Annotated in this window: 37 protein-coding genes and 2 pseudogenes; 23 read left to right on the top strand and 16 right to left on the bottom strand. The window is 45.5% G+C overall.

The window, feature by feature from the left end; genetic code table 11:
* Window positions 1–254 precede the first annotated feature (254 nt).
* The 8 genes and pseudogenes from HQ49_RS08500 to HQ49_RS08530 form a co-directional block, all read right to left on the bottom strand.
* A complete protein-coding gene (locus HQ49_RS08500) occupies window positions 255–1,907 on the bottom strand; it encodes an HsdM family class I SAM-dependent methyltransferase (protein ID WP_039419513.1) in 1,653 nt (550 codons plus the stop codon).
* Window positions 1,908–1,912: 5 nt separating this feature from the next.
* On the bottom strand, window positions 1,913–5,143 hold the full coding sequence (locus HQ49_RS08505) for a type I restriction endonuclease subunit R (protein ID WP_039419515.1): 3,231 nt from the start codon (window positions 5,141–5,143) through the stop codon (window positions 1,913–1,915).
* A 67-nt stretch (window positions 5,144–5,210) separates the two neighbouring features.
* Complete coding sequence (locus HQ49_RS08510) at window positions 5,211–6,149, bottom strand: HipA domain-containing protein (RefSeq protein WP_039419516.1); 939 nt, start codon at window positions 6,147–6,149, stop codon at window positions 5,211–5,213.
* Window positions 6,139–6,474: a HipA N-terminal domain-containing protein gene (locus HQ49_RS08515; protein ID WP_039419517.1), complete on the bottom strand. Its 336-nt coding sequence runs from the start codon at window positions 6,472–6,474 to the stop codon at window positions 6,139–6,141. Before HQ49_RS08515 ends, HQ49_RS08510 begins: the two co-directional genes overlap by 11 nt.
* A complete protein-coding gene (locus tag HQ49_RS08520; RefSeq protein WP_036862658.1) occupies window positions 6,471–6,695 on the bottom strand; it encodes a helix-turn-helix transcriptional regulator in 225 nt (74 codons plus the stop codon). Before HQ49_RS08520 ends, HQ49_RS08515 begins: the two co-directional genes overlap by 4 nt.
* A 106-nt stretch (window positions 6,696–6,801) precedes the next feature.
* Complete coding sequence (locus HQ49_RS08525; protein WP_039419519.1) at window positions 6,802–7,944, bottom strand: hypothetical protein; 1,143 nt, start codon at window positions 7,942–7,944, stop codon at window positions 6,802–6,804.
* Between the two features lie 68 nt (window positions 7,945–8,012).
* A pseudogene (locus HQ49_RS12280) lies at window positions 8,013–8,238 on the bottom strand (helix-turn-helix transcriptional regulator).
* Between the two features lie 745 nt (window positions 8,239–8,983).
* Window positions 8,984–10,651 (bottom strand): formate--tetrahydrofolate ligase, encoded by a 1,668-nt coding sequence (locus tag HQ49_RS08530; protein WP_018965525.1) that lies wholly within the window; start codon window positions 10,649–10,651, stop codon window positions 8,984–8,986.
* Between the two features lie 155 nt (window positions 10,652–10,806).
* Here HQ49_RS08530 and HQ49_RS08535 point away from each other — a divergent pair, with 155 nt between their 5' ends.
* From HQ49_RS08535 to HQ49_RS08575, 9 genes and pseudogenes are all read left to right on the top strand, one after another.
* Window positions 10,807–12,141 (top strand): PhoH family protein, encoded by a 1,335-nt coding sequence (locus HQ49_RS08535; RefSeq protein WP_039419521.1) that lies wholly within the window; start codon window positions 10,807–10,809, stop codon window positions 12,139–12,141.
* A gap of 213 nt (window positions 12,142–12,354) precedes the next feature.
* A pseudogene (locus HQ49_RS08540) lies at window positions 12,355–13,183 on the top strand (GIY-YIG nuclease family protein).
* A gap of 244 nt (window positions 13,184–13,427) precedes the next feature.
* A complete protein-coding gene (locus tag HQ49_RS08545; protein ID WP_039419522.1) occupies window positions 13,428–13,913 on the top strand; it encodes a GNAT family N-acetyltransferase in 486 nt (161 codons plus the stop codon).
* 1,030 nt (window positions 13,914–14,943) lie between these two features.
* Entirely contained in the window at window positions 14,944–15,234 is a 291-nt protein-coding gene (locus tag HQ49_RS08550) for a hypothetical protein (RefSeq protein ID WP_046200697.1), read from the top strand.
* 83 nt (window positions 15,235–15,317) lie between these two features.
* Window positions 15,318–15,836 carry a lysophospholipid acyltransferase family protein gene (locus HQ49_RS08555; protein WP_018965519.1) on the top strand — a complete coding sequence of 173 codons (519 nt, stop codon included), beginning with the start codon at window positions 15,318–15,320 and terminating at the stop codon, window positions 15,834–15,836.
* Window positions 15,833–16,654: a nitrilase family protein gene (locus HQ49_RS08560; RefSeq protein WP_018965518.1), complete on the top strand. Its 822-nt coding sequence runs from the start codon at window positions 15,833–15,835 to the stop codon at window positions 16,652–16,654. Before HQ49_RS08555 ends, HQ49_RS08560 begins: the two co-directional genes overlap by 4 nt.
* A gap of 97 nt (window positions 16,655–16,751) precedes the next feature.
* Window positions 16,752–17,384: an orotate phosphoribosyltransferase gene (gene pyrE / locus HQ49_RS08565; RefSeq protein ID WP_018965517.1), complete on the top strand. Its 633-nt coding sequence runs from the start codon at window positions 16,752–16,754 to the stop codon at window positions 17,382–17,384.
* A 51-nt stretch (window positions 17,385–17,435) separates the two neighbouring features.
* A complete protein-coding gene (locus HQ49_RS08570) occupies window positions 17,436–17,849 on the top strand; it encodes an SRPBCC family protein (protein WP_018965516.1) in 414 nt (137 codons plus the stop codon).
* A 10-nt stretch (window positions 17,850–17,859) separates the two neighbouring features.
* Window positions 17,860–18,348 (top strand): hypothetical protein, encoded by a 489-nt coding sequence (locus tag HQ49_RS08575; protein WP_235290102.1) that lies wholly within the window; start codon window positions 17,860–17,862, stop codon window positions 18,346–18,348.
* 140 nt (window positions 18,349–18,488) lie between these two features.
* Here the strand turns inward: HQ49_RS08575 and HQ49_RS08580 are convergent, their stop codons facing one another.
* From HQ49_RS08580 to miaB, 5 genes are all read right to left on the bottom strand, one after another.
* Complete coding sequence (locus HQ49_RS08580) at window positions 18,489–19,370, bottom strand: diacylglycerol/lipid kinase family protein (RefSeq protein WP_026292280.1); 882 nt, start codon at window positions 19,368–19,370, stop codon at window positions 18,489–18,491.
* 16 nt (window positions 19,371–19,386) lie between these two features.
* Window positions 19,387–19,851 (bottom strand): preQ(1) synthase, encoded by a 465-nt coding sequence (gene queF, locus HQ49_RS08585; RefSeq protein ID WP_018965513.1) that lies wholly within the window; start codon window positions 19,849–19,851, stop codon window positions 19,387–19,389.
* A gap of 136 nt (window positions 19,852–19,987) precedes the next feature.
* Complete coding sequence (locus HQ49_RS08590; protein ID WP_039419525.1) at window positions 19,988–21,259, bottom strand: glycosyltransferase family 4 protein; 1,272 nt, start codon at window positions 21,257–21,259, stop codon at window positions 19,988–19,990.
* A complete protein-coding gene (locus HQ49_RS08595) occupies window positions 21,256–22,377 on the bottom strand; it encodes a glycosyltransferase family 4 protein (protein ID WP_039419526.1) in 1,122 nt (373 codons plus the stop codon). The genes HQ49_RS08590 and HQ49_RS08595 overlap by 4 nt, the downstream gene beginning before the upstream one ends.
* Window positions 22,378–22,622: 245 nt before the next feature.
* Window positions 22,623–24,020 carry a tRNA (N6-isopentenyl adenosine(37)-C2)-methylthiotransferase MiaB gene (gene miaB / locus HQ49_RS08600; protein WP_039419527.1) on the bottom strand — a complete coding sequence of 466 codons (1,398 nt, stop codon included), beginning with the start codon at window positions 24,018–24,020 and terminating at the stop codon, window positions 22,623–22,625.
* A 303-nt stretch (window positions 24,021–24,323) separates the two neighbouring features.
* On the opposite strand from miaB, the gene HQ49_RS08605 reads away from it, so the two are divergent.
* The 5 genes from HQ49_RS08605 to HQ49_RS08625 all read left to right on the top strand — a co-directional run bounded on the left by HQ49_RS08605 (window position 24,324) and on the right by HQ49_RS08625 (window position 32,891).
* Window positions 24,324–25,820: an acetyl-CoA hydrolase/transferase family protein gene (locus tag HQ49_RS08605; protein WP_018965508.1), complete on the top strand. Its 1,497-nt coding sequence runs from the start codon at window positions 24,324–24,326 to the stop codon at window positions 25,818–25,820.
* 556 nt (window positions 25,821–26,376) lie between these two features.
* Entirely contained in the window at window positions 26,377–28,797 is a 2,421-nt protein-coding gene (locus HQ49_RS08610; protein WP_039419529.1) for a tetratricopeptide repeat protein, read from the top strand.
* A 365-nt stretch (window positions 28,798–29,162) separates the two neighbouring features.
* A complete protein-coding gene (gene ppdK / locus HQ49_RS08615; protein WP_039419530.1) occupies window positions 29,163–31,889 on the top strand; it encodes a pyruvate, phosphate dikinase in 2,727 nt (908 codons plus the stop codon).
* 260 nt (window positions 31,890–32,149) lie between these two features.
* A complete protein-coding gene (locus tag HQ49_RS08620; protein WP_039419531.1) occupies window positions 32,150–32,521 on the top strand; it encodes a hypothetical protein in 372 nt (123 codons plus the stop codon).
* On the top strand, window positions 32,481–32,891 hold the full coding sequence (locus HQ49_RS08625; RefSeq protein WP_235290104.1) for a hypothetical protein: 411 nt from the start codon (window positions 32,481–32,483) through the stop codon (window positions 32,889–32,891). Before HQ49_RS08620 ends, HQ49_RS08625 begins: the two co-directional genes overlap by 41 nt.
* A gap of 42 nt (window positions 32,892–32,933) precedes the next feature.
* On the opposite strand, the gene HQ49_RS08630 is transcribed toward HQ49_RS08625, so the two are convergent.
* The 3 genes from HQ49_RS08630 to HQ49_RS12285 all read right to left on the bottom strand — a co-directional run bounded on the left by HQ49_RS08630 (window position 32,934) and on the right by HQ49_RS12285 (window position 34,802).
* Entirely contained in the window at window positions 32,934–33,533 is a 600-nt protein-coding gene (locus HQ49_RS08630; protein WP_039419534.1) for an aminotransferase class IV, read from the bottom strand.
* Between the two features lie 6 nt (window positions 33,534–33,539).
* Window positions 33,540–34,517: an aminodeoxychorismate synthase component I gene (locus HQ49_RS08635; RefSeq protein WP_080745584.1), complete on the bottom strand. Its 978-nt coding sequence runs from the start codon at window positions 34,515–34,517 to the stop codon at window positions 33,540–33,542.
* A 168-nt stretch (window positions 34,518–34,685) separates the two neighbouring features.
* A complete protein-coding gene (locus tag HQ49_RS12285) occupies window positions 34,686–34,802 on the bottom strand; it encodes a DUF1661 domain-containing protein (RefSeq protein ID WP_235290106.1) in 117 nt (38 codons plus the stop codon).
* Between the two features lies 1 nt (window position 34,803).
* Here HQ49_RS12285 and HQ49_RS12290 point away from each other — a divergent pair, with 1 nt between their 5' ends.
* The 9 genes from HQ49_RS12290 to HQ49_RS08680 all read left to right on the top strand — a co-directional run bounded on the left by HQ49_RS12290 (window position 34,804) and on the right by HQ49_RS08680 (window position 43,735).
* Window positions 34,804–34,863, top strand: coding sequence for a hypothetical protein (locus HQ49_RS12290; protein WP_235290107.1), 60 nt, complete (start codon window positions 34,804–34,806; stop codon window positions 34,861–34,863).
* Between the two features lie 261 nt (window positions 34,864–35,124).
* Entirely contained in the window at window positions 35,125–35,862 is a 738-nt protein-coding gene (locus tag HQ49_RS08645) for an ABC transporter ATP-binding protein (protein WP_039419538.1), read from the top strand.
* Window positions 35,859–36,566 (top strand): ABC transporter ATP-binding protein, encoded by a 708-nt coding sequence (locus HQ49_RS08650; RefSeq protein WP_052073474.1) that lies wholly within the window; start codon window positions 35,859–35,861, stop codon window positions 36,564–36,566. The genes HQ49_RS08645 and HQ49_RS08650 overlap by 4 nt, the downstream gene beginning before the upstream one ends.
* A complete protein-coding gene (locus HQ49_RS08655) occupies window positions 36,563–37,681 on the top strand; it encodes an ABC transporter substrate-binding protein (protein ID WP_039419539.1) in 1,119 nt (372 codons plus the stop codon). The genes HQ49_RS08650 and HQ49_RS08655 overlap by 4 nt, the downstream gene beginning before the upstream one ends.
* Window positions 37,682–37,693: 12 nt before the next feature.
* Window positions 37,694–38,521 carry a hypothetical protein gene (locus tag HQ49_RS08660; RefSeq protein WP_039419541.1) on the top strand — a complete coding sequence of 276 codons (828 nt, stop codon included), beginning with the start codon at window positions 37,694–37,696 and terminating at the stop codon, window positions 38,519–38,521.
* A 251-nt stretch (window positions 38,522–38,772) separates the two neighbouring features.
* Window positions 38,773–40,080, top strand: a complete 1,308-nt coding sequence (locus HQ49_RS08665) for a class I SAM-dependent methyltransferase (RefSeq protein WP_152569164.1) — start codon at window positions 38,773–38,775, stop codon at window positions 40,078–40,080.
* A gap of 2 nt (window positions 40,081–40,082) precedes the next feature.
* Window positions 40,083–40,958 (top strand): branched-chain amino acid ABC transporter permease, encoded by an 876-nt coding sequence (locus HQ49_RS08670; RefSeq protein WP_080745583.1) that lies wholly within the window; start codon window positions 40,083–40,085, stop codon window positions 40,956–40,958.
* Window positions 40,958–41,860 (top strand): branched-chain amino acid ABC transporter permease, encoded by a 903-nt coding sequence (locus HQ49_RS08675; protein ID WP_039419545.1) that lies wholly within the window; start codon window positions 40,958–40,960, stop codon window positions 41,858–41,860. The genes HQ49_RS08670 and HQ49_RS08675 overlap by 1 nt, the downstream gene beginning before the upstream one ends.
* A 177-nt stretch (window positions 41,861–42,037) precedes the next feature.
* Window positions 42,038–43,735: a hypothetical protein gene (locus HQ49_RS08680; protein WP_039419547.1), complete on the top strand. Its 1,698-nt coding sequence runs from the start codon at window positions 42,038–42,040 to the stop codon at window positions 43,733–43,735.
* Window positions 43,736–43,867 lie beyond the last annotated feature (132 nt).

Raw genomic sequence — 43,867 nt, forward strand, 5'->3', positions numbered from 1 at the left:
GGGTAAGGGCTGTCAACCTAAAGTAGAATTATAGAAAGAACCGGTAAACCAATTGTAGAACTATCCCGCCCAACTGTCAACTTTTTTCAGTACACGTCAGTTCTCCTTAAAGCAGTTGTTACGATAGTCAAAATTACCGCAGGTCAAGCGGATATAATTACCTGACGTGGCATAGTAATTACCACTAAGACTTGCTCCCCTCGACACCTCAACCAATTCTCCTAGCTTATACTTCTTCATCATAATATCTTAGCTCACTTTATATTTTGGTTGAATATTAAACTTTGGAGCTGCTTCATAATCTCCTCTTCCAGTCTATGGCTCTTGGCAAACTGCTCTGCAAGAGTTTGCTGATAACTCGTCATACGAGCATTGAATTCCGACTCTGTGATGTCTACATAATCTATCTTGATGTCAAAGTATTGACCAGCGGAGAGAGAATATCCTTTTTCTTTGATTTCATCGTAAGTAATAGCTACAGAAAAATCATCCATTACTTCCTTGCGTTGGAATGTATCAACAATCTTTTCTATTTCATCATTATTGAGACGTACCTTTTTCAAACCGTTGGCATCCTTATATTCCTCGCCTAATTTGCTAGCGTCAATCAAGATTACTTTGTCGGTAGTAGCAGATTTGTCAAAAAACAGCACACTGACATTTGTTCCTGTATTGGCAAAAACATTGCTTGGCATAGAGACACACCCAGATACAATTTTTTCGTCTACTATCCTCTTAAGGATTTTATTCTCAACTCCACTTTTAGCCGTAATAAACCCCGTAGGAATAACAATTGCTCCCTTTCCAGTCTTTTTCAATGAATTGATTACGTGCTGAATAAAACAAGTATATATTGCCATTGATTCTTTCTTTTTTGCAGGAATATTTGGCACTCCTGCCCAAAAACGAGTCGGCATGGCTGCAATTTTCTCTCTGGTATCAGAGAAATCCATCTTAAAAGGGGGATTACTTACCACAAAGTCAAACTGGCGCAACTCCTTTCCGTCGTCACTCTTGTGGTATGGGCTTACAAGGGTATCTCCTTGAATGGCATTGTCAAGCGACGATACAAGCCCATTGAGCAGTAGGTTAAGTTTCAGCATCTTGTTGCTTCGCTGAGAAATATCCTGTGAGAAGATGGTACAACGATCTTCGCCAATCTGATGGCTGAGAGCCATAAGCAACGTACCTGTCCCTGCTGAAGGGTCATAACACTCTATACTATGTAAATCAGTATGGTCACCAACTAGTAAGCGTGCCATAATAGTAGCTATGGCATGCGGAGTATAATATTCCGCATATTTCCCACCTCCTGCAGTGTTGTAGTCCTTAATCAAGTATTCAAAGATGCTGGAGAAGAAATCATAGTTTTGTGCAAATGCCTCTTCAAAAGAGAAGTTCACGAGTTTATCCACCAAGGCCCGAGCAAATGGTGCACGTTGTGCCGTATCGGTCACAAAAGGAGTCAAAGCCTCAAACAAGGGGATTTTTGTGTTAACTGTGGTCTGCGTAGAGAATATATCTGCATTCTTTTCCGCAATATCCGTCATGGTAGAATCGAAAATGACATCAAAATCTCCCTTGCTCTGCTGATTCCAAAGATTAGCAATTAAGTGATAAGGCTCGAGCATCGGGACATCAGGAGAAATGGCGCTCTGAATAAGCATGCGTTCATTGTTTGAAAGATTCTCGTACGCTGTTTCCCATTTTACATTCCCTGTCATCTTCTTGGCAATGTCACTTTTTGCATTCTTTAGCTCATAGCCAAACTTATCATTCAAGAATTTATAAAGAAAAACCTGAGTAATAATTTTATATTCGTTTCCATCGTTACCCATACCATATGATTGGCAGGTAGCTTTTAGACTATCGATGAGCTTTAATGTTTTTTCTTTTATGTCAGTCATAATCTTTACGCAATGCCGTAAGTGGCATTATATTGGTTGATGTACTGTTGTGAAATACGTGTTTGGATAAACTTATAGTCTTCCATTTCTGGTTCTATCTGTGGAAAATGATATAAGCACCCATTGATGAGAGCCATAACCGTGCGATTAAAATAAGCATCCTTTTTTAGAATGTCATTGCGGTCATAGACTTTGGCATCCACACCCTCCTTTATGATATTGAGAATGGATGCTATCTCTTCATCAAGGAATGAGAACATCGGCTCTTGTCCTTTTTCTACCCTTTGTTTATTTACCTCACGTATGCGTTTGTGTACTCGAGCAAACTTTTCGTCTCCCTTGTACTTTTTTAGCAAAACATTATTTCGTTTTTGTAGGTCTTGCAGACGGACTATGATTTCATTCAATGCTTGTGTTTCTTCATTGAACTTGGCAATGGAATCAATCACAAATCCATGTTCTTTGAATCGTTCCATAAAGGCATCATGTAATGACATAAATTCAGGATCTTCTTGGTCAAAATTCTGAGTAAATGAAACAATTGTCTGTTGCCATTTTTCTTTTAGTTCTATCCCTCCTGATATTAGATGCATTTCTTCTTGCCCAATTTTAGAGAAAGTGAACTCAATATCCATCATCGCTTCATTGATAAGCATTTTGGTTTCATCACCTATACTAAAGGCTTCTTTCTGGTTGATGATGCCAATTCGTCGCTGAACTTCTGATAGGAGTTGCGGCAACTTGGTGATTTCGAGTTTTGCAAATTGCTCTTTCATTCCATCATCACCAAATGTGCGTACTATATTTGCCATATTCTTGGCTGCCTCCAATGCTTGCTTCAAATCAAGAAGCACAGACTTATCTTCTTCTGTTGAGATTTCAGAGGAAAACTCTTCGGCATTGTCATAGGTATAGTTGAAGAGGGTTTGACGCACCCGTTTCATTTGAGCCAAAATCTCTTCCTTATCTTCTATAACTTGAGTAAATGTATCAGTTGCAGCATCGATACCAGTCTCGTCTACATCATTAAAACGGTTCAGTTCTTGCAAATATGCTTCGTTTGTTTCCTTAAAATTGCGTTTGATGTCGGCAAAGTCAATGACAAATCCATAACGCATTCCAAGATAAGGACGATTTACACGGGTAATGGCTTGAAGCAAATTGTGATCCTTTAACTTTCGACCGAAATATAACCGCTTCAAACGAGGTGCATCAAATCCTGTCAAAAGCATATTGAAAACAATCAGAATATCCACCGTCATATTCTTCTTGAAATCCTTGACTATTTGCTTTCTCGTTTCTTTGTCATCCGTGTCATGAAGAATGATTCCAGCTTTCAGAGGACGATATTCCGATTTATAGTCTACCACTGGTTCTCCAACCACACATGATCCATCAGGAAGTTTTATTTTAATGGGTTTAGGTTGGTATTTCTGCCATTCTTCTTGGAAAACATTATAAAGTCGCCGTGCCTGTTCGCTGGTCTCACAAATAATCATACCACCCAAAGTTTCATCCCCCTGGATCTTACGGAACTCCTTTAAATCCGTCATAATATAACGAGCCAACTGGTTCACATAACTCGGGTGTTCTATTATTTCTGATTTGCAGATATCTTTCTTCTGCACCAATATCTCCAATTTATCATATACATCCGAAAGACGCTCCTTGTAAGATGTTTCAATATCTTCACGTATAATTTTAAGTGTATAACCATCTGCAATAGATTTGTCGTAGTAATAGGTATGCAGGTAGTTTCCAAACACCTTGCAACTGGCACGTTCCTCTTTTAATAGCGGAGTACCTGTAAGTGCTATTTTTATAGCATCTGTATCCGCATCAAAAAGATTGGCAAGAAAACAGCCTCCAGGTTTATATCCACGATGAGCTTCATCAAGAATAAAGATACGTTGGAGATTAGTGGCATAGTTGCTGATGCGTACTTTCTCTTTGTCTTCGGCAAAGCGTTGTATGTTCACCACCGTAATTTCTGCTTGACCACTTACACCTTGTTGTGCCTGATTGCTACGGAATTGCTCCATCAGTTCTGCCCTCGTATTAGCAGTTGAAACCATCAAACCACGAGCCTCAAACTCCTGTGTGGCTTGCTCTAGCAAATCAAGACGATCTACTATGAAATAGAACTTAGCGACCTTATTCTGTTTGGAATAGAAATCATTGAGGATGTAGGTCAAATAATAAGATAACGCTGTCTTCCCACTACCCTGTGTATGCCAAACTACTCCAGACTTTATCCCTTCAGACATTTTTTTGCTAATAGCCAATGAAGCAAACAATTGTTGGTAACGCATAATATGCTTTTGGTCAGTAGATTCAATCTTTCCATCTACTTCACGCTCCATTTTGACATAGGCTATACCATATTTAATGATATATAATAAGCGTTCGGGCGAACACATGGATGTCAGTACTCTATTAGTGGGGGTATTGAAATCAAGATTAGTCTGATATTCTGGACTTGTATGAATGACTTGACAATTATAGTCAGACAATATTTGTTTTTCTACCTCTTTGTCAATTTCTTTGTATGGATAATCACGATGGAAAGGTGCTACCTTTTGAGCAGACAAATTCTCTTCACGAAAACAGTTAAAAGGAGCATAGGAACGTGCACCAGTACAATAGAAAGCCCCTTGAATAGGAACAGTACCACCAAGTGCGTCATATTCCATGTTATTGCTGAATATCATTAACTGTGTGATATTAATGAAACGACGGAATTTTTTGTTTGGAAAGCGTTCTCTGTTCATCCGTGTACTCTCCGCTAACATCCCACCATGATTGTTGGGCTTCTTTACTTCTACAAAACAAAGAGGTAAGCCATTTACAAACAAAGTGATGTCTGGTCGAAACTCATCTTGCCCATTCTTACAGGTAAATTCTGCAGTAAAATGAAAAGCATTGTTTTCAATATTGTCGAAATCTATCAATTTTACAGGAGAAACCGTTTTAAGACGATTGTAAAAGCCACGACCTAGATCATCATCATTCAATTCTTTACGGATATCTTTCAGAACTTGGAGATATTCTCCCTCATGTCCTGGATTTAGTTTTTTAAATTGTTGCTCGAATACTGGCAAAAGGATATTCGTGTCACCGTCATAAACTGTGCCATTCTTATCTTCACCCAACTTACCAAAGTAGGTATATCCTATTCGAGTTAGATGAACCATGGAGGGCATCTGTACCCTTGTTGCTTCATTAAATTTCTGCATGACTATTCTTATTTTCGTTAGTCTTACTCTATCTTTATAACTAGTCCTCTGTACGTATACTCAGAACTTATATCTTGTGAATCCTATCCAGAATCAGTTGAATATACTGTTCCTGCATCTCCTCAGGAAGGAAGCTCTGGTAGATGCAGGCTTCCCATTCGGGGAGGATATGCCCGAAGCGAGCGAAGATGTTGTCGCACACTTTCTCATCCAGACCTGAGGCTATCATCGCTTCGAGAAAGTGTTGGTGGGTGAGTTTGCGCTTCTTGCCACAGAGGGTCAGTGCAAGTTCTTCTGTATCCTCAGGAATAACAAGTGCCGTAGACAGCAGGTCGTAAGCTGGAGTGAGTTGATATTCATTTCCCTCTGGAGCATAGAGCGAGTAATTCTTGAGGTGCATATCGGCATTACCTATCAGCCACGAAAAGAGTACCTGCTCCCAGTACTTGACAAGATCAAGTTTTGGCACAGAGCTATACTTGGAGATCAGCTTGGCTACCTGCTCGTGTGAGCCTTTGTATTTATATTCGGTCAGACGCTCTGAGAGCTGGCACATATCTTCCATTGGGAGCTTTTCCCCTTGCCCTGTTCGGTCTATGCGACGAGTGATATAGCATAGTTCGCCATCGCTAAATCGCATCAGTCCATGAGGAACTGTTTCAATCTTGGCAATCTCTGCAAGGTGCATCGACACATCTTCCAACTCGGGGAGATGCGAATAACGCTCTGTTTGAGGTTTAAGAATAAACCGCCCCCACAAGCCCACGATGGTAAATCGCTTGGGCGAATTGCTCATCTGATCAAAATCGAGAGATAGCTTGGGTTGTACTCCTGTCACTGTGGTCTGCGAACGAACAACCTCGTCAGCCAACGCTCGTACTTCGCTACTTGTATAATGCAATATCGGCGCTTGGTTTGTCCCAAACAATTTACGACAACACTTTGCATGGTAATCCACCTCTCGATCAACCAAAGGTTCGTAGCAGTATAGGCATCTATTCTTCATCTTCAGCCGTATTTAGAGGTTCAATACTTACCGCCCCAATGCAGTCTCGGCAACAAGCCAACAGTAAAGCCATTCGATCTCTTGCTTCTATTTTCCAATTCTTTTGGGCTATATCTAAAAGCCATCCCTCAGGGATAAGTCCATCAAAGAATGGAGGAAGAACATTACTTTGGAAAGACTCTTCTCGCAAAGGCATTGTTAGGCTTATGCCTTGAGCTTCGGGCATAGTCAGATAGTCCTTGTCGTAAGCAAAGGAATAGCCCTCATCACTTTCTGTGAGGACGCCCGCCTTGAGCGTCTTCCAATAAACAATAGCCTGCTTCATACTTCATCTCCTTCTCGTTTCATTGGTACTGGTCCACACTCAGAACCGAAAAGTTCAAAGACTTTATTGACTTTATCAAGGCGAAGCGTGGTCTTGCCTTGCTCCAGTTCACGAACGAAGCGTAGCCCCACTCCTGCTTTCTCAGAGAGATCCACTTGTGTCAGTTTATATTTCTTGCGCATCTCTTTCACGTACTGCGCTATAATCGTCCTTGCCTCCATATAGAATAGATTTATCCCTTATGAATGTAATTCATATCCTTATTATAAGGATCAGTTGCATGATATGTATTCTGCACTTAGAATAAATACTGTGCATAATAATTTTTTACTCTTCTATAATTTTAGCCTCAGTGCAGACTTCATCTGGTTTCAGTTCAGACTCATTATAAACCTCTATTGTTTTTATTCGTTCTTCGATTTTTGGTTCCACATTAATAGTCAAAAATCCCTCCTTCTGATAGTCCTCACAAAGAAACCTCCAGATTAAAGGCAATGCCTTAACCCCATCAGCAGGAATGACACTCATATGAAAATCTCGATAATCCTTTTGGACAAAAACCGAGTTTTTGGGTCTGTACTCTAACTGATTCCTATATGTTTGAAAAACTTCTCTTTTTGCATCCCTACTGGCATTAATCTGTGCTTTTGCTGCCTCATCTATTCCAAAAGCATTACAGTAGTAAAAGTCGTCATCGATTTTAATAATATCTTCTGCTCGAAAAAAAACAACAAGCTTCGGCGTTTTGATAACAGTCTTTCCGATGTTTTCAATTCTTATGTTTAGTTTACACCATCTTTTATCAACCCGCCTTGGCCTGTTCCATGGCATCATTGATGCGCCAAGATTAGAAGAACTCAAAGCTTTTAACTGTAACTGATAAGTTTGTTCAAAATACGTCAACTCTTTATACTCATAATGTTTAGTAGTTCTAACATATTCTGGGCGTATTGTTATTTCTGTCTCTCCTTCAAAAGTTACATGCACATCCGTAGTATCCTTAAACTGACAGTTGTTCACATACCAGTTGTAGGTTGTCCTGTATCGTTCCAGTTGATCAACAATATCTTCCCATGCTGCAATATCTACAGCGAATAAGCCTTTTGCCCTATTCTCAATGTCTTTCTTTCTAATGTATCCTTCTGTTTTTGCATCTTTATTTGCTGTAGTAGCAAAGACCAGTAATCTTATTTCTGGCTGGAAATTCAATGCTTTTTCTATTTCGGCATCAATCTCTCCTTCTGTCAACTGTGCATTTGTGTAGTCATCCTTTCCTTTGCATTGAATGCCACAGTAACCACCATATTTCTCAACATACGAAAACACATCAACTCCATGCTGATTCTGTCCTTGGCGACCATGTCGTTTAATAGTATCCTCGCAGACCCATATCTCACCCCACAATAGTTTGCAGAGTTTCTCAAAGTCTTGCCAATTACTTGGCTTTTTCAATTGGGTTGGTGCTATCATGAATATAGTATTTTACAATATTATGATCTAATTCTGCATTTAATCCTTATAAAAGGATTAAGTTCGCTTTATACTTCATCTCCTTCTCGTTTCATCGGCGCAGGACTACACTCTAAACCGAAGAGTTCGAATTCTTTATAGACCTTATCGAGGCAAAGCCTGGTCTTGCCTTATTCCAGTTCACGAACGAAGCGCAGTCCTACCCCCGCTTTCTCGGAGAGGTCTACTTGTGTCAGTTTTATATTTCCTGCGCATCTCTTTCACGTACTGCGATATGATTATCCTCGCTACCATCTTATATCAATTACTTGAAGTCCCACACTCTAAATATGTATCCGTTTTTCCTCTTTTGGGTACATATTCAAGGCATATCACTGTGCACTACACGCTCCGCCAAAGTTATTATATACCTTATCAGTGGCAAATATAAGGAATAGGAATCAATTATACCCCTTTTCGGGGATATTATTTCGACCAAAATACAGAATTATACCCAAAAGGGAGTATTATGATATTTCCCCTACATTATTTTGCTTTGATATGCTCCGAAATGGGTACTTTTGCAATGAGCAAGCGTGCTAAGTACAAATGGGAAGTATTGTAATCTATTGATTTATAGAGTGAAACACCCAAAAGAAGACTGAAAGACTGAGAACTAAGCTATGCGGTACAAGTATGTAAATCCCTATAGAACAGCAAGATAAAACTGTTTTCCCATTTATTTGAGGGGTGTTTGTACCGATTAAAAGGCTAATCGCCTAATTGACAGAGAGGTAAATATATTGCATCGGAAAATAACTCAAAGCCTATCTGGAAGAATCTAAAGAGCTACCCGAAGCGGAAAGGAAACAAGGGATTGTCGAAAAGCTAAAAAGTTTTGGCAAAGACTTGGGACTTAATATTCTCGCGAACATCATTACTAATCCCTCGATATGGGGAGGGCTTTAGGCAAGATATATAAATGTAATGGGGCTGCGCCAAAATTCATTTTGACACAGCCCCTCTAAATTGTTCGTGGGAGGGTCTATCGGAAGGGTGTTTAGCTAAGACCTTCGATGAAACCGTCTACTATATCTATATGTACTGCTTGCGGCTCTTTGGGAAGTCCCGGCATACGCATGATTTCTCCGATGATGACCACGAGCATACCTGCTCCGCGATTGATAACGATGTCGGAAACTTTTAGCTCGAATCCTCTTACATCACCCTTGGCTTTGGGGTCGGATGAGAAAGAGTACTGCGTCTTGGCAATACAAACAGGAAGATGATCCAATGACTGCATAGCCACCTTCTTCAGTTTGCTCTCTGCTTTGGAGCTATACACCACACCTCCTGCGCTGTAGATTTCCTTGGCAATCTTTTCGATCTTTACTTTCACGGGGTTCTGCGGCTCATAAGCGTAGTTGAGAGGCTTGGACGGATTGTTTTCTACTGTCTCTACGACCAGTTTTGCCAGTTCTTCCGCACCCTTTCCTCCTTCAGCGAAAGCACTGTTTACAGCAAAGCCTACACCCTGTGCCGCACAATGCTCGCGAACGATGCTGATTTCTTCTTCCTCATCGGTGTCGAAGCGGTTGAATGCAACGACTACCTGCTGGCCGAATTTCTTCAGGTTGTAAATGTGGCGGTCCAGATTGGAGAGTCCTCTTCTGAGGGCTTCGGCATTGGGCGCTTTGATCTCTGTTTCGGCAACACCTCCGTGCAACTTGAGGGCACGCAGAGTGGCTACGAGAACCGTTAGCTTGGGTGCAACCCCCATTTCACGACATTTGATGTCGAGGAATTTCTCTGCTCCCAGATCGGCACCGAAACCGGCCTCTGTAACGGCATACTCACCGAAAGAGAGTGCCATCTTAGTGGCCAGAATGGAGTTACAGCCGTGGGCGATATTAGCAAAAGGACCACCGTGTACAAACGCCGGCGTATGCTCTGTGGTTTGTACAAGATTGGGCTTTACGGCATCTTTGAGCAAGACGGCAATCGATCCGGCTATGCCGAGATCCTTAACCGTAAAGGGTGCACCGTCTTTGGTATAGCCGAGAAGAATATTCTCAAGACGGCTGCGGAGGTCTTCAAAGTCTTTGGCCAGACAGAGGATAGCCATGATCTCGGAAGCCGGCGTGATATCGAAACCTGTCTGACGAGGTATTCCGTCCGAGATGGTACCCAATCCCGTAACGGCATTGCGCAGAGAGCGGTCGTTAACGTCCAATACACGCTTCCAAAGTACTTCCGAAAGGCCATCGCAAGTATTACGATTCTGATAGATATAGTTCTCCAGAAGGGCGGTAATCATGTTGTGAGCCGAAGTGACGGCATGGAAATCACCTGTGAAGTGGAGGTTGATGTTCTCCATGGGCAACACTTGTGCGTAGCCACCACCGGCAGCACCACCCTTCATGCCGAAGCATGGACCGAGCGAAGGCTCACGCAAGGCTACGATAGCCTTCTTACCGATATGGTTGAGACCCAAGGCTAATCCGATGGAGACCGTGGTCTTACCCACACCGGCCTTGTTCGGCGTAATGGCTGTGACCAGAATCAGATTTCCTTTTTTTACTTTCTCTTCGTCGATACAGCTTAGCGGCACTTTGGCTATGTATCGTCCGTATGGCTCTAATTGCTCGACAGGCAGGTCAATAGACTCTGCGATCTGTTCGATTTTTTGCAGTTCGATCTCGCGTGCAATCTGAATGTCCGATTTCATCCTGTTTTATTTTTGAAGTTTGAGATTCCTTTTTTGAGGTGTTTTTATTCACTATGTATATAACAAAAAAAGAAGAGATCGGTTGTATGGTCGGGGAAAAAGCTTACCTTTCGAAAGATTTTTCAGAAAGACTTAAATCATAAAAATGCACTACTATGGCTACTAAAGGGAAAAAAAAGAATTTCGTGCTGGACACCAATGTGATCTTGCACGATTATGAATGCATAGAAAAATTCGAAGAAAACGACATCTATATTCCTATCGTATCGCTTGAAGAGTTGGATAAGTTCAAAAAAGGAAGCGAACAAATCAACTTCAACGCAAGAGCCTTTGTGCGCCGTCTGGATGAAATATCCGATCAGGACCTGTTCAAAAAAGGTGCTTCCCTGGGAGACGGTCTGGGGAGAATCTTTGTCAAGATCAATGGCCAGTATCATAATAAAGTAAAAGAAGCATTCGGCGAAAATAAAGCCGACCATCGCATCCTGTCCATTGCTATGACTCTGGCCGATGAGCAGCCGAATATCAAGACTATCCTCGTCACCAAAGATGTAAATCTACGGATGAAAGCGCGTTCCCTCGGAATGCTCGTAGAGGATTACATCAATGACAAAGTGACTCGAGTAGACCTTTTCGAAAATGCAGAGCCCGAGTACGAAGGTGTCGATGGCGACCTGATCGATCGTATCTATGCCTCCAAAGACGGCATCGACATAGACGAATGGGAATTGGGTTCGAAGATCGATCCTAACGATTGCTTCGTGATGAAGAGCGAACGCAACAGCGTATTGGCTCGTTATAATCCCTTCACCGGTAAGATCGTACGGGTAGAGAAAGGACACTATTTCGGGATCCAACCGCGCAATGCCGAGCAGACCTTTGCTATGCACATGCTCACAGATCCGGACGTGAAGCTGATCGGGCTGACGGGGAAAGCCGGTACGGGCAAGACGTTGTTGGCCTTGGCAGCGGCTCTCAGTCAGGAGCAGTCCTACAAACAAATCCTGCTGGCACGCCCCATCGTCTCATTGGCCAATAAGGACTTGGGCTTCCTGCCGGGCGATGAGAAAGCCAAGGTGGCACCGTACATGCAACCTCTCTTCGACAATCTGAATGTAATCAAAGGACAGTTTGCTCAGAACAGCAGCGAACTCCGCAGGTTGGACGAAATGCAGAAAACCGAAAAACTCGTTATCGAGGCACTGGCATACATCAGAGGACGTAGCGTGTCGGATACGATATTTATCGTCGATGAAGCTCAAAACCTGACGCCCCACGAGATCAAGACGATTATCACCCGTGCCGGAGAAGGTAGCAAACTGATTTTTACGGGCGACATCGAGCAGATCGACTCACCATACCTCGATGCCCAAAGCAACGGATTGGCCTATATGATCGAAAGGATGAAAGGGCAACCGCTCTTTGCCCATGTCAATCTGATCAAGGGAGAACGAAGCGAGCTGAGCGAATTGGCCAGCGATTTGCTCTGATTTCGTTTCCTCAAGGAAAAACAAAGAGGCCGACGTTCGAATAATAGACATCGAACGTCGGCCTCTTTTCTTTGTCAACTCGCTAAGCGCGATTGCCCTCTCGCCGGTGTAAGAAGATTATAGCAGTGAAGTAAATTCGAGAATTTCTTAGCAATGCGTGCTTCTGTATTTCATATATTTGTTTCTCAAATAGTAAGATTTAATAAGAAGTTAATGGGGAAAACTGTAACGACCATATTTGGTCGATGGCGATCCGAAAGGAACTCAATACGCATTTATCAGCAATAAGATTTGTCAGATGTACGTGGTGCCACGTTCCGACCTCTCTTACCTGAACGAACAAGAGAAGCTGCATAAACCGGCATTCTATATCCTGATAGGCGAAGACGAAACTACCAAACCTCAGGCCTATATAGGAGAGACGGAAAACTTCAGAGAGCGCGTAAAAGACCATGAGAACAAAAAATCATTTTGGCAGAAGGCTCTCATCTTCGTTTCGAAGGATGCCGATATGACGAAGGTCGATGTGCAATATCTCGAACACAAAGCCATTGCAGAAGCCAAGAAGTCAAACACTTTTATCCTCAACGAGAATAAGCAAGTGCCCAAAGCACCGAACCTGCCGGAATATCAGAGGGATACGATGGATGAGTTTTTCGAGGACATCAAGTTTCTCGCTTCTTTCATTGGGTGCAACATCTTCGAGATCACGAAGCCCAAAGAGGAGCATCTCTTTTATGCGAAAGGTAGGGGCTGCGATGCCAAAGGATTTTACAGTTCGTCCGGTTTTACTGTGTTGAAAGGAAGCATTATAGCCGAAAAAAGTACTCCTTCTTTTCATTGGAAGGAGAAAAGAGAAAAACTGATAAGTGAATATGCCACGAAAAAAGGCCTTGCATTGATTGTGACATCGGATATACCATTTTCCAGTCCGAGTACTGCAGCCATGTTTTGTCTTGGTCGAAGTGCCAATGGATGGGATGAATGGAAAGACAAAGAACACATAACTCTGGATGCCATTTATCGCAAGCAATTGGAATAATTAACCGCCGTCTATTAGTAAAGCAATCGGATTATCAGGCACGAAGGCCCTATAAAGGCTGGTAAGTGGATAATAATCAAATAGAACGTGAAGAATGTGTTGTACATAATATTGAGCGGTCTTTTACAGCTTGTCTCGCTTATAGGAGCACCTTGTCCAAAAAGCAAGACGGTCCAGAACCATATTTTATATATTTTGGTGGCCAAGCACTTATCATAGGTTCAAACATATATACTATAAGTAAATGTCAAGTAATATAGCTTTTCGAAAAATCTTCCCTCATGAGTATTGCATGTTGGAGAGCTTTTTGTACGAAGCCATTTTTATACCTGAGGGAGTAGAACCCCCTCCGTATGACATTATTTATCAACCAGAGCTGTATATGTACATTGAAGACTTTGGGAGTAAAGCTTCAGATCTAGCAGTAGTAGCTGAAGTGGACGGAATCATAATCGGAGCAGCATGGGCACGTATCATAATGGACTATGGACATATTGATGATCAAACGCCCTCTCTTTCCATCTCGCTACATCCAAACTTTAGAGGACAAGGCATCGGTACAAAACTTTGGAAGACATTACTTGACCATCTCTTTCTGGCTGGTTATCACCAATGTTCTCTATCTGTACAAAAAACAAACTTTGCTACTAAAATGTATCTACGCAGTGGATTTTATATCGTCAAAGAGAATCAAGACGATTATGTAATGGTAAAGAGGCTCAGAGAGTAGGGAAATCAGAGACACTACCACATTGTCAACAATATACCATAACCGATCGTTTGCAATCGATTTCAGCAATCATATTTGTACCATGCAATTGCAATCCCCTGTAAATCAATATGGATTTATTTTGAAGAAGAAATCATGGAGATGTTGATGATTTGCAGAAGCTGCTACAGAGTAATTTGAGGATAGTGATTGCTTGAGGATACTACATTGCCGGGGTGAAAATGCGAGCCGAAAAAGTTTTCAACAACGAAGAAGTGTTTGGAATGATTCTAAATAAGCTGTTGAAAGAGGGTGAGGTGCAAGGTGAAAAAGGTGAGGGAACGGAGTTTGGAGGATCGAAATTCGCTTATTAAGAAGTTGGAGAACGATTTTTATATAAAGCGATTTCAATAAATATATAGATCGTTTTCAATTTGTATATAAATCGTTTTTCATTTATATATAGATCGAAAATGATTTCTATATAAATCGCAGGTCGAAAAAGACCTTTTCAGGAGCTGAAATAAAAGAGGCACCCATCGAGTTGCATAGCGAACTCGGTGGGTGCCTTGTCTTTTAGCGTGAGTATGGAAACCTTATTTCGGACTATTCATCATAGGCGAAAATGCTCTTTGGGCAGATTACTATATGGGTGTATTCGCTGGATAAGACGAGAGATAACAGGGGATGAGATGTAAGGTGCATAAATGGAAGAGTATAAGTGTTTATTATTGAGCCGTTTTCGTTTGGATGGTAAGTGTTGGAATAGAGATGTTTAGCTTCGCTGAAGCGGTTTGCCTTTTGCAAATGTAGCCAATTCCTACGACTCGCAAGAGGGTCTGATGAATCGCGTGTATCATTTGTGTCTGTTCTGCTGATTGCCTATAGGAAGGGTACGGGATGGTCATGGCTCGATATGGAAGCAAGGGAGCCTTGCCGTATGCTACATAAGGTATTCTGTTTGGTAGGATGGACGAGGATAGGCTTCGATTTTTTCCGTAAGTTTGTATTGATATTGTTTCTTGCATACACATTCAAAACTGTTGACAGCATGGCAAGCGAAAGAAAACTGAAAAAGCAGATAACCGGAGCCATTTCCGAAGTTTTTACCGATGCATTCCTGCTCAAACTCTTTGTGAAAGAGGAAAAAAATGCAGAGGTGGAAGCTATCCTCAATCGTATTCTCCAACTTCAAGATACCACCATCGCCAAGATTCGTTGCAACGACGGCAAGCACAATCCTGCACTCGTAAAGAAGTATTATCGCCATCTGGTGGATGATTTCAAGAAAGAACTGTCCGAGATCGTGAAGAGTATTTCGGCATGCGCGTCCGACAATTGATTTGTCTCTTACGTGCATTAACGCAGAAATAGCATAGACATAATAGAGGTATTTTGAAGTTTTTATCACGATTGTTGCTCAGGATGATGGGCTGGAAAGCTCTCGTCCCGTCTGCGAATCCGCCCCAAAGCGTCATTTGCGTGGCTCCTCATACCAGCAATTACGACTTTTTGCTGGGCAAGCTCTACTATTGGTCTATCGGTCGGAAAGCCGGCTTCCTGATGAAGAAGGAATGGTTTTTCTTCCCTTTGGGGCCGATCTTCAAGGCCATGGGTGGGATCCCGATCGACCGCTCGCAGCGAGGTTCCACTGTCGAACAGGTGCGCGAATTTTTTAAGCGGCATGCTGTTTTCAACGTTGCTATCACCCCGGAGGGTACAAGGAGTTATTCCCCTCAGTGGAAAACGGGATTCTACCGTATCGCCGTAGGTGTCGGAGTGCCTATTCAGCTCGCCGTGATTGATTATAGCCGTAAGGAAATGAGCATATTCGAGCTGTTCACACCCACCGGCAATGAGGAAGCGGATATCGCCTACATCAGAAGTCGCTACAGGGCATCGCAGGCACGACACCCTCAAAATTTCGCAGAATCAGCAATATGATCAAACACGAAAGCTCTCAGCCACTGAGAGTCGCCGTAGCTCAATGCCGGATAGACTGGGAGGATAAGCAAGCCAATCTTCGCCGAATGGAACGATTGGCCGAAGAAACAGCCGGCAGGGCGGATGTCCTCTTCTTTCCCGAAATGATGACTACGGGCTTTTCGATGAACGTACAGACACTGGCCGAACCATTCGAAGAGGGCGAAACCATTATGAGTCTAAAGGGAATGGCAGCCCGATATGATTTGGCTCTGTCGGCTACGATGGCCGTGCGAGAGGACGGGAAGTTCTATAATCGTGCCTATTTCGTGACACCGGAGGGAGAGGTCTTCCATCAGGACAAGAGGCACCTCTTCCGTGTGGGAGGAGAGCATGAGGTGATGACTCCGGCACAAGAACGCCGGATCTTCAACTATCGCGGTTGGAAGATATTTATCATTCCTTGCTATGATCTGCGTTTCCCCGTCTGGTGTACCAATACGGATTTGGAATACGATTTGCTCGTCTGCATGGCCAACTGGCCTGAACCGCGTCGTGCTGTCTGGCAAACGCTGCTCCAGGCTCGTGCCATGGAGAACTATGCCTATGTGTGCGGCATCAATCGGGTGGGGGAGGACGGCATCGGCCTGCGCTATACGGGCGATTCGGCTATCCTTTCACCACGCGGTGAATATCTTGCCACTTGTGCCGAGGGAGAGGAAAAGGTACTTTGTCATACACTCGACAAAGGGGCGATGCAGCGTTTTCGCGACAAGTTCCCCGCGTGGATGGATATGGACTCTTTCGTCATCAACTATAATATTGACCTGCATCCGTAGTACTTACGGTCAGGATAAGGAAATGGAAATAGGCTTCGTGCTTTTTTCTATAATTTTGTACCGCGTCGTACTAAGACGATAATACAGAAAATAAACAATGAAAACACTTGGAAAACTCATCGCCTCGAAGCTCATCGAGGTGAAAGCCATCAAACTGCAGCCGAACAACCCTTTCACATGGGCTTCGGGATGGAAAGCTCCTATCTATTGTGACAACAGAAAAACGCTGTCTTATCCCCAAATTCGCTCCCTTATCAAATTGGAATTGGCTCGCGTGATTTCCGAGACTTTCGGCGATGTCGAGGCTATTGCAGGTGTAGCTACAGGGGCTATAGCTCAGGGAGCATTGGTGGCCGATCTGCTTGGATTGCCTTTTGTGTATGTGCGCTCGTCTCCCAAGGATCACGGATTGGAGAACCTTGTGGAGGGCGAACTCAAACCGAACAGCAAGGTGGTAGTAATCGAGGACTTGATCTCTACAGGTGGTAGCAGTCTCAAGGCAGCCGAAGCCATACGCAATTTCGGTTGCGAAGTATTGGGTATGGTCGCAGTCTATACGCATGGATTCCCGATGGCTGAGCAGAATTTCGAGAAGGCAGGAGTCAAGCTTGTGACGCTTACCGACTATGATCAGGTGATAGAAGAAGCCTTGCGGACGGGCTATATTTCTGCCGAGAATGTGCATCTGCTTCGCGAATGGCGCAAGAGTCCCGAAACGTGGGGTGTCTGATCTCTTTTCGGGCTACACACTTCGCACACCAAATTATATACACTGTAAAGTATGACAGAATACGCAAGCGAAATAAAAAGTATAGCGGCACCGATCACGGCTGTCTATTCCAAGCTGTCCGATCTCTCCAATCTCAAGGGAATGGAGGATAAATTGCCCGAAGGCAAGATCAAACTGACGGGGATAGACAGCGATAGCTGCACGCTTTCGGTGAATCCGGTGGGGCAGATCTGTTTGCGAATAGTAGAGCGTCGGCAGGACGACCTGATCAAATTCGAGGCAGAGCGTTCTCCCATGCCTTTCAACGTGTGGATTCAGCTCAAAGAGGCTGCACCCGATGATACCAGACTGAAGATTACCCTGCGTGCCGAGCTGAATATGTTTGTGAAGCCTATGCTGGACAAGCCCCTGCGCGAAGGTGTGGATCGGCTGGCGCAGCTTTTAGCTTCGTTGGACTATGCATGAGCCGGTTGTTATGAGCAGAAACGTCGTGCTGAAAATGCTCTCTCTGATACTTATTGGAGGGAGCATCTTTGCTTCGTGCCGGAAGCAGATTGCCGTGCAGAGTATACCGAATATGCCTGTGAACTATACCATCTACGACAATAGTGCACAGGCGATCAAATTGGCCAAGGAGGGGATGCTCTCTATCACGAATGTGGAGGTGGCGAATACCGCTATAGGCTATGGAGGGCTCTTGGTGGTGTCGAGGACGATAACACCTTCGGCCGAGGATCTTGCCTACGATCTCAGCTGTCCCTATGAGGTGAAACAGGATGTGAGGGTTAGGCCCTCTACGGACAATTCGTTCGCCGTTCGCTGTCCTGTCTGTGGCAGCGTATTCAATGTGGCTGAGAATGGCGGTGCTCCCATCGCGGGCCCTGCTGCCTCATCCAATTCGCCCAGAAGAATGCGTCAGTATCGGGTGATCCGCCAGCCCGATGGCATTCGTATTATCAACTGATGCCCGTCCCATTTTTTAATCAGCATCATATTGTCAATAAAAATCTGATGCTTAATTGGAAAAGGGAAAGTGCTAAAAATCCCGTAACCGAGTACTCCGGTTACGGGATTTTATTTGGTTTTTAGCAAGAGGGGGAACTTTCAAGTGTATGTTTCGGGAGCGAATACTTTGAGTGATCGGCCGTAAGTGCGGATTTCGATACGCTTGCCGAACATGACAGGATCGCCATCGAGGTGCATCACGCCCTCTGTCTCTCGCTCGATAATCAGGTTTTCCGCCTTGTAGGTGTCCAGATTGGAGTTGCTGTTGATACGCTTGGTAAAGAGTTGTAAGGCCAATTGTGGTGCTTCCAATGGATTGAACGGACGGATAATAACCACATCCATCTTGCCATCCTCCAAGTCGGCCGAAGGAGCGATATAGGCGTTATTGCCATATTGGGGCGCATTAGCACAAGTGACGAGGAAAGCTTTCTCCACAAAGGATTTGCCGTCTATCGTCAGTTTGTATTCTTTCGGCTCGTTTTGGAGGTAACTCTCGATCATGGTGCGCGCATAAGTGATAGGGCCTCGACTACCTGCTTGCGCAAACTTCTTGCTTACTTCGGCATCGAATCCCAATCCGCAGGTGCAGAAGAAAGGACGACTGTCCGCTTCACAGCAGTCGATAGTGCGAACATGTCCGGTCTTGATCACTTCGAGAGCCTTCCCGACAGTGAGCGGCAGCTTGAGGGCACGTGCCAGCCCGTTGCCGGATCCTTTCGGGACGATCCCCAGCACTACATCCGTATAGCGAAGGCTTTGGGCTATCTCGTTCACCGTTCCATCGCCTCCTACTGCAATGACGCAGTCGTAATGCTTCTCCACAGCTTGCGCTGCCAATTCACGTGCATGGCCTGCGCGTTGCGAATAGGTGATAAATAGTTCGTGAGGATCACGAGCAAACACATCGGCTATCAGGCTCGGTATATTGCTTTTTGATCCGATGCCCGATATGGGATTGATAATGGCCAGAATCTTCATGTTGGGGCTTGTCTGCTTAACGGTGTGTTTCCATTCTCTTTTCCGCCAGAAGCTCATATCGGCTTCCCGGCTCGCCATAGTTGCAGAATGGCACGATGCTGATACCTCCGCGAGGAGTGAAGTCGCCCCACACCTCGATATAGCGAGGTTGCATCAGGGCGATAAGATCCTTCATGATGATATTGACACAATCCTCATGAAAAGCACCATGATTGCGGAAACTGAACAGGTAGAGTTTGAGGCTCTTACTCTCTACCATCTTAACGTCCGGAATATAGTTGATGTAGATGGTGGCAAAGTCTGGTTGGCCTGTGATAGGGCATAGGCTTGTAAACTCGGGACAGTTGAACCTTACCCAATAGTCATTCTCCTGATGCTTGTTGGTGAATGCCTCCAAGACTTCGGGGGCATAGTCGTTGCGGTATTCTGTTTTGGAACCAAGGAGCGACAGTTCCTTTTCTCCTTCTCTTATGCCGGTCATACGAGTTCGTTCTTATAATGATTATGATACAAAGGTATTGTTTTGGTGCCAAAAAGATGGCTGCATCTTTTTCTGCTGAAAAATTGCCGAAAAGACTCTGCGTTTTGGATGTTGTCCTTTTTCCCTTTCGTACGAGTCAGAGCAGTTCGCGATAGAGCTGTAGCATACGAGAGGATACTACTTCACGCGAGTAGTGCCTGAGGACAAAGGAGCGACAAGCTGAAGCAACAGCTTCGGGGGAGGTTTCTTGTAGGGTAATGGTCTTGGCTATCCCTTCTGCCAAATCGGATGGATCACGAAAAGCGGCCAAATATCCGGTACTGCCCGATACGATCATCTCCGGTATACCTCCTACACGAAAAGCCACACAGGGAGTACCGACGGAGAGAGCTTCCATAATAGTATTAGGGAGATTCTCCTCCAAAGAGGGCGTTACAAAGAGATCGGTGGCACGGTACAATTCGGCCATTTGGCTTGGCTCACGAATATAACCGACCGGAATAAGGTCATAATCGGGAAAAAGACTTCTCACCTCATCGCGGAGAGAACCGAATACGACAAGAGTGATTCGTTTGCTTAAGTCCGGCTGTTTCTCTCGAAGTCTTTTCATCGCTTGCGACAGCTCATGTATCCCCTTGCGAGGATCATCCGCCTGTACAGCTCCGAAGAGAAGCAATACTCTGTCTGTCGGCAAATCCATTATCCGGCGAGCTTCCGAACGTGAACCCGGGGCAAAGAGATTCGTGTCGATGGGATTCGGTATCGATTCGATTCGTAGCCCATGCGTCAGTGCGCTTTGCCGTGCCAAATCAGCCAACCAATGGCTACAACCGATAAGTGTAGGCCTGAGTAGGGACATTACTCGGGATTTTCTATTCCATACAAGACGAGCCAAATCTTTCTCCTTTTGGGAGGAAATCTGAGGACAAGCACCGCATTCGGTTTGGTATCGCAGGCACTCTCGGGCATGGTGACAAACTGCTGTCACAGGCCACATATCGTGCATCGTCCATACCACGGGTTTGCCACAGCGAGCAAAACGCTCCAGCCCTCTCAGTGAGAGGAATCCCTGATTGATCCAGTGCAGATGGATGACATCCGCCCAGCGTACCCACGGGTGGCGACTGACATCATAGCCGGTGAGAGCCGTACTGACATGAAAGAGGCGGCTTCTATCCCGACCGTTGTGCATGTAAATATGAAATCGTTCGGCTAAAAAACGGTATCTGTCGGCTGTTTTTCCACATCGTCCGCCATGTAAAGCCATTATATCGGGGTTTATCGTATCGCGGTTCAATACCAACATCCTGACTTCGGCTCCTGACTCCTGTAAAGTTTCCATCAAGCGCATGGCAGCTACAGCTGCTCCGCCTCGTGCATCGGATGTATTCAGCAAGAGGATTTTCATCGGCTAAGCAGGGATAGCAGCGGGACTATAGCTTGTTCGAAAGTAAACGGCATGAGAGAAGGCCGAAGGCTGTCGCCACAGAAAGGTGTGATGCTTGCAAGCAGATCATTGCACGCTTGAGAGAGAGCATTCGGCTGCATGGGGGAGAAAGTACGTCCGTTGCTTTCTGTAATCAGGCAAGATGCCCCGGCAATATCGCTGCAAACCACAGGAACGCCTGCTATGAGAGCTTCGTTTACGACCGAACCGAAACATTCGCGCGTACTCGGTAATACGAGACAATCGGCTTGCGTATAGTAGGCATAAAGCTCTGCTCCCTCCTTTTTCCCCGCAAATACGATTCGTTCCGGATAGCCTGTAGCTTGCGCTTGATTCATCAGGATTGACTGCATCGGACCATCACCGACGATAACGAGATGAACGTCGTTGGGTAGGGTGGAAAGACTATCGATCAGTGCCGGCAGGTTTTTCTCCTCTGACAAGCGTCCCACATACAGCATCATTCGAGTACTGTCGGGGACGAGATCATGCCTCAGATCTCTGCCTATACCGAAGGCCTGTTCATAGAGGGGTCGCAGTACTTTCTCGTCCTGTAGGATCGGGAAGAAGACGAATCGCTCCCTATCCAGTGTGGCGAAGCGAGAGGCATAGAGATCGCAGGCACGGCTGTCGCATAGAATAACGCCGTCCACGTAGGAGAGCATCCGGTGCTTGAGACCTCGACCGTAGCGCAGCTCTGCTTCTGCCATTTGTTCATTGTCATCGCACAATACATACAGCTTGGTTTTCGGACTGAACAGGCGACAGGCAGCAGCGAGGGTCAGTGTCAGGAGATTGAATTCGCTACAGAGCACGACATCGGGACGAAGACTGCGAACCAATGATGCGGCATAGGGACGAAAGTTTTTCAATCCCGGAATTTCCGGAGCGGGAGGAAGTACACTGCTTTGAAAGTGAACACGCTTAGCCAGTTCCCCGGCATCGAATCGCTGTTCTATAGGTGATGCAAATTCGAAGTAGATATGTGCGTCGAAAGCTGCCGACAGAGTATTGAGCAGTTCGATACGGTAAGGAGCAAGGGCGCGGTGAATGACAAGCAGTCGTTTGGGCGGATTCATTGCCTTTTTCTCTTATAACTACCCAACAAAGGTAATTCATTTGTCGAACGGCATTTCTGTCGGACAGCGAAGAAAGGTCTGTAGTGTGTGTTGTACTGACTATTGGAAATCACAGCCAAGGAGCTCGGGAGGATTCCTTGGCTGTAGTAGATCGAGAGTCCTGTGCGAAAAATGGGCTTCTTCGGAATGAATCGGGATAGGGTAGGGCTTTGGCCTAAGAGCTTCAGCCCGATCGATACGACTGCTCAGCTCTTTTCCGAAGTCGGAGCCTCTACCACTTCGCCGAAGAGAGTGGCCGAAGAAGCATCCTTGATTCGTACATAGATGTATTGTCCCACGCGGTGACCGTTTTTGTCGAAAATCACTACCTTGTTTTGCTGAGTACGGCCGAATAGCTGTTCGCGCGATCGTTTGCTGAAGCCCTCTATCAGCACTTCGAAGATCTTGCCTATGTCCCTCTTGTTGCTCTCCTCGCTCAGACGATTCTGGAGGGCTATCATCCGATCCAGACGGGATAGCTTTACCTCTTCGGGCACATCGTCTGCGAGGTGGCGAGCAGCATAAGTACCCGGCCGTTCGGAATACTTGAACATGAAGGCAGAGTCGTAACCCACCTCTTCCATCAGGCTTAGAGTGGCTTCGAAGTCTTCCTCCGTCTCCGAATGGAAGCCACAGAAGAGGTCGCTGCTGATGGCGCAGTCCGGTATGGCCCGGCGGATGGCTGCTACCCTGTCGAGATACCACCGGCGCGTATAGCCGCGCTTCATGACGCGGAGCATCTTGTCGCTTCCGCTCTGTGCTGGCAGGTGTATATGATTGCAGATATTGCGGTATCGTGCCATGACGGCAATGGCCTCGTCGTCCATATCCTTGGGGTGAGGAGAGGTGAAGCGTATGCGCATGTCGGGCACAGCTTCGGCCACTGCTGCGAGCAGATCGGGGAAGCGGATGATCCGCCCGTTCTGTTCGTATCGGTAGGAGTTTACATTTTGCCCCAACAGTGTTACCTCGCGGAAATTTTTGGCTTTCAGATCCCGTACTTCGTTGAGGATGCTCTCTATTTCGCGGCTTCTTTCCCGGCCTCGTGTGTAGGGTACGATGCAGTAGCTGCAGAAGTTGTTGCAGCCTCGCATGATGGAGACGAATCCGTTGATATGCACGCCACCCATTTTGAGCGGCATCACGTCTTTATACGTTTCCTGTGTGGATAGCTCCACGTTGATGGCTTTCTCTCCCTGTTCTGCTGCTCCGATGAGGTTCGGCAGGTCGAGGTACGAGTCGGGGCCGGCCACCACATCCACATGATGCTCGCGGATCAACTCCTCCTTGACGCGCTCGGCCATGCAGCCCAATACTCCTATAACGAGACGGGAAGAGGCCCGTCTTTTCTTTCGTAGCGAATGGTAATATGCCAGTCGGTTCAGCACTTTCTGCTCGGCATTGTCCCGTACCGAACAGGTATTGACCAGGATCGTATCTGCCTCTTCTACGTTGTCTGTGAGGCTGTAGCCGTCCATCTGCATTATGGATGCTACCACCTCACTGTCGGCTACGTTCATCTGGCAGCCATAGGTCTCGATGTAGAGCTTGCGCTCTTGTTTGTTCTCGGCGGATTTAGAGTCCGCTCCGATTTGTTCGATCATGCTTGTATGTTATATCAAATTGTCGTATTATCTCGATTATTACCGACAAAAGTTTGTAAAACTACTTCGTGTTCATTATGTTTGTGATGGAAAAGTAAGATTTTTCATAGTTAAGGTTTTGGTTAATTTGGGAAGGAGTGAGTCGTGAGACTCGCTCCTTTTTTGTTTTGATACTCTTGTCTATCGCCCCTTGTCGGAATTTGTCGATATTCTTCCCTCTATATGAAAGAGTTTCAGTATTTTCGCAGGCAGCAAAGTTAATCGATTTCAACAACAACCAATTAAGCAATAATAATACGTACTATGGCTCTAAGATTTATCACTGCGGAAGAAGCAGCGGAGTTTGTGCATCACAACGACAATGTCGGCTTTAGCGGTTTTACCCCTGCAGGCAACCCCAAGGTAGTACCTGCAGCAATAGCCAAACGGGCTATTGCAGAGCATGAAAAAGGCAATCCCTTCAAGATCGGTATGTTTACCGGTGCCAGTACCGGTGCCCGGTTGGACGGTGCTTTGGCACAGGCCGATGCTGTGAAGTTTCGCACTCCATATCAGTCCAATAAGGATCTGCGCAATCTTATCAACAATGGTAGCACTTCCTATTTCGATCTTCATCTCTCCACCTTGGCTCAGGATCTGCGCTATGGCTTCTATGGCAAGGTGGATGTAGCCATCGTAGAGGCAGCGGACGTTACCGAAGACGGCAAGATCCTGCCTACTACGGGTGTCGGTATCCTTCCCACCATTTGCCGTTTGGCAGACCGAATCATCGTGGAGCTTAACGACAAGCACCCGAAAGAAATCATGGGCATGCACGACTTGTGCGAACCTCTCGATCCGCCTGCCCGTCGTGAGCTGCCTATCTATAGTCCTTCGGATCGTATCGGCAAGCCTTATGTGCAGGTGGATCCGGCCAAGATAGTCGGAGTGGTGCGCACGAGCGAACCCAACGATGAGAGCGATTTCGCACCCCTTGACCCTGTAACGCAGGCTATCGGAGACAATGTGGCTGCCTTCCTCGTGAGCGAAATGAAAGCCGGACGAATGCCCAAGGACTTCCTTCCCTTGCAAAGCGGTGTGGGCAATGTGGCTAATGCCGTCTTGGGAGCATTGGGCGACAATCCCGAAATACCGGCTTTCAACGTGTACACAGAGGTGATTCAGGATGCCGTTATCGCTCTGATGAAGAAAGGACGTGTCAAGTTCGCCAGCGGATGTTCGCTCTCTGTGAGTCGCTCCGTGATACAGGATATCTATGCCAATCTGGATTTCTTCAAGGACAAGATCCTCCTTCGTCCGCAGGAATACTCCAACAATCCCGAGATCGTCCGCCGATTAGGTGTCATTACCATCAATACGGCTCTCGAAGCGGATATTTTCGGCAACATCAACTCTACGCACGTTAGCGGTACCCGTATGATGAACGGTATCGGAGGTTCGGGCGACTTCACTCGCAATGGCTACGTTTCCATCTTCACCACACCATCCATCATGAAGGACGGCAAGATCAGTTCTTTTGTCCCGATGGTAGCGCATCACGATCATAGCGAGCACTCCGTGAAGATCATCATTTCCGAATGGGGCGTTGCAGACTTGCGAGGCAAGAACCCACGCGAGCGTGCTCATGAGATCATCGACAAATGTGTGCATCCCGACTATCGTCCCCTCCTCCGCCAGTATCTGGAGCTTGGAGTCAAAGGACAAACACCGCAGAATCTCGACTGCTGCTTTGCTTTCCATCAGGAATTGGCCAAGAGTGGCGACATGCGCAATGTTCGCTGGGAGGACTACATGAAGTAATCAGTCGATCGGAGGATGCTTGTACCCGCTTTGTCGAGTACGAGCGCACATAAGATCCCGACATTTCAGTCAGATACTAAGGCATCCGCCTGAGTTCGGTCGCGAACTTGGGTGGGTGCCTCTTTTTATTTTATCTGTCGAAGAAGCCTTTTCGGCTTCTCGTTTTATATATAGAACGCTTTACAATCTATATATTAAATGAAAACGATTTATATACAAATCGAAAATGATTTATATATAAATTGAAAACAATAAATATATAAATCGAAAACGGTCTATATATAAATCGTTTCCCAACCTCTTTTCGGCTGTCTTCCGATCTCTTTTCAGCCGTTTCTACTCTTCCATTCAGTCGCTTATTTAGAATCATTCTAAACACCAATTCGTCGTTGAAAACTTTTTTGGTGCAAGTTTTAATGCTTACCGGAAGGCTGTTTTGCCTGTTATGAGATCGAAAATCATAAAAGATCCCTTGTGCAACTAAGGCTTTCTTTGCATATTTGCAATTGTGAAAACCAATTTACTAATATGTAGATATTAAGACTCTGCACTTATTATGAATGAGGAGCTGCCAAAAACTATCACCTCAAGACAACTTGTCAGGATGCTGAAAGATGCTTCGAGAGGATCGAAAGGGTTGGGAGAAATGAAATTTTGTTTCCTGATAGGAGCGGGAGCCTCCATCTCTTCCGGTATTCCCTCGGGAGCAGATATGGCAAGGAAATGGATTCAGGATATAGAAGAGGATTGCGGTAAAGACGATTTTGCAAAATGGAAGAATAAGGTTGGAATTTCAGAGAACAATGTGGGAGAGTTTTATCCACAGATCTATGAAAAACGTTTTGGCCATATCCCTGAATCCGGTTACGATTGTATTAGACATTATATGGAGGATAAAGAGCCATCTCTTGGCTACCTTATTTTGGCTAATATCATGGTGAGAGAAAAGCACAATGTGGTGATCACGACCAATTTCGACAATCTTTTGGAGGATGCCATTCGTACTTATACCCAAGAAAAACCCTTCATCGCCGGTCACGAGGCTTTAGCCGATTATGTGCCCAAACGCAGTGATAGAGCCATTATTCTGAAGGTCCATCGGGATTTGTTCTTACAGCCTTTTTCCGATCGGGAGCATACAGGAACCATACAAAAAGCTTGGGAAGACATATTAGGAAGGTTTCTTTCGGATTATCATCTGATTGTACTCGGTTATGGAGGGAATGATGGAAGTTTGATGAATTATTTGCTCAAACTAGAAAATAGAAAGCCTATTTATTGGTGTGTTCGCAATATAGATGAGGGCACTTCGACTCCGGAATCCTTACGTGACAGTTTATCTCCTAAGACTAAAGAATTGCTCAAGAATGATGGTTACGTTGTTCCGATAGATGATTTTGATAAGTTTATGTACAATTGTTACGCTGCATTGGGCTATAAATTCCTTGATGGAATAGAAAAGATAGAGAGACCGGAATTCGTGCATGAACTACTAATGTCAAATTATGCGCGAATTGAGAAAATCCAAACACAGTTGAAGCAGCTTTCACAAACGGAAGAAAAATTGTCGAAAGAAAGTTTCCAATCGATCAAAAGCTTTTTGCCTGCTTCTTGGATGTGGATACTGAAGGCCAATCAAAAGAAAGATATAGAAAAGAAAGACAAGATCTACCAAGAAGGTATTGCCAAGTATCCTCAAGATGCGAATCTATTGGGAGATTATGCCAATTTCTTACATACTATTCGTCACGATTACGACCAAGCCGAGATGTATTACAAGCAAGCATTAGAGGCAGATCCGAAGAACGCAATTACTCTTGGCAATTATGCCGTATTCTTAAATACTATTCGCCACGATTATGACCAAGCTGAGGCATATTACAAGAAGGCATTAGAGACAGATCCGAAGAATGCGAATAATCTTGGGAATTATGCCTCATTCTTACATACTATTCGTCAGGATTACGACCAAGCCGAGGTGTATTACAAGCAAGCATTAGAGGCAGATGCGAAGAATGCGAATACTCTTGGGAATTATGCCTTATTCTTAGAGAATATTCGTTGCGATTACGACCAAGCCGAGGCATATTACAAGCGAGCATTAGAGGCAGATCCGAAGAGAGCGAATACTCTTGGAGCTTATGCCTTATTCTTAGAGAATATCCGTCACGATTACGACCAAGCCGAGGCATATTACAAGCGAGCATTAGAGGCAGATCCGAATCATGCGAATACTCTTGGCAATTATGCCTCATTCTTACATACTATTCGTCACGATTACGACCAAGCCGAGGCGTATTACAAGCGAGCGTTAGAGGTAGATCCGAAGAATGCCAATGCTCTTGGGAATTATGCCGTATTCTTAAATGATATCCGCCATGATTATGACCAAGCCGAGATGTATTACAAGAAAGCATTAGATGCTGATCCGAATCATGCGAATACTCTTGGTAATTATGCCTCATTCTTACATATTATTCGTCACGATTACGACCAAGCTGAGGTGTATTACAAGCGAGCATTAGAGGCCGATCCGAAGGATGCCACTGCTCTTGGTAATTATGCCTTATTCTTAGAGAATATTCGTTGCGATTACGACCAAGCCGAGGTGTATTACAAGCGAGCATTAGAGATAGATACTAATAACGCTAATAAGCTTGCCAACTATGCTCATCTTCTTATTACGTATCGTGAGGATCTCAAACGTGCTGATAGTTTGATCCGTCAAGCATTCGAGAGTGCCGATAATAACGAAAGGATGAAACCCTTGCTGGCCGAGTTATGGTTCTACAGATATGCGCACTATTACGAGGAATGGGGAGCCGAGGCGGAAAAAGAGCTGACAGCTTTGTTGAATGCCGGAGCGAAATCCATCGGCTGGAACTTGGCCCCGGATATTGAGCTGGCTCGGAAAAACAAGCATCCGCATATAGAGCGGGTGGAAGCCTTTGCCAAGGCATTGACAGAGGAAGCGTAGCAGGCTTTTGGCTGCATTGCCATTCGCTATTTACTTCGTTGGAACAAAATGCGGATATCCTTGTTCCATATTTGGGTTGCTCATGATTGAGGCAATTCGCTTCGGACAGAGGGCATAACGAGGAGGGAGGAAGTCTTTTTCTCCTTTGGTATAGTATGCTTCGCCTACTATCCTATCCCATACCCCTTTGGGGTTCATGGGCTTGAGGGGTGGTGAAAAGTAGCGTATCTTGCTCTTTTTTCGTTAATTTGCAATTTGCAACAAAAAACAGCCTCCTCCGGAAGCTCGGAGAAGGAGTCGGTTATCGCTTTTTGTCATAGGTAAGAACTATCCAAATCATAATAATAACGAACGGACTAATCTAAATGGAAAAGAAAAGAGTCTACACCTTCGGCAATGGGAAGGCCGAGGGAGAAGCAGGGATGAAGAACCTGCTCGGAGGTAAGGGTGCCAATTTGGCCGAAATGAATCTTATCGGTGTGCCGGTGCCTCCCGGTTTTACGATCACGACAGAGGTTTGTCAGGAATACTATACATTGGGCCGAGACAAAGTAGTGGAACTGCTGCGTGGCGAAGTAAACGATGCGATCAGAAATATCGAGGGACTGATGAAGTCGAAATTCGGCGACACCGAGAACCCTCTTCTCGTATCCGTACGTTCGGGAGCGCGTGCTTCCATGCCCGGTATGATGGATACGATCCTCAACCTCGGTCTGAACGACGAAGTGGTGGCCGGTATCGTACGCAAGACCGGCAACGAACGATTTGCCTGGGACTCTTATCGCCGCTTCGTGCAGATGTACGGCGACGTGGTACTCGGCATGAAGCCCACAAATAAGGAAGACATAGATCCGTTCGAAGAAATAATCGAGAAGGTCAAGGAAGAGAATGGTGTACACTTGGACAACGAACTCTCCGTAGAAAACCTCAAAGACCTCGTATCCCGTTTCAAGGCAGCCGTAAAGGCACAGACGGGCAAGGACTTCCCTCTCTCCGCCGAAGAGCAGCTTTGGGGTGCTATCATGGCCGTGTTCGACTCTTGGATGAATGAGCGTGCCATCCTCTACCGTCGCATGGAAGGTATCCCGGCAGAATGGGGTACGGCCGTGAACGTACAGGCCATGGTATTCGGCAACATGGGCGAAACTTCGGCTACCGGAGTGTGCTTCTCTCGTGATGCCGGTAGCGGTGAGGATCTCTTCAACGGGGAATACCTCATCAACGCTCAGGGCGAGGACGTTGTGGCCGGTATTCGTACGCCTCAGCAGATCACGAAGATCGGATCGCAACGCTGGGCCGAAAGAGCCGGTATCGCAGAAGATGTGCGCGTGGCTCAGTATCCTTCCATGGAAGAGGCCATGCCCGAAATCTACAAGGAGCTGGATACCCTGCAGCAGAAGCTGGAAGATCACTACCGCGATATGCAGGATATGGAGTTCACCGTACAGGAAGGTAAGCTCTGGTTCCTCCAGACCCGTAACGGTAAGCGTACGGGCTCTGCCATGGTAAAGATCGCCATGGATCTCTTGCGTCAGGGTGTGATCAGCGAGGAAGAAGCCCTTATGCGCATTGAGCCTAACAAGCTGGACGAATTGCTCCACCCCATTTTCGACAAGTCTGCTCTCCTTAGAGCACGCGTGCTGACCAAGGGCTTGCCTGCTTCGCCGGGTGCCGCTACGGGTCAGATCGTATTCTTCGCCGACGATGCCGCTCAGTGGAAAGAGGATGGCAAGCGTGTGGTGATGGTGCGTATCGAGACTTCGCCCGAAGACTTGGCCGGTATGTCTGCCGCCGAAGGTATCCTGACGGCTCGCGGAGGTATGACTTCGCATGCAGCCGTAGTGGCCAGAGGTATGGGCAAATGCTGCGTATCGGGAGCAGGTGCATTGAACATCGACTATAAGGCACGTACCGTAGAGATCGATGGAACCCTCTTCAAAGAAGGCGACTACATCTCCATCAACGGTTCTACCGGTGAGATATACGAAGGACAGGTGGAGACGAAAGCCGCCGAAATGGATCAGGACTTCACCGATCTGATGGCTTTGGCCGATAAGTATGCCAAGCTGAAAGTTCGTACGAATGCCGATACTCCTCATGATGCCGAGATAGCTCGCAGCTTCGGCGCCGTAGGTATCGGTCTTTGCCGTACGGAGCATATGTTCTTCGAAGGCGAGAAGATCAAAGCCATGCGCGAGATGATCCTGAGTGAGACGGCAGAAGGTCGCGTACGTGCTTTGGCCAAGATCCTGCCTTATCAGCAGGAAGACTTCAAGGGTATCTTCCGTGCTATGGATGGTTTCCCCGTGAATGTACGTCTCCTCGATCCTCCCCTGCACGAGTTCGTACCTCATGATCTGAAGGGTCAGGAGGAGATGGCTCAGATGATGGGTGTGGATGTGAAGATGATCCAGAAGCGTGTGGAAGACCTGATGGAGCACAATCCCATGCTCGGCCACCGCGGTTGCCGTCTGGGCAATACCTATCCGGAGATTACGGAGATGCAGACGCGTGCCATCCTCGGTGCTTGCTTGGAGCTGAAGAAGGAAGGTGTAGTCTGTCTGCCTGAGATCATGGTGCCTCTGACGGGTATCCTCCATGAGTTCAAGCATCAGGAAGAGGTAATTCGTGCCACGGCTGCCAAGCTGTTCGAAGAGAAGGGCGACAGTGTGGAATTCCAGGTAGGTACGATGATCGAAGTACCGCGTGCTGCCCTTACGGCGGACAGAATCGCTTCTTCGGCCGAGTTCTTCTCATTCGGGACCAACGACCTTACGCAGATGACTTTCGGTTACTCTCGTGACGACATCGCTTCGTTCCTCCCCATCTACCTCGACAAGAAGATCTTGAAAGTGGATCCTTTCCAGGTACTCGACCAGAAAGGTGTAGGCCAGCTCGTAAGAATGGCTACGGAGAACGGCCGCAAGGCTCGTCCCAATCTGAAGTGCGGTATCTGCGGTGAGCACGGTGGTGAGCCTTCGTCTGTGAAGTTCTGCCACAGAGTGGGATTGAACTATGTATCCTGCTCTCCTTTCCGTGTGCCCATCGCACGATTGGCAGCAGCACAGGCCGTCATCGAAGAAGGCAAGTAAGACAAGAATACGTCAGCCTCTTTTCCGCCTTTGTGCAAGGAGGCTGACGGCTATCAGTCTATAGTGGAAAGAGCAAGTCCGGTTGTCGGGCTTGCTCTTTCTTTTTTATTCCTATTCTCTCTCCTCTCTCCTCTCCGAGATTCATCCTGAGCATACTCTCCTCCCTCCTTTTTTGCACTTAACTCGATATGGAAAGTGCAAGGACTCACTAGCAGTACAGGTCCGAACATCTGTCGATAAACCTGCGTGCCGGGTATGGTATGGAAAACAAGCTGCCTACACTGAATCATCTGTATCCGGACAAGATCTACCGTGACTTCATGGTACTGAATGCCTATATGCAGAATCCCGAACTGGATCATCTCATCACTTATGCTTATATCCACAATCCCGAGAATCCGATTATCAGGGAGAATCGCAATGTCAAAAAAGAGATCGGTATAGATATGACGTACAAGCGGTTCAACTTCTCTCTGATGCTCTTCCACGAAGAATCGCGAAGCGGTTTCGCGTATTTCGACTCCTATCTGCCGATAGCCTTCGATCGCTATACCAAGCTGATAGCCCCTCTGCAAGGACGGACACCACACGATGAGCGGAACGCTACGCCCCTTTGCCGGTATAGCCTATGACCATGTCGGATCCAAATTGGATTTTGGACTTTCGATTTCGGCTACTTATCGAATGGTGCTGACGCATTCGTATAAGATTCGTATCATCCAGAAGGAGCAGCTCGACTATCAGCTGGCCTATTTGCCCTATGCCTATCGTAATAGAGAAGGCGTGGAGGTTCGCTCTTCTCTGTACGTCTCGATTCCGATGCGGAATACCGATCGCCTGATGGCAGAGCTGCGGTTGTATGGCGACCTGATGAAAAGAAAGGACGGTATAGCCTATGGCAAAACGCCCGGTGTCATCTCACATATCCTGTCCGATCCGCAAGCCGAACGAACATCCGGCCATACCATCGGGGTTATCTGCAATATCTCCTACCTCTTCTAAGCTTTCTGTCGGATAACTCGATCCGATAGCCGAAGATGATAATCAAAAAATAATCTGCGATGGGTGTATGCGAATGGTATGCCCCAAGGGGAGCATGGCATTGATCAGCAGTATTTCTTCTGCTTTTTTGAGGTCTTCGATTTGCAGGTCTACCGGCCGTATTTGACCCGTTTGGAGCAGATACCGGCGTTGTACGCCTCCTAAGAGAGGGATGCGTGGTGTGAGAAGTTCTCCTCCCATACGTAGAAGAAGGTTGGTGTAGGATGTGTCTGTCAGGAGTCCGTCGCGTAGGATAATAATCTCATCGGCTTCTCCTTTTTGCAAGAGAAGAGCTTCGAGAGGCGAACGGTCAGCCTGCTTCAAATGATAGTCCAAATCGGCTGGGGCCGTTACGATACGCAGGGAGGATATTTGGCGTGGCGTATAAGGTGAAAAGGAAACGTCCGAAATCCCCTCCTTACCGTATAGAATACGACATTTGGCTATTCCATGCATCAATTCCCGAGGGCATAGATTCGTCAGGCAAGGCATTTCCGGTAGAGGAAAGCCCTTTTCGTCGCATGTGCGACTCATTCGTTCCCGATGGAGCGCAAGCAGATAGGGCAGGCCGTCTTCGATGCGGATGGTTTCTATATAGCACATATCCGATCAGAATGGCAGATATACCTTTTGTTGCGTTTCGCGGTATTCATCGTCACAGCGGCTGTTGATGGTGATACCACCGCCACTGCGAAAAAGGTATTGGCCATCGGGAAGCTGTTCGATGTAGCGAATCATTACAGCCGAGTCGAAGCTACTTCCATCGAAATAACCGAAAACACCTGTGTAGAAGCCTCGTTGCTGCCCCTCTGCTTCCCGTATAGCTTCGATAGTAGCCTCCTTGGGTGCTCCGCTGATGGAGCCGGCGGGCAACAGCTCTTGGATAATGGAGCCGAAACACTTCTCTTTATCCGCAGGGAGTGTCCCCGTGATCTCCGAACTCATTTGCAGCAGTCGTCCCTTGTTCGTGTGGAGTTCATCCAGATAGCGAAAGCGAGAGACACGCACGTGATGGCTGACTCGGTTCAGATCGTTGCGTAATAGGTCTACGATGGTGCGATGTTCGGCCGTTTCTTTATAGTCGGATAGCAGGCAGCCGGCGGCATCCGGCAGGGAAGCATCTATCGTCCCTTTCATCGGGTTGGTGGAAATCTGTCCTTTCTCTATTTTGACAAATCGTTCCGGACTGAAACAGACCAGTCTTCCGGGAATCAAGAGCTTGTATGAGGCACGGCTGCGGCTGAATACCTCCTCAAACGTGATGTTCATCTCTATAGGTGTAGCAATGGTGAGATTGGCCAAGAAGCTATCGCCACGCATCAGGGCTGTGCGAATCCGATCGAAACGATGTCGGTAGGTCTCCAATGATTCGGGGTGGGGGATAAAAGTTACGGGAGCCTTGCTCTCATTCGTATCGGTATGCGTGGGAGCATTTCCCTCTCCTCGTACGTCGAATAGGATTTCTTTTTGATTCAGCGGTTCGGAGATGAAGATCCCCTCATTCATCTCAAAGTCTATGGCAAACAGAAATGCTTGTCCGGATCGGCCGGATTCATCCATTCGCCTGATCGTTTCCTCTGCCTTAATTAGAAAGGGGCAGCCAGCCCCATAAGCCTTTGTCATATTAGCCTGATGCCGTTGTGATGGAGAATATCCTCAATTTATATCCCTATGGTGCTATCGCTTTTCGGATCGGGTATTCTCCTTTTTCTCGGCAAAGATAGGAGGTATATGCTGTATTAGCGCGAGTTCGATCTATCGTAACGGGGGAAATACGTCCCAAAAAATCTGTAATTGTGGTCTGTGTTTCCTGAAAAAGTGGAACCGCAATTTTTTCGTTGCGGCGCGTAAATTTTTTGCTTCCCGCGCCACAATCAAGAAATTTTCGCGCCACGTTTTGGGGAGTGTCAAACGGGGAAATTTTGGCGCGTGACCTGTGCTGAAAGAAAGATAGGAGAAGCTTCCCCGATAGACGATACTGGTAATGTCGGCTACGACCAATTTACATGGACGCTTGGGCACGAACTTGGCTTCCATATTGAGTGGATCTTCACCCAAGTCACAGGTCAAAAGATTGTACGAGATGAGATATGAGTAAGCTAATGAAAAAGAAATTCAAAATAAAATTCATTTTAAACTGAAAAACTGATACAAAAACAAATATGAATAACTAACTTCGCAGCGTTAATTCGATATGATTCTTCAAGTTAAGCATATTTCCAAAGCTTTTGGAGATCACCACGTCTTGGATGGAGCTTCTCTATCTCTTGAATTTGGACAAATCTCCGTGCTGATGGGGGCAAATGGATCGGGTAAAACGACTTTGTTTAATATCATCTCTGGATTTCTCAAGCCAGATGCAGGAGATGTATATTTGAATGATAAATTGATAAAGTCTCTCAGCCCGTACGAGATTGCTCGCATCGGACTATCTCGTACCTTTCAAGACATGCGGCTCATCAGCAAGCTAAGTGTCCGAGAGAATGTCCTACTTGCATTCTCGCAGCAGCGTGGCGAGGCTTGGTGGTGTGTATGCTACCCTAACCGAGATGAAGAACAACATCTCGAGCGCAGAGCCGACGAGATACTACAGACCTGCTTCATCGAGGATGTGGCTGGCAGTCTTGCTGGGCAAATCTCCTACGGGCAGCAGAAGCTCCTCAATCTGGCTTGCTGTTTGGCGGGCGATGCGCCAATCTTGCTCCTAGACGAGCCAGTAGCTGGAGTCAATCCTAGGTACAGAGACTTGCTGGCTCAAGTTATTCTTGGGCTGCGCGCCTCAGGCAAGGCACTGCTCATCATTGAGCACAACCAAGACTTCATTGAGCTCGTGGCTGATAAGATCCTATTCCTCAATGAGGGAAAGATCTCGGAGTATGAGAGCTATAAGGCTTTTAGAGAGAATGAAATCGTCCAAAATGCCTACGTATGAGTACACTTCTAGATATTCGTCATATTAACTCGGGCTACGGGCAGAAGCAAGTCCTCCACGACATATCGCTACAGATCGGGGAGGGTGAGGTCGTGCTATTGGCGGGCTCCAATGGCTCGGGGAAGAGTACACTCTTCAAGGTTATCTATGGTTTGCTAGAAGCTTGGTCGGGCGAAATATCCTTTGAGGGGGCCTCGCTTCAGTCACCACAGCTACATACACCGGTCTCTCGGTTGATCGGCAGAGGACTGATGTATATTCCTCAAAAGGGAGAATTGTATGGGGATATGAGCGTTAGAGATAATCTATACTGCTCCCTTCTGCACCTCGGGGGCAAATCCGAGATCGACCGGCGTATGGAGGAAGTTCTCGAGCAAATGCCACTCCTCAAGAACCGATCGAAACAAACAGCAGGACGGCTGAGCGGTGGCGAGCGTAAAATGCTAAGCTTAGGGATGGTTATGGCCAATAAGCCTCGTCTTCTGCTCTACGATGAGCCTCTTGCCGGGCTTAGCGAAGACAACACAGAGCAGGTACTCGACTATATCCAAAAACTCAAAGTACAGGGAACGAGTATCGTGCTCATCGAGCACCGCATTCGAGAGCTCATCGATCACGTTGATCGAGTCCTCGGGCTTAGGCTCGGCACGCTATATACTGGAGATTTAAGCACATTAGATAACATCAAACAATTCATCGTATGAATATGAACAAGAATAGAAAAACACTGCTAGGGCTCATCCTTGTAACCCTCGTTGTAGCAGTAGGCTACTTCGTTTGGAGAAATAGCCAAGAGAAAACTCCTTCAGACAAAGAGAAAATAAAAATCGGGGTAATTCTTCCTTTGACAGGAGGAGGAGCTATTTATGGAGAAGATATCAAAAAGGGTATTGACTTAGCTTTTGCAGAGTCTCCCATTAAAGACAAACTCGAATTATTGTTCGAAGACGACGCTGCATCACCCAAAGATGGAGTCAATGCCTTGAATAAGCTAATTGCTCAGGATGTCAGCATTGTGATTGGTGCAGTAATGAGCTCTGTAGCCAATGCCATGCTCCCCATAGCAAATAAGAATAAGACGCTCCTACTTTCACCCAAAGCCACAGACCCTAAGTTGGCAGCAGATGACTACTTCTATCGAATTTGGCCAACAGATAGCATTGATGGCAAGATTTCGGCAGCTTATATTTGTGACAGTCTACGACTTAGCAAGATTGCTGTCTTCTATCCTAATGGCGATTATGGAGTGGGAATAACACGAGTATTCACTCAAGAAGCTGAACGAAGAAATGCTAAGATTGTCTATAGTCAAGGGTATGATGCCAGTAATCAAGACTTTAGAACGCAATTGCAAAAAATCAAAGAGGCTAAGCCCGATGTCCTTTTCTTGCCTTCGTATATCAAAGAACTATTGCCAATACTGAAACAAATAAATGAGTTGGAATGTGATTTCTTTATTTCTGGTGTCAGCAGTTACAATGAAAAGTCAGTAGTAAATAGTGCCTCCAAACTCGTAGATCGAACCTTTTTTACCTACCCTATGTACACCTCTTCGAATGCTAGCTCATTTAGCTCTTTGTTTAATGTGAAGTTTGGTACTATACCTAATGCTTTCTCTGCCGCAGGTTATGATTCTTTCAAGCTAATAGAAACTGCCGTAAGAGATTTGAAACAAAGGGGAGAAGCGATCAATGGTACAACTCTACGAGGCTACTTTCAAACGATGAAGCCATATAAGGGAGTAACAGGAACTCTACAGTTTGATCCCAACGGAGATGCCGCAAAAGAAATGAGAGTAATTTGGCTGAAAAACATATAAGATCTGATTTCTATGAAAAAGGAGTATTTCGAGAAATGCTGTAATAGTGGAGATAATAAGGAAGTCCACTTATTTCTCAAGTATATAAAGCATAATTATCAGGAATATGTTGTAATAGGCCTACTTTTCGTACTTTTCAATATATTCACTTCCTCAACTGACTGGGGTACCCTAAATGGATGGCAAGCTTGGTTTAAAGCCTGCTTTAATGTGCTTAAAGATGCTTCCTTTCAAACATTATGGATTGCTATCCCTGTGTATATTCTAAGCAGGACAAGAGTAGTCGTTAAGGAACAAGAAGAATTGCATAAAGAATTTGCCACCAAAGTAGATTTATTGGCGGAGCAAATTCATAAAGATCTATTGACCTATGTTGAAAAACAGGCTAGGGAACAGAAGGTAGTTCAGGAAAAATACGATGCTAAAGTAAATGATTTGGCGAAACGAATTCATGACGATCTACCAACTCTAACTTCTCTCATAACACAAGAGAAGGGGTTTGAGAGTAAACTTCAAAAGATTCAAGATATCCAAGTTCCTGGCGCACGTTGGATATATTCCAAGTTTATTTCAAGTCTTTTAGAAAAAAGCTTTTCTTCGTTTACGATAAAGATGCCTCCATTGGAGTATTCAAGTTTCTCTGGCGAATTGTTTGAATTATGTCAAAAGTCAATTTACCTAACTGGATCAATGAGGCCTAGTGAGTGGTTGAAAAGTCTTGTGAATACTTCATCACTAGGTAGCCGGGATGCAAATGCAGTAAACAGAGATCATTTTTTTAACAATAAGCTCAATATAGATCAATTTCGACTTATTGTAGGGAAAAAAATCATTCAATAACTCTGAAAAATAATACTACAATTGGTGCTGATAATAAATTTAGGGTAGTTTGTTTAAATGATTATGACTGGAAACACTTATTTATATCAGAAAGGAGTATTGATGCGTATTATGATATTAATGCACCTGAGGATATTAAGCATTCGTATTTTAGAATACTAGCACATAGAGATTCCACTTTTAATCCTTTTGAATACGAATATGCACTTTACGATAATGAATTATTGCTTAAGTATCACAAGAGGGATTTTATGCTTACTCTTATTTCCAAAGAGGGGAACAACGTTAATGGGAGGAATAACCAGGAGTTTGATGCCGTAAAAGACTTCTTTAGTTCCTATATCAGTTTAATACAAGATAAAACTAGAGATGATTTAGGGGATTTGAAGGGGTACACGTACATAAAGGAACAAGTGCGGATTAAAAAACTACAACTCTTAGGGGATATATTTAATAATAAAAACAGGTTGCCACATAAACTATCTTACTTATATAGTGGTGGATTAAAGTGGGAAGAATATGTAAGTAAAGATTCCACAAAATATAAGTCATTTGCTACGCAGGCTGTAGAAGATGGTGTTAGACATTTCTTCGGTAGCCAAGGAGGAATTCAAGAACTCGAGATTATAGAAATTGGTGCAGGGACAGGAGATAAAACCATACAGATATGTGATATACTAGCCCATAGAATAGAATCATATACACTTTTAGATATAAGTAATCAGCTGCTTGATAAAGCACAGTCTAAACTTTATGGACGTATGCCTCGCCTTGAAGAAGAGCAAAAGTCAAAAAAAATACTGCTAGATTGTTGTTTGGAAGAGAATGAAGAACGATTTCGTCAAGCTATTCAAAGAAAAGATGTATTTATTCTAAGCAATAGTACTCTGCTAACCGAAACTGGCTTTAACTGGAGAGTTCTTCGGAAAGCTCAGAAAATATTTATCACTATAGACTTACTTGTAAAAACAGAAAAAGAGAACGAAGATTTGAAAAATGCGCTCGAAGATTATCTCGTGGCTAAAGAACTACTGCTATACCCATTAAAAATATTCGAGATTCCTCTTGAGGAGAATATTTCAGATAAATTATTCAGTTCAGACTATGATAATGAACACTCTGTTTTTCGAGTAAAATTTAATTTAAAGAAGTACTTTGATACCCGTCATATAGACTTTGGCGAACTTAAAAATTTCACTGAAGACAATTTAATACCTGAGATACTGGATACAGAAGAGAAGGACGAAGAAAAAAGGAGGAAGCTTAATCATGCAATTGAGGATAAAAACAAGAAAATTGGGAGGAGGAATAAAATAAGACAGGAAAAAAACGTGAGCTATCTCAATCAAAGAGAAAGATTTAGGGAAATCGAAGACCTAGTTGTATTGGAATCTCTCAAGTTCAAATACGATAAGGCTAATCACGGGAAAACAGAAACGGAGATAACAAACTATTTTAAAGATTTGGGTTTTTCTACAGAAGTGAAATTATTTGAATATGAGGATGGCAATAAAACGGAAGCTTTTGCTGCTATATTACTCACGCCATGTAGAAGATAATTATGTCTCAACTTTTGCTTAATACATTATTCAGTTGCTCGCTTTATGCACTCTTGTGCTTTAGCTTTATTTGTGTCTATTTTACTTGTCGCTTCTTTCACATTGCCCACGCTATATCTTTGACTTTGGCGGCGTATATGGTTTATACGGCGAGTGTGCTTTGGGGAGTATCGCTTTGGTTGGCTGTGCCGCTGGCTATTGCGGTTGTCATTTTGCTGATGCTGGGGATTAACCAGTGGGTATATCGTCCGCTGAAGCGACAAGGGCTTGAGAGTTGGCAGATGATGATCGCTTCGCTGGGGTTGTATGTGGTGCTGCAGAATGTGATCTCCATGATTTGGGGAGATCGTACGCTGAGCTTTAGAACGTGGGAGATCAAGGTCGGGCACGAATTTATGGGGGCCTACATAACCGATGTGCAGATCATCACGATCGTGAGTTCCGTGATCTTGTTGCTTCTTAGCTACCTCTTCATGCAGCGTACGCACATTGGGCGTCAGATTAAGGCCGTAGCCTCCAATCCTGAGCTCAGTCGCGTTTTGGGGATTTCTGAGACCAAGGCCATAGCTTGGAGCGTGGGAATTGGCACTGGGCTAGCCGCCTGTGCAGGGGTTTTGATTGCAGCCGACATAGATATGACCCCGACGATGGGCTTCAACTGGCTTCTCTATGGCGTGGTAGCCATGATCATTGGGGGAATGGGGCGGATGCGCTACCTCCTCCTTGGTGCCCTCCTGCTGGCTACAGCACAGCATCTATCGGCCTACTATATCGATAGCAAATGGATGAATGCCACGGCTTATATCATCTTGATTGTATTCCTCTACTTTCGTCCATACGGCTTTAGCGGTAAGCAACTCAAAAAAGCAGAGATCTAATGGAGTATTTGCTGCATCTGTTTGTGCTGATCTGTATCTACACGATCTTGGCGCAGTCGCTTAGCCTAGTGGCAGGGTGTAGTGGTCAGGTATCGCTGGCTCATGCGGGCTTCTATGGTTTGGGAGCCTATACGACTGCTCTGATGTCGATACACTGGGGGACACCTGCGATGTTGAACATTCCAGTGGCGATGTTGCTCTCGGGAGGGTTAGCCTGGATTGTAGCTCGTGTGGCGGCCAAGACCGTCGATGACTACTACATCATCATCACTCTGGGTATTCAGGTTGTGATCTACTCAATCATGAATAACTGGCAGAGCGTAACTCATGGTCCCTTGGGGATCCCCGGTATCCCGGCTTTTGCCATAGTGCCAGGCGTGGAGCTGGAGAGCAAGATTGCCTATTGCCTCCTTGGGGTGACCTTGGTGGCTCTGGTGTGGGGTGTGCTACATCGGTTGATGCATTCGCCCTTTGGCCGAGTACTCATTGCGCTCAGCGAAGATGAAGTCTACACGAAGAGCTTAGGTAAAGATGTAGCAGGAGCCAAGACCGTTTCTTTTGTGATCAGCGGGATGTTGGCCTCTATCGCAGGGGTACTCTATGCGCACTACATCAGCTATATTGATCCTAGTAGCTTCACGGTGGATGAGTCTATTTTTATTCTAAGTATTGTGATCATCGGAGGAATGAGAAATTTGTGGCACATCTTTTATGCGGCGGCTTTCTTGGTCTTACTTCCCGAAGCCTTACGTTTTGTCGGGATGCCCTCATCTGTGGCGGCTAATATGCGTCAGATTTTCTATGGTCTGGCTTTGATCTTGGTTTTCTATCGTATGAGAACTGCAAAACCGAAGCTCTTCCTTAAAGTGAAGACTCAAAGAGATACGGAAGATAATGGCTGAGGTTTTTTCTGACTTATGTATGTAAATGCCTTCCTATCGTTGGTGTCTTTCTGCCGGAATCTTTTCACTGTAAGAATATATACAGTGGAACGGGCGACTCCGAATTTATGGATATGGAATAAGACAGAGAAAAAATGGTAGCTTTGTTCCGGTTTCAACAATTGACAATGAAAAACTATGCTTAAGAAAATCTTTTCTGTACTACTCGTTTGCTCGGCAGCGGTAGTCATCTCTTCCTGCTCCGGCAAATTACGTCCTGTGACTGCCGATTTGGTAAAGGCTGAGCCACAACCACTCGAAGTCGTGGGAAGCAAAGTGCCTGTGACCGTGAGTATCGCTTTTCCTGCCAAGTGGTTCAATAAGAAAGCCGAACTTACAGTGAAGCCTGTGCTGCGCTATGCTACAGGTGAATCATGGGGACCTTCATTCCTTTTTCAGGGAGAAAAAGTACTTGGCAATGAGCGCGTAGTCAGCTATGACAATGGTGGCAATCAGCAGCTCGTATTCTCTTTCCCTTATAAGCCGGCCATGGACAAGAGTGAACTCTTCTTAACCTTCGAAGCCAAAGTAAAAGGGAAGAAAATAAATCTTCCGGATCTCAAAATCGCTGATGGTGTAATCAGTACGGAAGCCTTGGCTTCTGCTCTTAATGCATCGGCGGCAATCGCTCCGGATGCATTCCAGCGCATCATCAAGCAAGCCTATGATGCAAATATCATGTTCCTCATCCAACAGGCACAGATTCGTGCACAAGAAATCAACAAGGGTGAGGTGAAAGACTGGAAAGACTTGGTGGCCAATGCCAAGGATGCTCCCAATCAGGATGTAACGGTGGAGGTACAAGCCTACGCTTCTCCTGATGGCGGTGTGGAGCTGAACGAAAAGCTGTCCGAGCAGCGCGAGAAAAATACGACCACTGCTCTGAAGAAACAATTCCAAAAGAGCAACATCAAGGATGTAGAGATCAATGCACACTATACGGCACAGGACTGGGAAGGCTTCAAGCAGCTTGTGGAGAAAAGCGATATTCAGGACAAGGAACTTGTTCTGCGTGTTCTTGCCATGTATCCGGATCCCGAGCAGCGTGAGCAGGAGATCAAGAATATCTCTACCGTATTCAGACAGCTGGCGGATGATATCCTGCCCCAACTACGTCGTTCGCGCCTTATCGCCAATGTCGAGATCATAGGTAAGAGCGATGACGAGATCAAACGTCTTGCAGCTCAGAACCCCGGCCGACTGACTGTGGAGGAACTGCTCTACAGTGCTACTCTGCTCGAATCTCCTGCTCAGAAGGAAGATATTTACAAGGTGGCTACTCAGATCTATCCGAATGACTATCGTGCTTATAACAATATCGGTATGATGCGTTATCGCAGCGGCGATTTGGAGGGCGCTCGTACTTGGTTCCAAAAGGCTGCAAGCGTGAAACCCAATGCAGAAACGGATATGAATCTTGGACTATTGGCTCTCAACGAGGGTAATGTGGAGCAGGCTAAGCAGTATTTCGGCTCGGCTGCCAATGTGCCCGAATTGGGCGAAGCTCTTGGCTTGCTCTATTTGCAAGAAGGCAATTATGCTCAGGCTGTAGCGGCCTTCGGTAAGACCGAGAGCAACAATGCTGCCGTGGCCAATATCCTCAATCGCGACTACAACCGTGCACAAGAAATCTTGAACGGGATAAAGAATCCCGATGCCACTACTTACTACCTCATGGCTGTTGTGGCTGCACGTACAAACAATTTGGATGGTGTGGTAAACTCTCTTCGCGAGTCTATCAGCCTCGACAGCAACATGATGAAGAAAGTTGCTACGGATCTGGAGTTTGCCAAATATGCAAACGACGGAGGTTTCAAGTCTCTGCTCCGCCGCTAAATAGAAAAAAGAGCCCTTAGGCTCTCCATAAAAGTGAAGTGCACCCAAAAAGTTAGACATAAAACTTTTTGGGTGTAATTTATTTATGAAGTATAGTTTTGCAGAGAAGTTCAATGTCATAAGTGAAATAAT

Origin of the sequence: Porphyromonas gulae (assembly GCF_000765945.1) — a bacterium.
GTDB classification, from domain to species: domain Bacteria; phylum Bacteroidota; class Bacteroidia; order Bacteroidales; family Porphyromonadaceae; genus Porphyromonas; species Porphyromonas gulae.

What these genes read in the sequence shown, in the direction of transcription:
- HQ49_RS08595 (WP_039419526.1), bottom strand. Translation starts at nt 22,377, where the DNA reads ATGAATCCGCCCAAACGACTGCTTGTCATTCACCGCGCCCTTGCTCCT.
- HQ49_RS08520 (WP_036862658.1), bottom strand. Translation starts at nt 6,695, where the DNA reads ATGGAGGCAAGGACGATTATAGCGCAGTACGTGAAAGAGATGCGCAAG.
- HQ49_RS08580 (WP_026292280.1), bottom strand. Translation starts at nt 19,370, where the DNA reads ATGAAGATTCTGGCCATTATCAATCCCATATCGGGCATCGGATCAAAA.
- HQ49_RS08610 (WP_039419529.1), top strand. Translation starts at nt 26,377, where the DNA reads ATGAATGAGGAGCTGCCAAAAACTATCACCTCAAGACAACTTGTCAGG.
- HQ49_RS08555 (WP_018965519.1), top strand. Translation starts at nt 15,318, where the DNA reads ATGATGGGCTGGAAAGCTCTCGTCCCGTCTGCGAATCCGCCCCAAAGC.
- HQ49_RS08535 (WP_039419521.1), top strand. Translation starts at nt 10,807, where the DNA reads ATGGCTACTAAAGGGAAAAAAAAGAATTTCGTGCTGGACACCAATGTG.
- HQ49_RS08545 (WP_039419522.1), top strand. Translation starts at nt 13,428, where the DNA reads ATGTCAAGTAATATAGCTTTTCGAAAAATCTTCCCTCATGAGTATTGC.
- HQ49_RS08500 (WP_039419513.1), bottom strand. Translation starts at nt 1,907, where the DNA reads ATGACTGACATAAAAGAAAAAACATTAAAGCTCATCGATAGTCTAAAA.
- HQ49_RS08510 (WP_039419516.1), bottom strand. Translation starts at nt 6,149, where the DNA reads ATGAAGAATAGATGCCTATACTGCTACGAACCTTTGGTTGATCGAGAG.
- HQ49_RS08675 (WP_039419545.1), top strand. Translation starts at nt 40,958, where the DNA reads ATGGAGTATTTGCTGCATCTGTTTGTGCTGATCTGTATCTACACGATC.
- HQ49_RS08630 (WP_039419534.1), bottom strand. Translation starts at nt 33,533, where the DNA reads ATGTGCTATATAGAAACCATCCGCATCGAAGACGGCCTGCCCTATCTG.
- HQ49_RS08560 (WP_018965518.1), top strand. Translation starts at nt 15,833, where the DNA reads ATGATCAAACACGAAAGCTCTCAGCCACTGAGAGTCGCCGTAGCTCAA.
- HQ49_RS08505 (WP_039419515.1), bottom strand. Translation starts at nt 5,143, where the DNA reads ATGCAGAAATTTAATGAAGCAACAAGGGTACAGATGCCCTCCATGGTT.
- HQ49_RS08625 (WP_235290104.1), top strand. Translation starts at nt 32,481, where the DNA reads ATGAGCGGAACGCTACGCCCCTTTGCCGGTATAGCCTATGACCATGTC.
- HQ49_RS08645 (WP_039419538.1), top strand. Translation starts at nt 35,125, where the DNA reads ATGATTCTTCAAGTTAAGCATATTTCCAAAGCTTTTGGAGATCACCAC.
- HQ49_RS08670 (WP_080745583.1), top strand. Translation starts at nt 40,083, where the DNA reads ATGTCTCAACTTTTGCTTAATACATTATTCAGTTGCTCGCTTTATGCA.
- pyrE (WP_018965517.1), top strand. Translation starts at nt 16,752, where the DNA reads ATGAAAACACTTGGAAAACTCATCGCCTCGAAGCTCATCGAGGTGAAA.
- HQ49_RS08605 (WP_018965508.1), top strand. Translation starts at nt 24,324, where the DNA reads ATGGCTCTAAGATTTATCACTGCGGAAGAAGCAGCGGAGTTTGTGCAT.
- HQ49_RS08525 (WP_039419519.1), bottom strand. Translation starts at nt 7,944, where the DNA reads ATGATAGCACCAACCCAATTGAAAAAGCCAAGTAATTGGCAAGACTTT.
- HQ49_RS08680 (WP_039419547.1), top strand. Translation starts at nt 42,038, where the DNA reads ATGCTTAAGAAAATCTTTTCTGTACTACTCGTTTGCTCGGCAGCGGTA.
- ppdK (WP_039419530.1), top strand. Translation starts at nt 29,163, where the DNA reads ATGGAAAAGAAAAGAGTCTACACCTTCGGCAATGGGAAGGCCGAGGGA.
- HQ49_RS08550 (WP_046200697.1), top strand. Translation starts at nt 14,944, where the DNA reads ATGGCAAGCGAAAGAAAACTGAAAAAGCAGATAACCGGAGCCATTTCC.
- HQ49_RS08620 (WP_039419531.1), top strand. Translation starts at nt 32,150, where the DNA reads ATGGAAAACAAGCTGCCTACACTGAATCATCTGTATCCGGACAAGATC.
- miaB (WP_039419527.1), bottom strand. Translation starts at nt 24,020, where the DNA reads ATGATCGAACAAATCGGAGCGGACTCTAAATCCGCCGAGAACAAACAA.
- HQ49_RS08650 (WP_052073474.1), top strand. Translation starts at nt 35,859, where the DNA reads ATGAGTACACTTCTAGATATTCGTCATATTAACTCGGGCTACGGGCAG.
- HQ49_RS08575 (WP_235290102.1), top strand. Translation starts at nt 17,860, where the DNA reads ATGAGCAGAAACGTCGTGCTGAAAATGCTCTCTCTGATACTTATTGGA.
- HQ49_RS08655 (WP_039419539.1), top strand. Translation starts at nt 36,563, where the DNA reads ATGAATATGAACAAGAATAGAAAAACACTGCTAGGGCTCATCCTTGTA.
- queF (WP_018965513.1), bottom strand. Translation starts at nt 19,851, where the DNA reads ATGACCGGCATAAGAGAAGGAGAAAAGGAACTGTCGCTCCTTGGTTCC.
- HQ49_RS08665 (WP_152569164.1), top strand. Translation starts at nt 38,773, where the DNA reads ATGCTTACTCTTATTTCCAAAGAGGGGAACAACGTTAATGGGAGGAAT.
- HQ49_RS08515 (WP_039419517.1), bottom strand. Translation starts at nt 6,474, where the DNA reads ATGAAGCAGGCTATTGTTTATTGGAAGACGCTCAAGGCGGGCGTCCTC.
- HQ49_RS08590 (WP_039419525.1), bottom strand. Translation starts at nt 21,259, where the DNA reads ATGAAAATCCTCTTGCTGAATACATCCGATGCACGAGGCGGAGCAGCT.
- HQ49_RS08530 (WP_018965525.1), bottom strand. Translation starts at nt 10,651, where the DNA reads ATGAAATCGGACATTCAGATTGCACGCGAGATCGAACTGCAAAAAATC.
- HQ49_RS08570 (WP_018965516.1), top strand. Translation starts at nt 17,436, where the DNA reads ATGACAGAATACGCAAGCGAAATAAAAAGTATAGCGGCACCGATCACG.
- HQ49_RS08660 (WP_039419541.1), top strand. Translation starts at nt 37,694, where the DNA reads ATGAAAAAGGAGTATTTCGAGAAATGCTGTAATAGTGGAGATAATAAG.